Annotated in this window: 48 protein-coding genes (1 of these 48 running past the window's edge); 33 read left to right on the forward strand and 15 right to left on the reverse strand. The window is 33.1% G+C overall.

Annotation, left to right across the window (positions count from 1 at the left end):
- Window positions 1-161 precede the first annotated feature (161 nt).
- A complete protein-coding gene (locus tag RPL90_RS05055; RefSeq protein WP_313546232.1) occupies window positions 162-1,313 on the reverse strand; it encodes an acetoin utilization protein AcuC in 1,152 nt (383 codons plus the stop codon).
- Window positions 1,314-1,327: 14 nt separating this feature from the next.
- Entirely contained in the window at window positions 1,328-1,960 is a 633-nt protein-coding gene (locus RPL90_RS05060) for an N-acetyltransferase (protein WP_313546235.1), read from the reverse strand.
- A gap of 172 nt (window positions 1,961-2,132) precedes the next feature.
- On the opposite strand from RPL90_RS05060, the gene acsA reads away from it, so the two are divergent.
- Both acsA and RPL90_RS05070 read left to right on the forward strand, forming a co-directional pair.
- Window positions 2,133-3,842: an acetate--CoA ligase gene (gene acsA / locus RPL90_RS05065; protein WP_313546238.1), complete on the forward strand. Its 1,710-nt coding sequence runs from the start codon at window positions 2,133-2,135 to the stop codon at window positions 3,840-3,842.
- A 213-nt stretch (window positions 3,843-4,055) separates the two neighbouring features.
- Entirely contained in the window at window positions 4,056-5,723 is a 1,668-nt protein-coding gene (locus tag RPL90_RS05070) for a formate--tetrahydrofolate ligase (protein ID WP_313546241.1), read from the forward strand.
- A gap of 62 nt (window positions 5,724-5,785) precedes the next feature.
- Here the strand turns inward: RPL90_RS05070 and RPL90_RS05075 are convergent, their stop codons facing one another.
- On the reverse strand, window positions 5,786-6,658 hold the full coding sequence (locus RPL90_RS05075) for a biosynthetic peptidoglycan transglycosylase (protein ID WP_313546244.1): 873 nt from the start codon (window positions 6,656-6,658) through the stop codon (window positions 5,786-5,788).
- 375 nt (window positions 6,659-7,033) lie between these two features.
- Between RPL90_RS05075 and tyrS the strand changes: the two genes are divergently transcribed.
- Window positions 7,034-8,296 carry a tyrosine--tRNA ligase gene (tyrS, locus tag RPL90_RS05080; protein ID WP_313546247.1) on the forward strand — a complete coding sequence of 421 codons (1,263 nt, stop codon included), beginning with the start codon at window positions 7,034-7,036 and terminating at the stop codon, window positions 8,294-8,296.
- A gap of 87 nt (window positions 8,297-8,383) precedes the next feature.
- Here the strand turns inward: tyrS and RPL90_RS05085 are convergent, their stop codons facing one another.
- Window positions 8,384-9,679 (reverse strand): S1C family serine protease, encoded by a 1,296-nt coding sequence (locus tag RPL90_RS05085; RefSeq protein WP_313546250.1) that lies wholly within the window; start codon window positions 9,677-9,679, stop codon window positions 8,384-8,386.
- A gap of 173 nt (window positions 9,680-9,852) precedes the next feature.
- Between RPL90_RS05085 and RPL90_RS05090 the strand changes: the two genes are divergently transcribed.
- The 3 genes from RPL90_RS05090 (at window position 9,853) to RPL90_RS05100 (ending at window position 13,343) form a co-directional block, all read left to right on the forward strand.
- Window positions 9,853-10,473, forward strand: a complete 621-nt coding sequence (locus RPL90_RS05090) for a lysophospholipid acyltransferase family protein (RefSeq protein WP_313546253.1) — start codon at window positions 9,853-9,855, stop codon at window positions 10,471-10,473.
- A 166-nt stretch (window positions 10,474-10,639) separates the two neighbouring features.
- Window positions 10,640-12,115, forward strand: a complete 1,476-nt coding sequence (gene nagE / locus RPL90_RS05095) for an N-acetylglucosamine-specific PTS transporter subunit IIBC (protein WP_313546256.1) — start codon at window positions 10,640-10,642, stop codon at window positions 12,113-12,115.
- A gap of 106 nt (window positions 12,116-12,221) precedes the next feature.
- On the forward strand, window positions 12,222-13,343 hold the full coding sequence (locus RPL90_RS05100) for an HAD family hydrolase (RefSeq protein WP_313546259.1): 1,122 nt from the start codon (window positions 12,222-12,224) through the stop codon (window positions 13,341-13,343).
- A 139-nt stretch (window positions 13,344-13,482) separates the two neighbouring features.
- Here the strand turns inward: RPL90_RS05100 and serA are convergent, their stop codons facing one another.
- From serA to RPL90_RS05115, 3 genes are all read right to left on the reverse strand, one after another.
- Entirely contained in the window at window positions 13,483-15,099 is a 1,617-nt protein-coding gene (gene serA / locus RPL90_RS05105) for a phosphoglycerate dehydrogenase (RefSeq protein ID WP_313546262.1), read from the reverse strand.
- Window positions 15,092-16,252: a pyridoxal-phosphate-dependent aminotransferase family protein gene (locus RPL90_RS05110; RefSeq protein ID WP_313546265.1), complete on the reverse strand. Its 1,161-nt coding sequence runs from the start codon at window positions 16,250-16,252 to the stop codon at window positions 15,092-15,094. Before RPL90_RS05110 ends, serA begins: the two co-directional genes overlap by 8 nt.
- 170 nt (window positions 16,253-16,422) lie before the next feature.
- The gene (locus tag RPL90_RS05115; RefSeq protein ID WP_313546268.1) at window positions 16,423-16,863 is read right to left on the reverse strand and encodes an SACOL1771 family peroxiredoxin; all 441 of its coding nucleotides are present in this window, start codon (window positions 16,861-16,863) and stop codon (window positions 16,423-16,425) included.
- A gap of 82 nt (window positions 16,864-16,945) precedes the next feature.
- Here RPL90_RS05115 and RPL90_RS05120 point away from each other — a divergent pair, with 82 nt between their 5' ends.
- A complete protein-coding gene (locus RPL90_RS05120) occupies window positions 16,946-17,680 on the forward strand; it encodes a glycerophosphodiester phosphodiesterase (protein WP_313546270.1) in 735 nt (244 codons plus the stop codon).
- A 27-nt stretch (window positions 17,681-17,707) separates the two neighbouring features.
- Here the strand turns inward: RPL90_RS05120 and RPL90_RS05125 are convergent, their stop codons facing one another.
- The 3 genes from RPL90_RS05125 to RPL90_RS05135 form a co-directional block, all read right to left on the reverse strand.
- Window positions 17,708-18,232 (reverse strand): GNAT family N-acetyltransferase, encoded by a 525-nt coding sequence (locus tag RPL90_RS05125; RefSeq protein ID WP_313546273.1) that lies wholly within the window; start codon window positions 18,230-18,232, stop codon window positions 17,708-17,710.
- Window positions 18,233-18,331: 99 nt separating this feature from the next.
- Entirely contained in the window at window positions 18,332-18,934 is a 603-nt protein-coding gene (rpsD, locus tag RPL90_RS05130) for a 30S ribosomal protein S4 (RefSeq protein ID WP_048793436.1), read from the reverse strand.
- A gap of 232 nt (window positions 18,935-19,166) precedes the next feature.
- Complete coding sequence (locus RPL90_RS05135) at window positions 19,167-19,637, reverse strand: GAF domain-containing protein (RefSeq protein WP_313546282.1); 471 nt, start codon at window positions 19,635-19,637, stop codon at window positions 19,167-19,169.
- 213 nt (window positions 19,638-19,850) lie between these two features.
- On the opposite strand from RPL90_RS05135, the gene ezrA reads away from it, so the two are divergent.
- The 9 genes from ezrA to RPL90_RS05180 all read left to right on the forward strand — a co-directional run bounded on the left by ezrA (window position 19,851) and on the right by RPL90_RS05180 (window position 29,552).
- Complete coding sequence (ezrA, locus tag RPL90_RS05140; RefSeq protein WP_313546285.1) at window positions 19,851-21,551, forward strand: septation ring formation regulator EzrA; 1,701 nt, start codon at window positions 19,851-19,853, stop codon at window positions 21,549-21,551.
- A 189-nt stretch (window positions 21,552-21,740) separates the two neighbouring features.
- Window positions 21,741-22,877 (forward strand): cysteine desulfurase family protein, encoded by a 1,137-nt coding sequence (locus RPL90_RS05145; protein WP_313546288.1) that lies wholly within the window; start codon window positions 21,741-21,743, stop codon window positions 22,875-22,877.
- A complete protein-coding gene (gene thiI / locus RPL90_RS05150; RefSeq protein ID WP_313546291.1) occupies window positions 22,874-24,097 on the forward strand; it encodes a tRNA uracil 4-sulfurtransferase ThiI in 1,224 nt (407 codons plus the stop codon). The genes RPL90_RS05145 and thiI overlap by 4 nt, the downstream gene beginning before the upstream one ends.
- 40 nt (window positions 24,098-24,137) lie before the next feature.
- Window positions 24,138-24,908 carry a TSUP family transporter gene (locus tag RPL90_RS05155; protein ID WP_313546294.1) on the forward strand — a complete coding sequence of 257 codons (771 nt, stop codon included), beginning with the start codon at window positions 24,138-24,140 and terminating at the stop codon, window positions 24,906-24,908.
- A gap of 130 nt (window positions 24,909-25,038) precedes the next feature.
- Window positions 25,039-26,031, forward strand: a complete 993-nt coding sequence (gene sppA, locus RPL90_RS05160) for a signal peptide peptidase SppA (RefSeq protein WP_313546297.1) — start codon at window positions 25,039-25,041, stop codon at window positions 26,029-26,031.
- 54 nt (window positions 26,032-26,085) lie between these two features.
- Window positions 26,086-26,589 carry an RDD family protein gene (locus RPL90_RS05165; RefSeq protein ID WP_313546565.1) on the forward strand — a complete coding sequence of 168 codons (504 nt, stop codon included), beginning with the start codon at window positions 26,086-26,088 and terminating at the stop codon, window positions 26,587-26,589.
- A gap of 91 nt (window positions 26,590-26,680) precedes the next feature.
- Window positions 26,681-27,175 carry a thiol peroxidase gene (gene tpx / locus RPL90_RS05170; RefSeq protein ID WP_313546300.1) on the forward strand — a complete coding sequence of 165 codons (495 nt, stop codon included), beginning with the start codon at window positions 26,681-26,683 and terminating at the stop codon, window positions 27,173-27,175.
- A gap of 143 nt (window positions 27,176-27,318) precedes the next feature.
- Entirely contained in the window at window positions 27,319-28,266 is a 948-nt protein-coding gene (locus RPL90_RS05175) for a class I SAM-dependent methyltransferase (protein WP_313546303.1), read from the forward strand.
- A gap of 86 nt (window positions 28,267-28,352) precedes the next feature.
- Window positions 28,353-29,552 (forward strand): acetate kinase, encoded by a 1,200-nt coding sequence (locus RPL90_RS05180; protein WP_313546306.1) that lies wholly within the window; start codon window positions 28,353-28,355, stop codon window positions 29,550-29,552.
- Window positions 29,553-29,731: 179 nt separating this feature from the next.
- Here the strand turns inward: RPL90_RS05180 and RPL90_RS05185 are convergent, their stop codons facing one another.
- A complete protein-coding gene (locus tag RPL90_RS05185; RefSeq protein WP_313546308.1) occupies window positions 29,732-30,235 on the reverse strand; it encodes a universal stress protein in 504 nt (167 codons plus the stop codon).
- A 139-nt stretch (window positions 30,236-30,374) separates the two neighbouring features.
- Between RPL90_RS05185 and ald the strand changes: the two genes are divergently transcribed.
- Window positions 30,375-31,490, forward strand: a complete 1,116-nt coding sequence (gene ald, locus RPL90_RS05190) for an alanine dehydrogenase (RefSeq protein WP_313546311.1) — start codon at window positions 30,375-30,377, stop codon at window positions 31,488-31,490.
- Between the two features lie 219 nt (window positions 31,491-31,709).
- Here the strand turns inward: ald and RPL90_RS05195 are convergent, their stop codons facing one another.
- Window positions 31,710-32,339, reverse strand: coding sequence for a copper homeostasis protein CutC (locus RPL90_RS05195; protein ID WP_313546313.1), 630 nt, complete (start codon window positions 32,337-32,339; stop codon window positions 31,710-31,712).
- Window positions 32,336-33,388: a M24 family metallopeptidase gene (locus RPL90_RS05200; protein WP_313546316.1), complete on the reverse strand. Its 1,053-nt coding sequence runs from the start codon at window positions 33,386-33,388 to the stop codon at window positions 32,336-32,338. The genes RPL90_RS05195 and RPL90_RS05200 overlap by 4 nt, the downstream gene beginning before the upstream one ends.
- 199 nt (window positions 33,389-33,587) lie before the next feature.
- On the opposite strand from RPL90_RS05200, the gene RPL90_RS05205 reads away from it, so the two are divergent.
- On the forward strand, window positions 33,588-34,277 hold the full coding sequence (locus tag RPL90_RS05205) for a metal-dependent hydrolase (RefSeq protein ID WP_313546319.1): 690 nt from the start codon (window positions 33,588-33,590) through the stop codon (window positions 34,275-34,277).
- 74 nt (window positions 34,278-34,351) lie between these two features.
- Here the strand turns inward: RPL90_RS05205 and RPL90_RS05210 are convergent, their stop codons facing one another.
- On the reverse strand, window positions 34,352-34,765 hold the full coding sequence (locus tag RPL90_RS05210; RefSeq protein ID WP_313546322.1) for a universal stress protein: 414 nt from the start codon (window positions 34,763-34,765) through the stop codon (window positions 34,352-34,354).
- Between the two features lie 207 nt (window positions 34,766-34,972).
- Here RPL90_RS05210 and RPL90_RS05215 point away from each other — a divergent pair, with 207 nt between their 5' ends.
- The 8 genes from RPL90_RS05215 to pyk all read left to right on the forward strand — a co-directional run bounded on the left by RPL90_RS05215 (window position 34,973) and on the right by pyk (window position 46,755).
- Window positions 34,973-36,265 carry a DRTGG domain-containing protein gene (locus RPL90_RS05215; protein ID WP_313546325.1) on the forward strand — a complete coding sequence of 431 codons (1,293 nt, stop codon included), beginning with the start codon at window positions 34,973-34,975 and terminating at the stop codon, window positions 36,263-36,265.
- 45 nt (window positions 36,266-36,310) lie between these two features.
- Entirely contained in the window at window positions 36,311-37,246 is a 936-nt protein-coding gene (locus RPL90_RS05220; protein ID WP_313546328.1) for a DHH family phosphoesterase, read from the forward strand.
- Window positions 37,247-37,264: 18 nt separating this feature from the next.
- Complete coding sequence (locus RPL90_RS05225) at window positions 37,265-40,453, forward strand: DNA polymerase III subunit alpha (protein WP_313546331.1); 3,189 nt, start codon at window positions 37,265-37,267, stop codon at window positions 40,451-40,453.
- 216 nt (window positions 40,454-40,669) lie between these two features.
- Window positions 40,670-41,905 carry an NADP-dependent malic enzyme gene (ystJ, locus tag RPL90_RS05230; protein WP_313546334.1) on the forward strand — a complete coding sequence of 412 codons (1,236 nt, stop codon included), beginning with the start codon at window positions 40,670-40,672 and terminating at the stop codon, window positions 41,903-41,905.
- A 61-nt stretch (window positions 41,906-41,966) separates the two neighbouring features.
- Window positions 41,967-42,833, forward strand: a complete 867-nt coding sequence (gene accD, locus RPL90_RS05235; RefSeq protein ID WP_103294677.1) for an acetyl-CoA carboxylase, carboxyltransferase subunit beta — start codon at window positions 41,967-41,969, stop codon at window positions 42,831-42,833.
- The gene (locus tag RPL90_RS05240; RefSeq protein WP_313546341.1) at window positions 42,826-43,770 is read left to right on the forward strand and encodes an acetyl-CoA carboxylase carboxyltransferase subunit alpha; all 945 of its coding nucleotides are present in this window, start codon (window positions 42,826-42,828) and stop codon (window positions 43,768-43,770) included. Before accD ends, RPL90_RS05240 begins: the two co-directional genes overlap by 8 nt.
- 235 nt (window positions 43,771-44,005) lie before the next feature.
- Complete coding sequence (pfkA, locus tag RPL90_RS05245) at window positions 44,006-44,974, forward strand: 6-phosphofructokinase (RefSeq protein WP_313546344.1); 969 nt, start codon at window positions 44,006-44,008, stop codon at window positions 44,972-44,974.
- Window positions 44,975-44,994: 20 nt separating this feature from the next.
- Window positions 44,995-46,755, forward strand: coding sequence for a pyruvate kinase (gene pyk / locus RPL90_RS05250; RefSeq protein WP_313546346.1), 1,761 nt, complete (start codon window positions 44,995-44,997; stop codon window positions 46,753-46,755).
- Window positions 46,756-47,007: 252 nt separating this feature from the next.
- On the opposite strand, the gene RPL90_RS05255 is transcribed toward pyk, so the two are convergent.
- Window positions 47,008-48,372, reverse strand: a complete 1,365-nt coding sequence (locus tag RPL90_RS05255; RefSeq protein ID WP_313546349.1) for an amino acid permease — start codon at window positions 48,370-48,372, stop codon at window positions 47,008-47,010.
- Window positions 48,373-48,720: 348 nt separating this feature from the next.
- Here RPL90_RS05255 and RPL90_RS05260 point away from each other — a divergent pair, with 348 nt between their 5' ends.
- The 7 genes from RPL90_RS05260 to coaE form a co-directional block, all read left to right on the forward strand.
- Entirely contained in the window at window positions 48,721-49,839 is a 1,119-nt protein-coding gene (locus tag RPL90_RS05260; RefSeq protein ID WP_313546352.1) for a citrate synthase, read from the forward strand.
- Between the two features lie 44 nt (window positions 49,840-49,883).
- Window positions 49,884-51,152 (forward strand): NADP-dependent isocitrate dehydrogenase, encoded by a 1,269-nt coding sequence (icd, locus tag RPL90_RS05265; protein WP_313546355.1) that lies wholly within the window; start codon window positions 49,884-49,886, stop codon window positions 51,150-51,152.
- 210 nt (window positions 51,153-51,362) lie between these two features.
- Window positions 51,363-52,073 (forward strand): response regulator transcription factor, encoded by a 711-nt coding sequence (locus RPL90_RS05270; protein ID WP_313546358.1) that lies wholly within the window; start codon window positions 51,363-51,365, stop codon window positions 52,071-52,073.
- A complete protein-coding gene (gene pnpS / locus RPL90_RS05275; RefSeq protein ID WP_313546361.1) occupies window positions 52,073-53,770 on the forward strand; it encodes a two-component system histidine kinase PnpS in 1,698 nt (565 codons plus the stop codon). The genes RPL90_RS05270 and pnpS overlap by 1 nt, the downstream gene beginning before the upstream one ends.
- A gap of 124 nt (window positions 53,771-53,894) precedes the next feature.
- Window positions 53,895-56,525, forward strand: a complete 2,631-nt coding sequence (gene polA, locus RPL90_RS05280; RefSeq protein ID WP_313546364.1) for a DNA polymerase I — start codon at window positions 53,895-53,897, stop codon at window positions 56,523-56,525.
- A gap of 15 nt (window positions 56,526-56,540) precedes the next feature.
- Window positions 56,541-57,413, forward strand: coding sequence for a bifunctional DNA-formamidopyrimidine glycosylase/DNA-(apurinic or apyrimidinic site) lyase (gene mutM / locus RPL90_RS05285; protein WP_313546367.1), 873 nt, complete (start codon window positions 56,541-56,543; stop codon window positions 57,411-57,413).
- 16 nt (window positions 57,414-57,429) lie between these two features.
- A protein-coding gene (gene coaE / locus RPL90_RS05290) for a dephospho-CoA kinase (protein WP_313546370.1) crosses the window boundary here: on the forward strand, window positions 57,430-57,671 show its start. Its footprint extends 373 nt past the window's final position; only the first 242 of its 615 coding nucleotides appear in the window; the start codon lies at window positions 57,430-57,432; the stop codon falls past the right edge of the window.

Here is a 57,671-nt window from a genome sequence, read left to right on the forward strand (position 1 = left end):
CGCTTTCCTACTGGAAAGGCTCGATCCTGTAGTCTCGAGACACTTTCTTTTTCGTCAGGAGTCTTGCTCAGAAAAATTACCATTAATCAAAATATAAACAGGCAACTGCTAGATGTACATCATGGCAGTTGCCTGTTTTTAAAGGATTAGGTATATCATTGTTAGAACCAAGATTTTACTAAATTAGCGACTTTTAAATTACTTGCGCTGATTTCTGCAGTTCTCGGTATGTAAGGATAATCTCTTAATTCGTCTCTCCAAGTAGTCGATAGCTTACAAGGCGCATAATGTTGCCATTTATTTAACCACTTCTGTGGTAATGATCCTTGTTGCTTTGATTTTCCTATAAGTGCTAAAAATACATGGGACCAAGCACGTGGCACGACTTCCCATATATTATAACCGCCACCACCAAACATTAAGACTTTACCGTCAGTATATTCATCTGCTAATGCTTTAATAATGTATGGTATTTCATAAAGGGCATCTAATGTACAACTCATGTGAGTCAAAGGGTCTAAATAATGTATGTCTACGCCATGTACACTAATGATGATATCGGGTTTATATGATTGTACGATAGGTGAAATCGTACTTTTAAAAGATTCTAAATAAGATTCATTTTCAGTGAAAGGTTCAAGTGGAACATTAACGGTACGACCATAGCCTTTTTCATCACCACGTTCGGTGTAATGACCCGAACCAGGGAACAAAAACTTTCCAGTTTCGTGAATAGAGTAGGTTAGTACATCTTCATTCGTATAAAAGCTCCATTGTGTTCCGTCTCCATGATGCGCATCTGTATCGATACATAATACTTTGCATTTATAATTTTTAATTAAATATGCGATTGTAATGGCGACATCATTATAGATGCAAAAACCGTTAGCCCGTCCAGGTAAAGCATGGTGCAAACCACCACCTAAATGACAGCCATTTGTTAGTTTATTCGACATAATGTCATCGACTAAATTTAACGCACCGCCAACAATTCTGGCACTATGCTTATGCATGTGTTTAAACTGAACTGTATCATCACCATCAATACCATACTTTTTTGCTTCTGTATCACTTAAAATACCGTGAGAAGCGTGTTTCATGGCTTGTATATAATCATAGGCATGAATTAATAATAATTCTTCGTCGGTAGCAATACGTGGTTTCACTATATGACTGGTCTTGAGATAGCCTAAATCTTGCAACAATTCAGTTGTCAGTTTTAATCTCATTTGATTGAATGGATGGTCATTTGCGAAACGATATTGAAGTAATTCATTCGCATATACATAACCTGTTGTTTCAATGTTACTCATAAATTTTCTCCCCTTTAAAAGAAAAAGCGATTCATATAGCGAATATCATCAAAGGCTTGTAATTGTTTAATCGAAATACGTGAACCAATTCTCGCCATTAAACAATTTGCTGGATGACTTGTTATCTCTGGATCGTCAGTTGCAAAAACTTCAAGACCCCCATATCCCATTAATTTTTGCATTAATTTCTTGTATTCATAAACATCTAACCCAGAATTTTTTAAGTCCCAATGCCAATAATATTCAGTCGTTATAATAATATAATCTTCTATTTCATCTTGAGACAGACTTAATTTAATTAATTCTGTACCTAAATGTAAATAACGATAAGGCAAACTAATTTCGATAGCACCAAGTTCAATTAGGTATGGTAACTTACCGCTAGACCAACGTTCTAATGGATCTGGGTAATGATAAGTAACATAGCCAATAATATGTTGCTTATCTCTTAAGACGAAAATTCTTCCTTCTGGTAATTCGCTAATTTCTTTAATGGCCTCGAATTGTTCATTGGGATATCTAAATGAATGTAAACCCTCATCAAAAGTCATATGCTTTAAATCTTGTATAGGCACTGGTCCTTCGATAACATATCGGTCGTTATCAATGTCATAGCATTGCTTTATATATGTTTTTTTATGCTCCATATTTTTTAGCCACCACCTTTATATTTATTATTACAATAATTATTAATGTTATTATAATGGATGATGTTGTCATTTAACACAAAAAAATACACTTTTATTTTTTTGAAAATTGGGTATATTTTAGATATAATAGATTTCAAGAAAGCGATTTCACTTTAAGGGGGATTTCATAATGAAAGTAGATGTATATAAAGGGGAACAAGGAAACTTTAATCTACCTAATTACGAAGAAGTATATAATAACTTCGATTGGAAAGAGGTAGAGAAAGCATTTTCTTGGTATCAAACTGGCAAAATGAACATGGCACATGAATGTATTGATCGCCATGTTGATGACGGTAAAGGAAATAAAATCGCTTTATATTATAAAGATGACGCGCGTAAAGAAAGTTATACTTTCAGTGAAATGAAAGATTATTCTAATAAGGCGGCTAACGTCCTTAAAGATAAGGCAAATGTAGAAAAAGGTGATAGAGTATTTATTTTCATGCCTCGAACACCAGAATTATATTTTGCCTTTTTAGGTATTTTAAAAATAGGTGCCATTGTTGGGCCATTATTTGAAGCGTTTATGGAAAAAGCGGTAGGCGATAGATTAGATAACAGTGACGCTAAAGTTATTGTTACAACTAATGATTTATTACCTAGAATTCCACAAGACAAATTACCTAATTTAGAAAAAATTATAGTTGTTGATGACAATGTAGACAGTGACTACGTTGATTTTAATAAAGAGATGGAAACGGCTAGTAATGAGTTTGATACTGAATGGTTAAACGAAGATGATGGGTTAATTTTACATTATACATCAGGTTCAACTGGCCAACCTAAAGGTGTATTACATGTACAAAAAGCTATGTTAGTACATTATATTTCAGGTAAATATGTATTAGATTTAACTGATGACGATGTTTATTGGTGTACAGCAGATCCAGGTTGGGTAACAGGTACATCTTATGGTGTATTTAGTCCATGGTTAAATGGTGCCACTAATTGTATCGCAGGTGGACGTTTCTCACCAGAAGCTTGGTATAAAATGATAGATGAATTTAAAGTAACTATTTGGTACACAGCGCCAACAGCATTGCGTATGTTAATGAGTGCTGGCGATGACGTCATTAAAAAATATGATTTATCATCACTAAAAAGTATTTTATCAGTAGGTGAACCATTAAACCCGGAAGTAATTAAATGGGGATATGAAGTATTTGGTAAACGTGTATTAGATACTTGGTGGATGACTGAAACAGGTGGCCATATGATTGTTAACTATCCTACAATGGATGTTAAATTAGGTTCAATGGGTAAACCACTTCCAGGTGTAGAAGCTTCTATCGTGGATGATCAAGGTAATGAATTACCACCAAATAGAATGGGTAACTTAGCATTGAAAAAAGGTTGGCCTTCAATGATGCATTCAATTTGGAAAAATCCTGAAAAATATGATTCATACTTTATTGGCGATTGGTATGTTTCAGGTGATTCTGCTTATAAAGATGAAGATGGATATTTCTGGTTCCAAGGTCGTGTCGATGATGTAATTATGACTGCTGGTGAACGTGTAGGTCCATTCGAAGTAGAATCAAAATTAGTTGAGCATGACGCTGTAGCTGAAGCTGGTGTAATTGGTAAACCTGATTCAGTTCGTGGCGAAATCATTAAAGCGTTTGTAGCTTTAAAACCTGGCTATGAAGCTAGTGATGACTTAAAAGAAGAAATTCGTGTCTTTGTTAAAGAAGGTTTAGCTGCACATGCTGCACCTAGAGAAATCGAATTCAAAGAGAAACTTCCAAAAACGCGTTCAGGTAAAATCATGAGACGTGTACTTAAAGCTTGGGAACTTGATTTACCAGTAGGCGATTTAAGTACAATGGAAGATTAATTATAGAAACTTATAGCTATTGAATTCATAAAGGAACGCTATCTTTTATAGGTAGTGTTCTTTTTATGTGAATTAACATTTAAAAATATGAATATTTAATGTAAGCGCTACCTAAAACGTCGACAAAGTTAGGGTAGTTCGATAATATAAATATAGAGGACTAACTCTCTATTTTTGTTTCTGTTTACTATATCAAACTAAGGGGGATTTTAAGTGACACATTTATCTGATTTAGAAATTGCAAACAATGCAATATTACAACCTATTACTGAAATTGCTCAAAAGGTAAATATCGGAGAAGATGCATTAGAGCAATACGGAAAATATAAAGCAAAGGTTAATATTAATAGCATCAACAAAAATGAAGAAAAGGGTAAGGTTATTTTAGTGACTGCAATGAGCCCTACGCCCGCAGGGGAAGGTAAATCTACTGTTACTGTTGGCTTAGCTGATGCGTTAAATAGATTAAAGAAAAAAGTAATGGTAGCATTAAGAGAACCAGCGCTCGGACCAATATTTGGTATTAAAGGAGGCGCTACAGGTGGTGGTTATGCACAAGTTTTACCGATGGAAGATATTAATTTACATTTCAACGGAGATTTCCATGCCATTACCACTGCAAATAATGCTCTGTCAGCGTTTATAGATAACCATATGCATCATGGGAATGAACTAGAAATTGATCAACGCCGTATTGAATGGAAACGCGTGTTAGATATGAATGACCGTGCATTAAGACAAGTAAATGTAGGGCTTGGAGGACCTACACAAGGTATCCCACGTGAAGATGGTTTTAACATTACTGTAGCTTCAGAAATTATGGCTATTTTATGTTTAGCAACAAGTATTGATGATTTAAGAACTAAAATAAGTAAAATTACAATTGGTTATACGCGATCTCGTAAACCAGTAACAGTAGCTGATTTAAAAGTAGAAGGCGCGTTAACCATGATTTTGAAAGACGCTATAAAGCCAAATCTTGTTCAAACGATTGAAGGTACTCCAGCGTTAGTACATGGCGGTCCATTTGCCAATATCGCACATGGTTGTAATTCAGTTTTAGCTACGGAAACTGCGAGAGATTTAGCCGATGTTGTAGTTACTGAGGCAGGTTTTGGTTCTGATTTAGGTGCCGAAAAATTCATGAACATAAAAGCACGCGAAGCAGGTTTTGAGCCTTCTGCAGTCGTAGTAGTTGCGACTATAAGAGCGTTGAAAATGCATGGTGGAGTACCTAAAGACGATTTAAAAGCTGAAAACGTCGAAGCGGTGAAACAAGGTATCGTCAATTTAGAACGTCACGTAGATAATGTGAAAAAGTATGGTGTCGAGCCTGTAGTAGCATTAAATGCCTTTATTCATGATACAAATGCCGAAACTGAATTCGTCCAACAATGGGCTAAAGATAAAGGCGTAAGACTAGCATTAACTGAAGTATGGGAAAAAGGCGGTGCTGGTGGTGAAGCGTTAGCACAAAACGTATTAGAAGTCATCGCTGAACCACAATCATTTAAACATTTATATGATTTAGAGTTACCAATCGAAGAAAAAATTGAAACAATTGTAAAAGAAATATATGGCGGTAAAGGTGTTTCATTTACAAGTAAAGCACAAAAACAATTGGCTTCATTTAAAGAAAATGGATGGGATAAATATCCAATTTGTATGGCAAAAACACAATATTCATTCTCAGATGATCAAACTCAACTTGGCGCGCCAAGTGATTTTGAAATTACGATTCGTGAACTAGAAGCCAAAACAGGCGCAGGCTTTATCGTAGCACTTACGGGTGCGATAATGACGATGCCTGGATTACCGAAGAAGCCTGCAGCACTCAATATGGATGTTACTGATGATGGACATGCGAAAGGCTTATTCTAAGGAATAGTCTATATCTTTTAATAAATAAAGCACACAGCTCTATATTGTGAGCCGTGTGCTTTTTACTCATTATTCGTTCTTAAGTTAGCTTTAATATTTTCTTTTTCTGCGATTTTAAATTGCTTATACGTAATTTTATCTTCTACTAACATACGTCTTAATACATAATGCTGTCTGTTTAATCCGATAGCTAATTGTGCTTGTGGTTTTAATGAACCATCTGAATTATAGGGCGTATAATAATAGGGGCTTTGTAATAAACCAACTATATATGCAGACTCTGAAACGGTAAGATTATTTGGAGATTTACCAAATAAACTATACGAGGCGGAGGCTATACCTGTAATATTAGCACCATTATAATCTCTACCGAATGGAACAATGTTCAAATAAATATACAATATTTCTTTTTTAGTAAATAGCTTTTCGGTACGCATCGCTAAAATCAATTCATTAGCCTTACGCGAGTATGTTTTTTTATTTGTTAAAATTTGATTTTTGACTAATTGTTGCGTAATCGTGCTACCACCAGATGATATCTGCGTATTAAAGACATCTTGAAATACTGCTCTTAATAAAGCCTTAGGTAATATTCCATTATGTTTAAAATATAAACTATCTTCTGATGACGTTAGTGCTGTAATTACCGTATCGTTTACACTTTTAGGCCCAACTATCAATGTATTATCTGATTGATCAAAAGCTGTTAAAATATCATGATTGCGTTTGTGTAGTGTTTTACTTCCAGGGAAATCTAACAGTTCGGTTTTTAAAGCTTTATCAGACATATGGGTGGCATCTTTTGTTAGATGACTAAAATATAATACAGTGGCAGCCAATAAAATAACACCAATAGATGCCACAATTACGAATAAAGCTACAAAGATATGCTTAATTTTTTTATAAATAACTTCAAATTTTGTTAAAGTGTCCACGTTTGGCTGCACCTCCTATCAACGAAATCATTATAACATATTTCGATATTGACTTTTAAAATAGCTTTACTTATAATTATATTCAATTCGATATTATTTTGGGTTAAAGGAAAAGTAACTTTAATGTTAATTTTCAGAGAAATAGTGGTTGGTGCGAACTATTAATTAAATTAAAGCGAATACACCTTATTAATGTTTGAAACATAATCCAACGTTTAAGTTAATGAACGTATCATTAATAAAGTTGATAGACTTAGAGTTTGGTGGTACCGTGCGCGAGCGCCCTTACATGTTAATGTAAGGGCGTTTTTTTGTTTATCGACAGCTTTCATTTAATACTAAAATAATATCTACAGAAAATAGGAGGTTGATAGTATGACAAATGCATTATTAGAAGATTTAAAATGGAGAGGCCTTATTTATCAACAGACGGATGAAGAAGGTCTAGAAACATTATTAAATAAAGAACAAGTGTCTTTATACTGTGGTGCTGACCCAACTGCGGATAGTTTACATATTGGCCACTTATTGCCAATGTTAACGTTACGCCGTTTCCAAGAATACGGACATCGTCCAATAGTTTTAATTGGCAGTGGCACAGGTATGGTAGGGGATCCATCAGGTAAATCTGAAGAACGTGTATTACAAACCGAAGAGCAAATAGAAAAAAATGAACAAGGCATTAGCAAACAGATGCATAAATTATTTGAATTTGGAACAGATCAAGGTGCAATATTAGTAAATAATAAAGATTGGTTAGAACAAATTTCTTTAATAAGTTTCTTAAGAGATTATGGGAAACATGTTGGGATTAACTACTTACTAGGTAAAGATTCTATTCAAACAAGATTAGAAAACGGTATTTCATTTACTGAGTTTACTTACACAATACTACAAGCAATTGATTTCGGTCACTTGAATAAGGAATATGACTGTAAATTACAAATTGGTGGTTCAGATCAATGGGGTAATATTACGAGTGGTATCGAATTAATGCGTCGTATGTATGGCGATCGTGAGTCATATGGTCTAACAATTCCATTAGTCGTTAAAGCTGATGGTAAAAAGTTTGGTAAATCGGAAGGTGGCTCTGTCTGGTTAGATGCTGATAAAACGAGTCCTTACGAATTTTACCAATTCTGGATTAATACTAAAGACGATGATGTTATTAAATTCTTAAAATACTTTACTTTCTTAAGCAAGGAAGAAATCGATAAGTTACAACAGTCTTTAGAAGAAGCACCACATTTACGTGAAGCGCAAAAAGCATTAGCTGAAAATGTAACTGAATTCATTCACGGTAAAGCTGCATTAGAAGATGCGCAACGTATTTCAACGGCTTTATTTAGTGGTGATTTAAAAACTTTATCTGCTCAAGAATTAAAAGAAGGTTTTAAAGATGTACCACAAGTTGAACTTAGTCATGCAACGACTAATATCGTTGAGGCAATTGTTGAAAGTGGTATTTCGTCTTCTAAACGCCAAGCTCGCGAAGATGTAACAAATGGCGCTATTTATATTAATGGTGAACGACAACAAGATGTAAATTATGAATTAACAACAGAAGATAAAGTTGACAATGCATTTGCAATTATAAGACGTGGTAAAAAGAAATACTTTATGGTGAACTTTAAATAAAGATTATAGCCATGACACATTAAAAAGCACAACATTCAATACTGTGATACAGTTGAATGTTGTGCTTTTGTTTTATATGAATGCTATCTACTCGAAAGGATTTGCGTGATTGTCATCATCGCTCGATTGCGTAGATTTAGATGTAGTTTTAAGTTTTTTTAATGTGACGTTAATTTGTTTTGTTTCGCCTTTACGTTCAATTGTTAGTTTTGCTTGTTCACCGGGCTTTTTCTGTTGATAAAGGTAAGATTTCAAATCTGTATCTTCTTTTACGGTTTTGTTATCAATTTTTGTGATAATGTCGCCTTCTTTAAGTCCGTTATCGCTATCAACTTTAGCAACATAGACACCATCTTTACGATTAGTATCTAATTTTGATTTATAATTTTCAGGGATTTCACTAAGATTTAGTAAACCAATACCAATAGATGGTCGCTCAATTTTGCCTTTTTCAACAAGTTCTTTAATTGTAACTTTAACTTCATTACTAGGTATGGCAAATCCAATACCTTCAACTTGCTCATTAGCAATTTTCATTGAGTTAATACCTACAAGGTTACCGTTGATATCTACTAGCGCTCCACCAGAATTACCAGGATTAATTGCAGCATCAGTTTGTAAGACATTGACTTTGTTAGCTCCTGCAGCCGTCTGTGTATCAATTGTACGTTCACTCGCTGATATAATACCTGAGGTTACTGAATTAGCAAATTCTAAGCCTAATGGATTACCCATTGCAAATACACTATCTCCAGTTTTAACTTTAGATGAGTTTGCAAATTTTATAGCTTTGGTACCTTCTGTATGATTAATCTTTAACACTGCAATATCTGTTAACGCGTCTTTACCAACTAATTTTGCACTCACTTGCTTGTTGTTATGTAGTTGTACCTTAATATCACTAGCACCATCAATAACATGATTATTTGTTACGATATATGCAGATTTATCATTTGTCTGATAGATGACACCTGATCCCACGCCGGCTTCTTGTGATTTCGAAGATTTACCTTCAAGTAAGTCATTTAAGTTTTGTGCTTTTTGCATATTGATGACACCGACAATTGAAGGGGACACATCGTTAATCATTTTATTAACTGAGGAGTGTTGGTCATTTTTACCATCTAAAGTATTTCCGCCTTTACTATTAGATGCTTCTTGTACTGATGATCCATTGTGTTCTGAACCAGTATTGTTTAATAGTTTACCAATACCTAATACAATCATAGCACCAATAATACCAGCAATTAACGCGACTATAATTGTTTTAAACCAAGGGAATTTTGGTTTATATCTATGCCGAGGTTGTTCATAGCTAAAGCTATTTTGTTCTAAGTTGTTTGATAAATTTGTTTGTTGATTATCTTTATTATATTCTGACATAATTTTCCTCCCAATATTTATGCTATGTTTATATTATATAGTTTTTACAATGTTTTGCTAGTAACTTGCAGTACAACTTTAGTCTGAGGTCTAGTTCTTAATTTTCTTGTTTGAGGACGAACTAAATGATAAAATCTATTAGGTAACAAAAGGCTAAAAAAGTAGGTGAACGCATGTATAAAGTAATAAGTTCTATTTTATATTTTATAATAGTAAAAGTAAGTAAATCATTAACTGTACATGGTAAAGAAAATATTCCGCAATTAAATAAATATGTTGCTACATGTACACATGAAAGTTATAACGAAGTAATCATGTTAGGAATGTCTATTTTCCCAACCCAAATACATTATATGGCAAAGAAAGAACTGTTTAAGAATAAATTATTTGGGAATTTTTTACTATCATTAAATGCATTTCCAGTAGATCGTGAAAATCCGGGACCCAGTACTTTAAAAAAACCAATTAAGTTATTAAAAGAAAATAAAACGGTTGGTATTTTCCCTACAGGTCAACGTAGACAATTATCTGAAGATGCACCGCTAAAAAGAGGTGCCGTTACGATTGCAATGATGGGTGGTGCGCCCATTTTACCAGCTGCTTACGTTGGTCCTAAAAATATTTTAGGCTTAATTACAGGTCATGCACATATTAAATTTGGTGAACCAATAGAAACTAAAGATTTACCAAAGTCTATGAAGAGAAATGAAAAGTTAGAATATTTAACAAAACAATTAGAAAATAGTACACGACAATTACAATTGGAATTAAATGAATTTGTTAATAACAAATAATGACAATTTTTAAAAGTTCAAATTATATAAATACAAATAATAATACGAATTTTAAAAGAGTTATGTTACTATGTAATTGTACAAAAACGTACTGTAAACAACGACAACCACGTATATTTTGTATACGTGGTTATTTTTTAAGCAATTATAAAAAGGGGGAATATCTATGTTTAATTTCTTACAACGATTAGGGAGATCGTTGATGTTACCGATTGCTGTACTTCCTGCTGCAGCAATTATTGTTGGTATTGGGAATGCCTTAAACGCTTTAAAACTTTGGCCAGTCGTCGCTACATTTTTCATGAATGCTGGTACGAGTATTTTAGATCAACTCGGCGTGTTATTTGCGGTTGGGGTTGCGTTGGGGATGGCTAAGAAGAATGATGGTGCAGTTGCGTTAGCTGCCGTTGTAGGATTCTTTTTAACTACGACTGTGTTAAGTCCAGAAAAATTAGCACCATTATTAGGTATAAAGACTTCAGGCGTTGATGATGCATTTACTCATATGGATAATGCTAATGTTTTTGTTGGGATGTTAGTCGGTTTAATCGCTGCTTTTACATATAATAAATTTAGCGAAACTGAATTACCTATGGCTTTGTCTTTCTTTAGTGGTAAACGTTTAGTACCAGTTTTAACAGCGTTTTTCAGTTTGTTTTTAACTGTAGCTTTACTTTTTGTTTGGCCATACGTTTACGGAGGCATTGTAGCTTTTGGTAAATGGATTATTGATTTCGGCCCATTTGGTGCATTCTTGTATGGTTTCTTTAACCGTTTGTTAATACCAACTGGACTTCATCACGCATTAAATTCTGTATTTTGGTTTAATATTGCCGGTGTAGATGACATCGCGAAATTCCAAACAGGGCACGATGCAGTGAAAGGTGTTACAGGAAGATATATGGCTGGTTTCTTCCCAGTCATGATGTTTGGTGTTCCAGCAGCTGCCTTAGCGATGTATCATACCGCTGAATCAAAACAGAAAAAACGTGTGTATGGTTTAATGCTAGCGGGCGCAATTTCTGCCTTTTTCGTAGGTGTAACAGAACCTATTGAATTTGCGTTTATGTTTGTTGCACCAGTATTATTCGTAATCCATGCATTTTTAACAGGATTATCATTATTTATAGCCGCATTGTTCCATTGGACTGCTGGTTTTACTTTCAGTGCAGGTCTTATTGACTACTTATTGTCACTAATTAATCCAAACGCCAATCATCCGTTGATGCTGCTCGTGCAAGGTGTCGCATTCTTTATTATTTATTATGTTGTCTTTAGAATTGCGATTAAAGTATTAAAATTAAATACACCAGGGCGAGGAGACAACTTATTACCAGATCCTGCATCTGAAAATGCAACGACAGGTGATACTGCTAATCAAACTAAAGGTAGTAATAAATATTCACACAGCGCGTCAGAAATTTTATCTGGCTTAGGTGGGAAGGAAAATATTACCTCACTCACTAACTGTGTGACTCGATTACGCATGGAATTAGATGATAATAGTATCATTGACGAAGCAAAAATTAAAGCAGCTGGAGCTGTTGGTGTAACAAAGAGTGGTAAACATAATACACAAGTTATTATAGGCACACATGTACAACAAGTGGCAGATGAAATAGAAAAGCAAATGAATAATTAATCACTCATATTTAAAGAGCAAATGTGAAATATTCATTTGCTCTTTTTTACTTGAAATTGTAGAATTAGATAGTATCAGAATTTTCTGAATAGGAGAGTGGAAGTAAATGAAGTCGGTATTGTTTGATGTTGATGGTGTCTTTTTAAGTGAAGAAAGATGCTTCGATGTGTCTGCTTTAACTACATATGAAATTTTAATGGACAAGTCTTATCTGGGGCTTGATATTAACATTGATTTTCAAAGTTTAAACGATGAGGATATACAAAAAATAAGAGACATAGTATTTGATCACGATAAAATATTAGTTAAATTAAAATCATTAGGTTTAAATTCAAACTGGGACATGCTATTTATAGTTACAGCATTACATTTTATTGAAGTTTGTAAACAGTTGTCACCATCTCATTTAGAAAAAGTTTTAAATGCAGAAACATTTAGTCAACAAACGTTAAAAGAAGTTGGTACGAGTGTGTCAAATATTCAGTTGGATTTTAAGTCCCCTTTAACATTTCTAGCTAATGTAGAACCTGGCAAAGATCATATATATCAAGCACTTATAGACCATGCTCAAAATGTGCTGAATACTTCTTGTACTGAGTTGTTTGAATTAAAGAGTCCATTTTGGTTGTTAACTCAAGAAGTATATCAAGAATGGTATTTAGGCTGTAAATTATTTAAAGAAGTAGAACAAAAAGAAAATAGAGCTACCTTTAAACAAGGTTATATTTACGATGAGGTTGTTTTAAGACCTGTAAATGAAATTAAGCAATTATTAAGCGATTTAAAAGATGCAGGTTATCAAATAGCAATTGCTACGGGTCGCCCAAGAACGGAAACGATTGTACCATTTGATACAATAAATATTAAAGACTTATTTGAAGATGAACATATCGTTACTGCAAGCGAAGTTTTAATTGCAGAAGATTTATATCCAGAGTTAAAACCATTAGGAAAACCAAATCCATTTAGTTATTTAGCTACGTTAGAAGGTAACGAACAATCAAACTATGAAAAGTTTGCAACCAATCAAGAGAATCGTGTAAATAAAGATGAAGTGTTTATCGTTGGTGATTCATTAGCAGACCTATTAAGTGCTAAGACGATAGGTGCAACATTTATAGGACCTTTAACTGGTTTGAAAGGACAAGACGCAAGAGCAGAATTGGAATCTTATGACGCCGATTATATCGTTGATCATGTCGGTGAAATTAGAAATATTTTATTATAAATAGGATATCTGATAAAAAAACCATTCAATATTTTGAATGGTTTTTTTATGTTGTATGCATATAATTTGGCTATTACTAAATTGAAATTATCATTTGTTAGTAAAAAAGCATACAGTAAAAATACTGTATGCTTAACAATTAAATATCGTATTCGGTTTGTGCAGGTACATCCAGTTGAACATTTCTGATTAAATGGAAACCATCTATTTTATATAATGCTTCAATTACCTCATCAGTTGCGGGGTGATCCACAGATAAAATCATTAGCGCATTTCCACCTTGGTTGGTACGTCCTAAATGCATTGAAGCGATATTAATATTAAATTCACCAAGAATTTGACCTGTCTTACCAACGATACCAGGTCTGTCAGTATGATTAATTACTAATTGATTTTTTTCAGGTTTGAAATCAACAGGGTAGTCGTTAATTCTAACAATTCTAGGACCGTAACCATTTAATACAGTTGCACCAATTTTAATTTGTTTATCTTTATTGATTAACGTTAATTCGATGTAATTACTAAATCCGCCGTTTTTAGCATTTTTTTCAATATTATAAGAAACACCTTGTTCATTTAATAACACTAGTGCATTAATTAGGTTTACACGCTCTGCTAAGTCTTGACTTAAAACAGCACTAACAAGTGTACGCGTAATTAAACTAGTGTCATCAATGGCTAAATCACCTTCGTATTTTATATGTAATTCTCTTGGTGCTTTTTGTAATAATTGAATACCAACTTCACCAGTTAATTTACTTAATTCAATATAGGGTTTAAGTTCTGCATTAGCGTCGTCAAAACTCATCTTAGGCGCATTTACAGCATGTAAAACATTACCATTTTCGAATATATCGATAATTTCGTTGGCAACAGAAATAGCTACTTTTTCTTGAGCTTCAACTGTAGAAGCACCAAGGTGAGGTGTTACAATTACTTTTTCATGATTTGCTAATGGAGATTCAGTAGCTGGCTCAGTTTCAAATACATCGATAGCAGCGCTTTGAATCTTATCATGATTTAATGCATCTAATAGTGCTTCTTCATCGATAATACCACCACGAGCTACGTTGATAATTTGTAAATTTGGCTTAGCTTTACTAAAGAACTCTGCACCAACAATTCCTTTAGTTTTAGGCGTAAGTGGTGTATGTACTGTAACAAAGTCAGCTTGTTCAGCAATTTCATCTACGCTAGCACGTGTAACTTCTAATTCTTTAGCTTTGTCTTCAGAGAGGTAGGGGTCAAAAGCTAAAATTTTCATACCAAAACTTTGTGCTCTTTTAGCAACGCCTAATCCAATACGTCCTGCACCTATAACACCAAGTGTTTTGTTATATAACTCAGTACCTCTATAAGTTTTACGGTCCCACTTTCCTTCTTGCAATGATTTGTGAGCTTGAGGGATGTTTCTTGCCATTGATAAAATCATTGCCAATGAATGTTCGGTAGCAGAAATAGTATTACCATCTGGGGCATTAATAACGATAATACCATTTTTAGTTGCTGCGTCTACATCAATGTTGTCAACACCTACACCTGCACGTGCGATTACTTTTAAATTTGTAGCAGCTTTAATAATGTCTTCTGTTACTTGAGTTTGACTACGCACTATAAGACCTTCGTAATTTGCGATTTCATCTATCAATTGAGATTCTGATAAATCTGTATTGTTTGTAACATCAAATTTAGGATGCTCATAAAGACTTGATAAACCTTCTGCAGAAATTGGATCTGATACTAAAATTTTATACATAAGCTTTTACTACCTCCATATATTGACTAATTGCTTTACCTACGTATGACTCTCCACGGTGTTCAGTCAGGATAAGTTCTAAAGCTGATACGACTTGTAAAATATCGAATGGGGAAATTTGTCCCATATGTCCAATTCGTAAAATTTGTCCTTTTAGATGGCCTTGACCTCCGGCGATAGTAATACTGAAACGTTGTTTTAGTTGACTTTTAATATAATCTAATTCTTCTTTATCGTTTGGTACAAAGGCTGTAACAGTAGGTGAAGCAAATTCATCTTCAACTAATAACTCTAGACTTAATGCTTTTAAAGCTGCTCTCAAACCGTCTCTAATTGCATAGTGACGCTTAAGAACATTATCAAATCCTTCTTCTTTAACTAAGTTGGCATATGCATTCACGCCTCTGAAGAGTGCTACGTTAGGTGTGAAAGGTGTAGAGTTTTCAGCAACCGATTTTAAATACTTATTTAAATCCAAATAAAATCTAGGTGTAGTTACAGTACTAAACCTTTCTTTTGCACGATCATTGTATGCGACAAATGCTAATCCGGGTGGTAACATAATTGCTTTTTGACTACCCGAAACTAAAACATCGATGTTGTCTCGTTGCATATTTGCATCGACAGCACCTATACAACTCACACCATCAACTACAAAATAAATATCTTCTTTAAATTGTTTTAATGCAGTACCAAGTTCACCAACTGGATGCACAACTGCTGTTGAAGTTTCACAGTATTGACAATATACAGCTGTAACATCACCATTAATTGATTTTAAGTAATCGATAAAGTCAGGCACGTTGACTGCTTTACCCCATTCAACTTCAAAAATATGTACATTATTATAATAAGTTTCTGCAATTTGTTTAAAGCGATTACCAAATGCACCAGAAACGATAATGACTATGTGATCATCTGTATTTGCGATATTTAACATACTAGCTTCTAAAGCACTCGTACCGCTAGAAGTTAAAACTATTACTTCGTTATCGGTACCGAATACAGGTTTGATAGCTTGAAACGCTTCTTTAGCAATAGCTTCAAAATCACTCGAACGATGACCAACCATTGGTTGTTGTGTTGCGTGTATAATTTCGTCAGGTACAGGTGTTGGACCTGGTGTTAACAATAAAGGATGATAATACTTCATTACATTTCCCCCCGATACTCAAGATTTTCTTAGTTTAGCAAATTTTCTGATAATATAAAAGTAGAAATCAAATATTAGACAGAAAAAGAAGTAAATAACTTCTATTTTGAAAGGGGTTACATTGTTGTTAAATAGGTATTTATTGAATTGAAAGAATTTTTTAAATATTTTTATTGTTTAAGTATATTTGGTTGTATATTTACTAGTACATTGCCACGAATAGAATTAGAAATCATACAATTGTTGTCTGCAATTTGTAATAATTTTGGTAACTTCGCTTCTAATTGTTCAGGGTTATCTACTTTAATTTCAGGAAAGTGTGTAATAGATTCCATTTTGAATTTACTATTTTCAAAGACAGCTGTACCTATAGATTGTTGATCGATAGTTATATTATTAAAACCAGCGCGTTCTAACACAGCAGCAAGTGAAATAATATAGCAAGAAGAAGCAGCGCTTACCAACATTTCATCAGGATTTGTACCTTGGCCATTACCGCCTAACTCTGAAGGAATTGAAATTTGTTCACTAATAACGTCACCATCAACTTCACCAACTGCTTCACGACCACCTTGCCATTTTGTTGTTACTTTAAAATCATGCTTAACCATAAAAATAGCTCCTTTGCAAAAAAATATGTTATTTTTATTTTAGAGTACACGGTACAAGAAAGAAAGAAGAGAGGCCTGAAAAGTGACGAATAACCAAATTAAAGTTGTAGCTCATAGAGGGTTTTCAATAAAATATCCAGAAAATACATTAATAGCTTATGAGGCTGCTTTACAATTAAATATTGACTATTTAGAAATTGATATACATAAAACGGCAGATAATAAGCTAGTGGTAATTCATGATGACACGGTAGATAGAACGTCAAATGGTACTGGTAATATAAAAGACTACACGTTACAACAGTTACGTCAATTAGATTATGGTGAATGGAAAGGAGAGTCCTTTAAAGGACAAACTATTTTAGAATTCAGAGATGTTTTAAAACTTGTGATTCAATATAATAAAAGGTTATTAATTGAAATTAAAAAACCCGAACAATATCCGGGCATAGAACAACTTTTACTCAAACAATTAAGAGAAGCTCGAGTAAAACCGTCCAACATCGTTATTCAATCATTTAATATGAAAAGCATAAAGAAAATTAATGAGATTGGTGTGGATTACAAGCTAGGGGTATTAATTAGTGTCAAAAAATATTGGTATCGTCGTCCCAATTTTAAAATGATTGCCAGTTTTGCACATTTTATAAATCCGAACTATAAATTAGTAACTAAAAAATTTGTAACGACAGCACACAAGTATCAACTAGAAGTAATGACTTACACAGTAAATGATAAAGCGACACACGCTAAACTATTAAAAACGAATATAGATGGCATAATAACAGATGCACCAGATATATTTTGCAACTATTAGTCGGAGATGTCTGGTGCATCAACTTATTTATTGAATATGTGATAAGTCATTTTCCGATTTATGCCAATCTTTTTTCAATAAACCCATAACATGACAATCACTATAAGCGCCTCTAGTATAGAAATGTTCTTTTAATGTACCTTCGATTTTAAAGTTGTTACGTTCGTATATATGTACGGCTTTCAAATTGTTAACATCCACAAATAAATATATTTTATTTAAATTTAGTACTAAAAACGCGTAATCAATGGCCATTTTAAATGCACTTTTAGCATAACCTTTGCCACTATATTGTGGATCAATGATAATCTGAATTTCACAATTACGGTGAACGAAATTTATTTCTACAAGCTCTACAACTCCAAAACGAATACTATCTTCTTCTATAATAAAACGGCGTTCAGATTCATCTAAAATATGTTTTTTATATAAGGTTTGTAATTCGCTCAATGATTGGTAGGGTTCTTCAAACCAATATGACATTATAGAATATTCGTTGTTTAAATGATGAACAAACTGCAAATCGGTTTCTTCTAATGCTCTAATAATCATTTTTAACACTCCTTTACTCTAAGCATACTCAATTTATCTTGATATGTAAAAAGCCGAGAAAATCTAATAAAGATTTTCTCGGCTTTTGTGTTGAATTTATTATCTTGAGTAGTACTCAACGATAAGTTGTTCGTTGATTTCAGCAGGTAGTTCACTACGTTCTGGAACGCGGATATATTTACCTTGTAAGTTGTCAGCATCAAATTCTAAGTAATCTGGTACAAAGTTATTGATTTCAACTGACTCTGCAATGATGTTTAAGTTTTGTGATTTTTCACGGATAGAGATAGTTTGACCTGGTTTTAAAGTGTAAGATGGGATGTCAACACGTTTACCATCAACTTCAACGTGACCATGTCCAACTAATTGACGTGCTTGACGACGAGTACGAGCTAAACCTAATGAATAAACAACTGCGTCTAAACGAGCAGCTAATAATTGCATGAAGTTTTCACCGTGTACACCGTGTTGCTTAGCAGCAGCGTCGAATGTATTACGGAATTGTCTTTCAGTGATTCCATATAAATAACGTAATTTTTGTTTCTCACGTAATTGTAAACCATATTCTGATAATTTTTTACGTTGGTTAGGACCGTGTTGTCCTGGTGCGTAAGGGCGTTTTTCTAATTCTTTACCTGTGCCACTTAATGAGATACCTAAGCGACGAGATTTTTTCCAATTTGAACCTCTAAATCGAGCCATAATAAGACTCCTCCTTCTTTTTTGTAGTTATGAAAAAACAAAAAAGAGTGTTGTATGCTTATTTAGATATATTGTTTTATGTATCTTCACCTCATAGCTATGGTTACACGATACGTCCACATTGGGAACAACATAGAGCCAAATAATATACAACTGCTAATTTCGTTTATTCACACAAAGTATATTGTACCAGTTTATTAAAGAGTGTCAATACAAAATATTGACTAATGGTTTACTTCTCATTTAATTGGCTTTCAATAATATTAACAGCTTGTTCCAATTGTTGTTTATCGTTATCATCAAAGCGACTAAGAATAGGGGCATCGATGTCTAACACACCAATAACCTTGTTGTTAACATGTATGGGCACAACGATTTCAGATTTACTGTTAGCGTCACACGCAATATGACCTGGAAATGCATTTACGTCAGCAACAACTTGCGTTTCGTCTTGCTCAACTGCAGTTCCACAAACGCCGCTACCTATTGCTATGTGTACACATGCAGGGTGGCCTTGGAAAGGTCCAAGAATAAGCTCGTCATTTTCTATTAAATAAAATCCTACCCAATTGATTTGATCTAGATTATCATTTAACAAAGCAGAACTATTACTTAAAATAGCAATGAGGTTTGATTCGTCTTCTATTAAAGCAGCTAATTGCTTTTGTAACATACTATAGTTGGTTGTTTTTATTTCAGTCATTACTGGAGACCTCACTTTACATATTATGATTAATATAGTCACAAATAGTATAGTATATACTAAAATGATTCAAGCGGTTAAACTCAAAATGTATAGTTAAAACTTACTTTTGCAATAAATATAAAATATTCTGTAGATTTCATCTATTTTCTATTTTAATGAATGGGTAACTTACGTTATAATTGAAAATGATAAAATGGGAGGAGAAAATATATGGTACTATATATTATTTTAGCAATTATTGTCATTATACTGATTGTAGTCGGTATATTGTTTTATATGCGCTCAAATAAGAGTCGCGTTGTTGAACAAGCTGAAGAAAGAAGAATAAAGATTGAAGAGCTACCTTATGAAGAAAGCTTGTCTAAATTAACAGAATTAAAATTCGCTGGCGAAACGAAAGATACATACGATAATTATAAAAAACAAGCGAACGACAGCCATGAACAATATTTAGCACCAGTTGATGAAAAACTTCATAACGCTGAAAGTCTATTAGAGAAATTTAAATTTTCTCAAGCTCAAAATGAAGTAGATGAATCACATGAATTAATGGATCAGTACGAAGCGCAGTATAAAAAGGCTGATCAAGAAATCAATGAAATAGTAGAACAACATAAATATAGTCATAAACTATATGAAGAATGTAAAAATGATTATCGTGAAATGAAAAGAGATGTACTTGCAAATCGTCACCAATTTGGTGAAGCGGCTGGCCCTCTAGAAAATGAAATTGAATCTTTTGAACCTGAAATTAAAACATATGAGTCCCTAAAAGAAGAAGGAAATTACAAACAAGGCCATGAGCATATCAAAACATTAAATGAAGATATGAATTATCTTAAAAAAGACATGGCTGAAATTCCTGATTTAATTAGAGAGGCTCAAAAAGAATTACCGGGTCAATTCCAAGACTTAAAATACGGATGTAGAGATTTGAAAGTCGAAGGTTATGACTTAGATCATGTGAAAATCGATAGTACATTACAAACATTGAAAACTGAATTAAGTTTCGTGGAGCCTTTAATAAGTAAATTGGAACTTGATGAGGCGAATGATAAATTAGTAAATATTAACGATCGTTTAGATGAAATGTATGATTTAATCGAACATGAAGTAAAATCTAAAAACAATGTTGAAGAAACGAAAGAAATTATTACAGATAATTTATTTAAAGCGAAAGACATGAATTACACATTACAAACAGAAATCGAATATGTAAGAGAAAATTATTACATTAACGAAACTGACGTTCAAAATGTTAGACAGTTTGAAAACGAGATTCAAAATCTTATCGCTGTTTACGATGATATTTTGCGCGAAACTTCCAAGTCAGCTGTTCGTTATAGTGAAGTAGAAGATAATTTAAAATACATTGAAAAACATGTTGATGTAATTAACGAGAAACAAGAAAAATTACAAAATCATCTTATTCAGTTACGTGAGGATGAGGCTGAAGCAGAAGATAATATTTTACGCGTACAAGGTAAGAAAGAAGAAGTTTATCGTCGCTTATTAGCTTCTAATTTACCGAGTGTTCCTGAACGCTTTATTATCATGAAAAACGAAATAGATAATGAAGTTCGCGAAGTGAATAAAAAATTCAGTGTTCGTCCAATTCATGTTAAACATTTAAAAGATAAAGTATCTAAAGTGGTTTTACAGATGAATAAGTTTGAAGATGAAGCTAACGACGTCTTAGTGAACGCTGTGCATGCTGAAAAATTAATTCAATATGGTAACCGTTATAGAAAAGACAATACCAATGTTGATAAAAGCTTAAATGAAGCGGAACGGTTATTTAAAAATAATAGATACAAACGCGCTATAGAAATCGCTGAGCAAGCTTTAGAGAGCGTTGAGCCAGGCATTGCTAAACAAATTGAAGATCAAGTTGCGCAAGAACACGCGTAATAAGTAATAAACTTAATTAAAAGACACGAATCGAAAACTTCGATTTCGTGTCTTTTAATTTTTTCAAAAAATAGTATAATGCTCTAGTAGACTTTTTATATAGGAATAACAAGATTAAACGATATTATCCAATGAAGAATTATAAGTTTTAAATAGTTATAAATAATAAATTTCAAGGGAGTGAACAGGGTGATTTACCTCGATAATGCTGCTACAACAAAGCCAAATCAAGACGTGTTAGATACTTTTTTAAAGGTGAATCAAACATTATATTTTAATCCTAGTAGCCCCCATAAAGCGGGTGTACAAGCTGAACAGCTTTTAGTACAAGCCAAACAACAGATTAATACGTTGTTAGAGTTAAATAATAAATACGATATTGTATTTACGAGTGGTGCTACTGAATCTAATAATATTGCGCTTCAAGGTATAGCCAAAAAGAAAAAAGCGTTTGCTCCTGAAATTATCACTTCTGTATTAGAACATCCATCGGTATTAGAAGTAGTACGTGCATTAGGCAACCAAGGCTTTGAAATTAAATTTGTCGATATTAATTCAGATGGAAAAATAGATTTAGAACATTTGAAAAGTTTAATGTCTGACAAAGTAGGATTAGTGACCTGTATGCACGTTAATAATATTATGGGCCAAGTTCAACCAATTGCTGAAATTGGACGTATCGTTAAAGCGTATCCTAAAGCACATTTTCACGTTGATGCAGTTCAAGCTATCGGCAAAATTCCATTGAGTTTCGAAGGCGTACATAGTTTAAGTATGAGTGGACATAAATTTAATGGCTTGAAGGGGCAAGGCATATTGCTTGTCGAAAATGTGCATCAAATTGAACCGATAATGCAAGGTGGCGGCCAAGAGTTAGGTATTAGAAGTGGAACAATAAATTTACCTATCAATATAAGCATAATTAAAGCTATTAAATATGCAGTTCAAAATCAAGCGCAATTAAATGAACAATTGAAGGCGTTAAATAACGAAATAAGCACATTTGTAGAAGATTTTAAAGGTGTTTATATTAACTCACCAAAAGACGCTGCGCCACACATTCTCAATATGGCTTTTCCTGGAGTTAAAGGTGAGGTATTGGTAAACGCCTTTTCAAAACATGATGTGATGTTGTCGACGACGAGTGCTTGCGCTTCGAAAAAAGCTGAATTAAACGAAGTATTATTAGGTATGGGAATATCAAAACGCAACATAGAAGGCAGTATAAGATTATCTTTAGGTGTTAATACTACTTCAGAAGATATTGCAACATTTAAAGGAGTATTTATTCAAGTATATGAAGAAGTTAAGGAGTTGTTAAAATGACGTATGATCATTTGTTAGTTAGATATGGCGAGTTAACGCTTAAAGGGGCTAATCGTAAAATGTTCGTAAACCAATTACGCACGAATGTACAAAAAGCTTTAAGATCATTTGACGGTATTAAAATTAAAGCCAATAGAGACAGAATGTATATCGAACTCGAAGAAAAAGCTGCAAAAGATGCTATTATCGAACGTTTATCCAAAATATTTGGTATTTATTCTATTAGCCCGGTTATGAAATTAGAGAAAACAGTTGAAGCCGTAGCTCAACAAGCAAGTGCATTTGCAAAAAATTATGCTAGTGGTGACACATTTAAAATCGACGTTAAACGTGCGGATAAAAAATTCCCTTATGACACATATGAATTACAACGACAAGTTGGTGGTGCTGTATTAAATGATAACGAGCATATAACTGTTAATGTAAAGCAACCTGACCATGAAATCAAAGTAGAAGTTAGAATAGATGCGATTTATATCTATGATCAAACGATTGAAGGCGTAGGTGGACTACCAGTTGGTACTGGAGGAAAAACATTATTAATGCTATCAGGCGGTATTGATTCTCCTGTTGCTGCTATGGAGGTAATGCGACGTGGCGTAACTATAGAAGCAATTCATTTTCACAGTCCACCATTTACGAGTGAAAAAGCAAAAGATAAAGTGATTGAATTGACTCGTATTTTATCTCAACATGTAGGTCCGATTAAGTTACACATTGTGCCTTTTACTGAATTACAAAAACAAATTAATAAAGTCGTACACGAACGCTATACAATGACATCTACACGTCGTATGATGATGCAAGTTACCGATAAATTAGTTCATAAAATTGGTGCACATGCAATTGTTAACGGTGAAAATTTAGGACAAGTTGCAAGTCAAACACTTAAAAGTATGTATGCAATCAACAATGTCACTTCAACACCAGTGTTGCGTCCACTCTTAACTTTAGATAAAGAAGAAATTGTGAAGAAAGCAAAAAACATTGGCACGTTTGATGTTTCAATCCAACCGTATGAAGATTGTTGTACGATTTTCACACCTAAAAATCCTGTTACAGAGCCGGACTTTGAAAAAGTCGTAAAATATGAAAGCGTCTTTGATTTTGAAGAAATGATAGATAATGCAGTAGCAAATATCGAAACGTTGACTATAACTAAAGATTATCAAAGTGACAAAGAAGCGGAAACTAGCGCGATTATTGAAGATTTATTTTAACTTTAATACACATATATCATAGACAAAGGGGACGACAACCATGGATTGGGATATATCAATTATATTAATTGTAATAGCGCTAGGATTTTTAGCGGCATTTATCGATGCGGTGGTAGGTGGAGGCGGATTAATTTCTATTCCGACTTTATTAGCGATAGGATTACCGCCTTCAATTGCATTGGGTACTAATAAACTAGCAAGCGTATTCGGTACAATGACGAGCGCCATTAGATTTATTAGAGCAAGAAAAGTTGATTTAGCATTAGTTGGTAAATTATTGCCGTTTGTCTTTATCTTCTCGATAATCGGTTCTAGCCTCGCAACGTTTTTACCGGCAGACTTATTAAAACCGATAGTTATTGTCATACTCACTATCGTGCTTATATATACTTTGATTCGTAAAGACTGGGGTAGTATTCGCACATTCAATAAATTAACGATAGCTAAAGCGATTTTGTTTACCTCTTTAATTAGCATCATTGGTTTTTATGATGGCTTTTTAGGTGGTGGAACGGGTTCGTTCTTACTATTTATTTTATTAATGTTTGGTTTTGATTTTTTAAGTGCTGCTGGGAACGCAAAAGTATTAAATTTTGGATCGAATTTAGGCGCGCTATTATTATTTATTTGTTTAGGTCATGTAGATTACTTTATTGGTATTATCATGGCTCTAAGCATGATCGCAGGGTCATATGTAGGGGCAATGTTTGCTATAAATAAAGGCGTAGGATACGTAAAAGTATTATTCGTTATCGTCACGGCTGTTTTGATTTTAAAAAATGCGTACGATTATATAACTCAAACATTTTAATTAAATATAAAATAAAAGAACTTATTTTTATAATAAGTTCTTTTTTTACACTATATTTTAGTATATTGTTTGATATAGTAAGAATATGTAAACAAAGAAACAACAAATTTTGATTTTGGGGTGTATTTTAATGTCTAAAAAAAGAGTGATAGCCATCATTTTAGCTGTAGTTGTCATATTAGGAGGTATTACTGTAAGTTCAATTAGTGCTATTGTTAGTTCCTTTATTTCAAATAGTAGTTCTAGTAGTGGTGATCCGTTCACAGAAAAAACAGAACAGCAAGGAAGCTCATCAAACCGAATTGCTCATTTAACACTAAACGGTGAGATTTCAGATGAATCAGACGGTGGATTTTTTGGTGGCAGTGGTTATAATCACGCTGCTTTTATGAAACAATTAGATAATGTGAAAAAAGACAAATCTGTAAAAGGTGTTTTATTAACGGTAAACTCTCCCGGTGGTGGCACTTATCCTAGTGATGAAATTTACAACAAGATTAAACAAATTAAGCAAAAGGGTAAAAAAGTTTATGTACATATGGAAAGTTTAGCTGCATCTGGCGGTTATTATGTTTCTGCCCCCGCAGATAAAATTTATGCAGGACCACAGTCAATGGTTGGTTCAATAGGAGTCATCATGTCTAATGTTGATTACTCTGGTTTACAGAAAAAACTAGGCGTTAAAGAAAATGTAATTAAATCAGGTGCACATAAAGATATCTTGAGCAGTTCTCGTCCTATGACGAGTGATGAAAAAAATATTTTGCAATCAATGTTAAATGATAGCTTTGATCGTTTTGTCAATATTGTAAAAGATGGCCGTCATATGTCTGAGAAAAAAGTGAGAAAATTAGCAGACGGCCGTGTATACAGTGCGCAACAAGCACAAGAAAATGGTTTAATTGATAATATTGGTTACCAAAATGAAGCAATATCAGCATTGAAAAAAGATATTCATGCTAATAATGCAGAAGTCTTTGAGTATAGTGATAGCGGTAATGTTTTCTCTACTATATTCAGTGCTAAATCAACTGTTAAACAGTTCAGAAGTGATATAAAAGATATTAAATCTGTTATTACTAATGATTCTAAAGCTAAACCAATGTATTTATACGAAGGGTAGGTGGTTAAATTGGTTACACAAAATGAAACTAACGGCTCTCAAGAAAGAAATAATATACAATCTACCTCCAATGAAGTTGTCTCTGAAGCATTAATACATGAGCAAATGATCAAATCAATATATGCAGGCTTTGGCATACGTTTCTGGAGCTTCCTTATTGATTTACTCGTCATATTTGGCGTACACAGTTTAATTTTAAAGCCTATTTATCATTTTACTAACATAGATGATATAAAAATTTGGATAAATTATTTTAGTGTTGGCCACATACTCGATGCAATTGTGTTCTATTTATATTTTGTATTGCTAACTCGCTTCTTCCAACAAACTTTAGGGAAAATGATATGCAATATTAGGGTAGAACGTGAGGACCGACAGACTTTAACATGGTCAGACATCCTTTTTAGAGAATGGGTTGGGCGAATTGTCTGTGGTGTTTTCGGTAATATATTGTATCTAGTAACAATTTTCACAAAAAAACACAAAGGCATACATGATTATTTCGCAGGAACCGTCGTAATTAAAAATAAATTCGAAAAATTATTTTATTTGAAATAATTTTTATGCAAGGTCAAGTTGTAACTGTTTATTTCTCGTAAATAAACAGTTATAATTTTATCATAAGCTAGATAACAAGGAGGAACCTTAAATGACACAAATTACATTTAAGCAAGAGCCAATTACATTAGTTGGTGAACAAGTTAAAGTAGGACAAACGGCACCTGACTTTTCAGTTTTAGATAATGGACTTAATGAAGTTACATTAGTGAACTATGAAGGTCAAAAGAAATTAATAAGTGTTGTTCCATCAATAGATACTGGTGTTTGTGATCAACAAACACGTAAATTTAATGAAGAAGCTGCACAAGAAGATGGTGTTGTATTAACAATATCTGCAGATTTACCATTTGCTCAAAAGAGATGGTGTGCAGCTAACGGATTAGACAACGTATTAACATTAAGTGACCATAAAGATTTATCATTTGGTAAAAATTACGGTGTTGTTATGCAAGAATTACGTTTATTAGCTCGTTCAGTATTCGTATTGGACCAAAATAACAAAGTTATATATTCTGAAATTGTTTCAGAAGGTACTGACTTCCCAGATTTCGATAGTGCTTTAGATGCATACCGTAATATTTAATTAATTTTGTTTTTATAAATTACTTATTAAACAGTTTTATTGACATTACAAACTATACTGTCCATAATTATTTGGTAATCTAAGATAACGTAGTATCTTTAGACAAAAATTATGGGCAGTTTTTTTAGAAAGGACTATTTAATATGGCTGAAGAGCAAACAATTATGGAGCGACTATTCCAAACTTTGGATAGTAAAGCGAAAGCATTAAATGACGAAAATGGTCAAAGTTTTATCGAAAATCTTGGTTTGGCAATGGAAGACATTTACAAAAATGACAGAGATTTATTAGAACAAGCTACATTGCAAGATAGAAGAAAAGCTTTTCAATTCGCATATTTAAGTTTATTACAAAATGAAGAAATTCAAGCAAATCATCAAATTACACCCGATTCAATTGGATTAATTTTAGGTTTCCTTGTAAAACAATTTATGTCAGACAGTGAAGCTTTACACATAGCTGACTTAGCAAGTGGTGCAGGTCATTTAAGTGCGTCTGTACACGAAGTTATGACAGATGTTACTTTAATGCATCATCTAGTAGAAGTGGATCCTGTATTGTCTAGAGTTAGTGTTCATTTAGCAAACTTTTTAGAAATTCCTTTTGATGTTTATCCTCAAGATGCAATAATGCCACTTACTTTTGAAGATGCTAATGTGGTGATTGGTGATTTACCGATTGGTTATTATCCTGCAGATGAACGTAGTCACGAAATGGAGTTAGGATTTAAAGAAGGTCATAGTTATTCACATTATTTACTTATAGAACAAGCATTAACGGCCCTTGAACCTTCTGGCTACGCATTTCTCGTAGTTCCAAGCAATATTTTTGAAGGGGACAAAGTAAAACAGTTGCAAAATTTCATTGCAACAGAATCAGAAATGCAAGCCTTTTTAAATTTACCAGCTACGTTGTTTAAAAATGAAAATGCACGTAAATCAATATTGATTTTGCAAAAGAAAGAAACGAACGTGACTAAGCCTGTAGAAGTACTGTTGGCAAATATTCCTGATTTCAAAAATCCACAACAATTCCAAGGATTTTTAGCTGATTTAACAGAGTGGATGAAAAACAATCATCCTGAAAAATAAACTGTAATACTATTGAATTTCAACTGTATTAATGGTTAAATAAATATGGATATTATAACTTAATTGAAAATGGAGGCATTATGCTCATGTCAAAATTAATTTTGGCGATAAACGCTGGTAGTTCTTCTTTAAAATTTCAACTTATTGAAATGCCTGAAGAAAAGATTATAACTAAAGGTTTAATAGAAAGAATTGGGTTAAAAGATTCTATATTTACTGTTGAAGTAAATGGAGAAAAAATAAAAGATGTAACTGATATTAAAAACCATGAAGACGCAGTAAATATTATGTTAGAAAGTTTTAAAAAGCATGGAATCATTGAAAGTATTTATGATATTGAAGGAACTGGACACCGTGTTGTACATGGTGGCGAATTATTCCCAAGCTCAGTCTATGTTACAGACGAAGTAGAAAAGCAAATTGAAAGTTTAAGTGAATTAGCGCCTTTACACAATCCTGCTAACTTAATGGGTATTCGTGCATTCCGTAAATTATTGCCTGAAATTCCACACGTTGCTGTATTTGATACATCATTCCATCAAACAATGCCTGAAAAATCATTCCTTTATAGTTTGCCTTACCAATACTATGAAGATTATGGCATCCGTAAATATGGTTTCCATGGTACAAGTCATAAATATGTATCTCAACGTGCTGCAGAAATATTAGGAAAACCAATTGAAGAATTAAGAATTATCTCATGTCACATCGGTAATGGTGCATCTATTGCTGCTATCGATGGTGGCGAATCAGTAGATACTTCAATGGGCTTCACACCATTAGCAGGTGTAACAATGGGTACACGTTCAGGTAACATTGATCCAGCTTTAATTCCATTTTTGATGGAAAAAACAAATAAAACTGCAGAAGAAGTGTTAGATACATTAAATAAAGAATCAGGTTTATTAGGTATATCTGGTAGCTCAAGTGACTTAAGAGATATCATTGAAGATAGCAAAGAAGGAAAAGAACGAGCTCAACTTGCTTTAGACGTATTTGCTTCAAGAATCCATAAATATATTGGTTCTTATGCAACTCGTATGCATGGCGTAGATGTAATTGTATTTACTGCTGGTGTAGGTGAAAACTCTGACCCAGTTAGAGCTAAAGTATTAGAAGGTCTAGAGTTTATGGGTGTTTATTGGGATGCTAAGAAAAATGAAAACATTCATGGTGAAGAAGGATTTATTAACTATCCACATTCACCAGTCAAAGTGTTAGTTATTCCAACAAATGAAGAAGTAATGATTGCTAGAGACGTAATAAAATTTGGCGAATTAGATTAATAAAAAGTAGGGCCTGAGACATCATATTGTCTTCAGGCCCTACTTCTACTTGGGCAATAGATGACTGAATTGAAAATAAGCTTGTATCAAGCTTATTTCAACTTTCGTCATCTTTGCCGGGGTGGGACTATAAAATCTTCTTATAAAAATAAGATTTTAGTCTCGCTCTTTTTTTAATTTTAATGAGTTTGATACTGTGATCTAAATTCATCTGTAGCAACTTGAGGTTGGAAATCTTCTGGTAATTCTTCTGTACGAACGACTAGGACGTCACATGGTGAATGACGTACGATAGCTTCTGAAACAGAGCCTACAATAAAACGTTCTACTGCGTTTAAACCAGAAGTACCACACATAATTAAATCTGCGCCTACATCATTAGCTAATTTTTTAGGAATAATAGCTTTAGGAGAACCGAATTCAAGTCTTGTTACAACATCAGAAACGCCTGCATTAGTTGCTACTTCTTTATAGCCGTTAAGTAAATCTTCAGAGAAGTTTTTAGATTTCTCTGTGAATTGAGCGTCATAAACCTCATATGAAGAATAAGTTCTAGAATCGATGACATTCACAACAGTCAGTTGTGCTTCGTTACGTTTTGCAACATCAACCGCTTTGTTAAATGCCCATTCAGCTTCCAGTGATCCATCAACTGCGATTAAAATATTTTTATATGTTAGCATCGCAATTACCTCCTTAGTTTTCTTATTTATACTATACCACATTGTCAGAATTTTAAATCAACTTAAATAATAATTTTCTTAAATTTAATGATTGCGCTTTCAATGCTTTCGCGTTACTATATTTATGGAGGTGGACGAATTGAATATAGGTATTCCAAAAGAGATAAAAAATAATGAAAATCGAGTAAGTTTATCACCAAGTGGTGTTCACGCATTAGTAGAACAAGGACACGAAGTTTTTGTTGAAACATCTGCAGGACTAGGCTCATACTTTGAAGACGTAGACTATGAGCAAGCAGGTGCTAAAATTGTCATGACACAGGATGAAGTTTGGAATGTGGACATGGTTATGAAAGTAAAAGAACCACTTGAAGAAGAATTTAAATTCTTTAGTGAGGGCCTTATTTTATTTACTTACCTACATTTAGCTAATGAACGTAAATTAACTGAAGCATTAATAGAAAGCAAGGTAATAAGTATTGCATATGAAACAGTACAATTACCTGATCGCTCATTACCATTGTTAACACCGATGAGTGAAGTGGCTGGACGCATGGCGACACAAATTGGTGCTGAGTTTTTACAAAAATATAAAGGTGGCATGGGTATTTTACTAGGTGGTGTACCTGGTGTATCTAAAGGTCAAGTTACAATTATAGGAGGCGGTCAAGCAGGAACAAACGCCGCTAAAATTGCACTTGGATTAGGTGCTGATGTTACAATCTTAGACGTTAATCCGCGTCGTTTACAACAATTAGATGATCTATTTGGTGGACGAGTTCATACGATTATGTCTAACCCATTAAATATCGAAAGAGCTGTAAAAGAAAGTGATTTAGTTATTGGGGCAGTACTTATCCCAGGCGCTAAAGCTCCTAATTTAGTATCTGAGGAAATGGTTAAACAAATGAAAAGTGGTGCAGTGATTGTTGATATCGCTATTGATCAAGGTGGTATCTTTGAAACGACAGATAGAATTTCTACACATGATGATCCAACGTACAAAAAACATGGCGTTGTTCACTATGCAGTGGCAAATATGCCTGGTGCAGTTCCAAGAACTTCAACCATTGCGCTTAATAATGCAACATTACCGTATGTATTACAATTAGCTAATAAAGGTTACTTAAAAGCATTACAAGATAATGAGCCATTATCATTAGGCTTAAACACTATAAATGGGCAATTAACTAATAGTAGCGTTGGTGAAGCATTAAATATTCCATCTGCTCATATTTCAGAAGCACTTAAATAAAAATTAAGTCATAGTAATTCGTCTTAATATTAAATTAATTAACTGCCAAACATCGTTATTGAGTGATGTTGGCAGTTTTATTTTTCTATTGGCAAGAAATGACTGACTTGAAAATATGGTTGGATTAAGCTTTTTCAACACTAGTCATCCTTAACGGGGCAGTATTACATAATCTTTTTATGTTAATAAGATTTTCGTCCCACTCCCATAAACTTAAAATTATACTATTTTTGTGCCATGGACTTCTTGAAAAGGAAAGGCCGCAATTAATTCGGTTATATTATCTTTTGTTAGGCCTCCACCCGGCATAATCTCGATATTGCCACCAGAATTGACAACAAGTTTACCTAAATGATTTAAATTATCAAAAATATTAGTGTCGGATGCGCCACCATGTGTTAATAACCGGCTAAAGCCCATATCAATTAACTGATGTAGCGCTTTAATTTGTCCATGAATGTGTATTTGATCAAATGCCATATGACACACAACGTTAGTAGGGTGGGCTAAACGTTGTAATGTTTTCATTTGCCATTCATTTAAAATATTATCTGACGTCAAACAACCAAAGACAAAATAATCAATATCAAGTTGCTTGAACGTTTGTATATCTTTTTGCATGATTTCAAAATCATACAATTCATAAACAAAATTTCCGCCTCGAGGTCTAATCATTACGGCGAGTTCAATATTATTAGTTGCGCACATTTCTGAAACAATTGCAGTCATGCCATAACTTGGCGTTGTTCCTCCTACTGATAGGTTATCACATAGTTCTAATCTGTCTGCGCCTTGAGCAATAGCATATTCAACTTGTTGTATTGTTTCTACAACCGCTTCTTTTATCATTTTTCGTACCCGGTTAAAATAATTGTGCCCTCGTCAGTAACAAGAATATCATCTTCTATACGCACTCCAGCTACGCCAGGGACATAAATACCAGGTTCAACGGTCACAACCATGCCTGCTTCAAAGACATTTTCGTTTGTGCTTGATACATCTTGATATTCATGTTCTTCAAGTCCTAAACCATGGCCAAGTCTGTGTGGGAAGTATTCACCATATCCTGCATCTTCAATAATACCTCTAGCGATATTATCAATCTCTTTAATTTTAACGCCAGGTTTAATCGCAGCAATAGCTTCTTTTTCTGCTTTAAGGACGACTTTATATATTTTTTGTGCGTCTTCATTAGGGGTGCCAAATTTAACAGTACGTGTCATGTCACTACAATAATTCTCATAAATAACACCTAAGTCAAATAGAACAAATTCATCATTTTGTAACTGACGATCTCCAGGAGTGCCATGTGGTGATGCAGCGTGATCGCCAAACAAGACCATAGTGTCAAAACTCATTTCGTTGACGCCAAAATTTTTAATTTCATTTTCAATATGATTAACGACTTGTCGTTCCGTAACACCAACAGATAAGAAATCTACACCGATTTCAATACATTTATCTGCAAGTTTACAAGCCTCTTGTATGTTGGCGATTTCCTCTTCGGTTTTAACGTTGCGTAGCGCTTTAATTGTAAGGTCAATGTCACCAAATGTTTTTATACCGAATGCTTGGATTAATTCACGTTGACGTTTAAGTGTTAAATGCTCAGCTTCAACTAATAATTTTTGTGCTGAAAAACTATATTTTGAAAAAGGATTTTCAGTATCAAGATAGCCAACTACTGTACCTTCAAAAGGTGATGCTTTCACTTCGTCTACTTCTAATTGAGGACAGAATAAGACTTGTTCGCCTTGAGCAGTAACTAAAAGTGCTAGCAATCTTTCATGGGGCTCACTTAAATAACCGGTAAAATAAAAGATATTAAGTGGCGTAGTAATCCATGCAGCATCAGCTTGCTGTGTGTCGATTTCATTCATAATTTGATTCATTTTCATATGTAATTTCCTCCTATTTTTGCTCTTCTAATTAATTTTATGTTAGATAGCTAAGTAATTCAAAAATTAGCTATTAAAATTGCAATAAAACTATTAAATCATGAGCGTTATTCCTAAGTAATGTATTAATATATTGTTATAGACGCTATATATGTGGTATAGAAGTAAAGTAAATACTATAAATGGGAGGAACTACAAAATGAAATTATCTTTTCATGGACAATCAACTGTTTATTTTGAGGCTAACGGTAAAAAGGGTATTATAGACCCATTTATCAGTGGAAATGAACTATCTGATTTAGATCCAAATAATTTAGAAGTAGATTACGTGATTTTAACGCATGGCCATGGAGATCATTTTGGCGATACAATTGAAATCGCGAAGAAAAATAATGCGACTGTTATTGGTTCTGCTGAGCTAGGTGATTATCTAACTACTAATAAAGATTACGATAATGTAAGACCAATGAATATTGGTGGGAAAGTAGAATTTGACTTCGGCTCATTAAAATTTGTTCAAGCGTTCCACAGTTCAAGCTTGACTGATGATAATGGTATTCCTGTCTATCTAGGTATGCCTATGGGCATAATTTTAGAATTAGAAGGCAAAACAATTTATCATACAGGTGATACTGGTTTATTCAGTGATATGAAACTCATCGCTGACAGACATCCAGTGGATATCTGTTTCGTGCCAATTGGCGATAATTTTACAATGGGTATTGATGATGCAAGTTATGCAATTAATGAATTTATAAAACCAAAAATAACAGTGCCTATTCATTACAATACGTTTGATTTAATCAAACAAGATCCTGAACAATTTAAACAAGCTGTCAACACTGGTGAAGTACAAATACTAAAACCAGGTGAAACAGTTAACCTATAAATAAAAATAAACGTTATCATCTATTATGGTGATAACGTTTTTGTGTGTTTAATTATTCATATTGACAAACTTTATTATTTAACGATCAGTACAGGGATTTTTGCACGTTTTGCCACCTTGTGACTTACGCTACCTAAAACCATCTTTTTCTTGTCGTCGGCTTTTCTATTACTTAACACCACAATTTCATAATCGCCACTATTCGCATATTTAACTAATTCAACTTTTGCTCTACCACGTACGATGATTTCATCGTGTTTAATACCATATTCATCTAACGCCTGACGTGTAGGTTCTAATCCTTCGCTACGTTTTTCGATGAGCTTATCTAAATGAACACCTGCTTTGATAGAAGCTTGAGCGTCTTGTTCATTAATAGAATTAAAAATTGTCACTACTGTATCTTTGCCAGCAATATTAGCAACTTGCTGTAAAGCTTGTTCATTTTTAAGCGTAGTATCTACACCTAGTAATATGTTTTTATACATAGTTTATCCCTCCTTAATTTTTATTTTAATAAATAAATGAGAATTAGTGCAATAAAATAAATTTATTTTATTGAAATATTTTGAAATGCACATGTTAAATATATTAAACAATAGATGGAAAGTACAATTTTGTGATGTTGCATCGCAATTTAAGCTATAAAAAGTTATAATATATAAGTAACTAACAAATTAAAAGAGGTCCATAATATGACAAAACATGAACAAATATTATCATATATAGAATCATTATCTGTGGGTCAAAAAATATCAGTTAGAAAAATTGCTAAAGTGTTAGAAGTTTCTGAAGGAACAGCATACCGCGCGATAAAAGATGCGGGTCAATTAGGTCTTGTAGCTACAATCGACCGTGTTGGTACTGTGAGAATTGAAAAGAAAACACGTGAACAAATTGAACAATTAACATTTAATGAAATCGTTAAAATTATTGATGGCCAAGTATTAGGTGGGCGTAATGGTTTGATTAAAACATTATCCAAATTTGCCATCGGTGCGATGGAACTTAATGATTTAGTTAAATATTTAAGTGCGCATACTTTATTAATAGTTGGTAATCGTAAAGATGTTCAATTAGAAGCATTAAAGAGAGGAAGTGCAGTATTAATAACTGGTGGTTTTTCTACTTCAGATGACATTATTAAATATGCAGACGAACACGATTTACCAATTATCTCATCAAATTATGATACCTATTTAGTAGCGAATATAATAAATAGAGCTATGTATAATCAAATGATACGTAAAGAGATATTAATCGTTGAAGATATCGTTAAACCGATTGATGATACAACAGTTGTATTTGAAGATATGAAACTCAATGATTACAAAGATAAAGCTAAAGCAACAGGTCATTCAAGATTTCCTGTTGTCGACGATAATTGGAAGTTAGTCGGCATAGTCACGAGCAAAGAGATTATTAATATGGACGACGATGAAATGCTTGCGCAAGTTATGACCCGATCCCCAATAGATGTACAATTAGCTACAACAATCGCTAATTGTGCCCACATTATGATTTGGGAAGGTATAGAATTACTGCCAGTAACTAATTTCAGCAAAAAATTAATTGGCGTAATTTCTAGAGAAGATGTATTAAAGTCGATGCAATTAATTGGTCGTCAACCACAAGTTGGTGACACGATTAACGATCAAATTGCCAAACATATACATATATCCAATGATATAATTCAAGTACAAACTACACCACTATTAACTGATCAATTCGGCATGTTAAGTAAGGCAGTCTTCGTGGCCATAATTGAAGAAACAGTACGCTATGAAATGCGTAGATATAAAAAAATTGAAGTTATGATTGAAAACCTAAATATTTTTTATTTAAATACTGTACAAATTGAATCTGAGATAGATGTTCATTATGATATGTTAAATGTAGGACGAAACTTTGCTAAATTAGAAGTAACAATGAAAACAGGCACACAAAACGTAGCTAAAGCAATGATTATGTGTCAGATATTAAATTAAGCACTATTTATAAAGAATGATATTACTGAAAGGATACGATGAAAGATGACAGAGATATTTAATGATATTATGGAAGAAATAGAACAATATGAAACGATAATTATACATAGGCATGTGCGACCAGATCCAGATGCATATGGCTCACAGTTAGGTTTGCAAGGTTATTTAAAAGCAAAATTTCCTCATAAAGACATATATGCTGTAGGGGAACGTGAACCTTCTTTAGATTTTATCGGCACCTTTGATGATATTGAGGACGCAGTGTATCAGGAAGCACTTGTTATTGTTTGTGACACTGCAAACGCTCCGCGAGTGAGTGATTCAAGATATAATCTAGGGCAAAAGCTAATTAAAATTGATCATCATCCAGCAGTGGATCAATACGGAGACCTTAATTATGTTAACACTGAGGCTTCTTCAACAAGTGAAATCATCAGTGATTTTATTAATTATTTTAATGATTATTCAATTATCGATGGGTCAATCGCAAGATTATTGTATATTGGTATCGTTGGCGATACTGGAAGATTTTTATTTAATAACACTACGCCACACACGATGGAAGTCGCTAGTCAGTTATTAACATTTGATTTTAATCACAACGAAGAACTAAATAATTTAGCGGAAAAAGATCCGAAATTGTTACCGTTCCAAGGTTATGTTTTACAAAATTTTGATTTGAATGAGCATGGCTTTTGTAAGGTGATTATAACGACAGAAGTTTTAGAACAGTTTAATATCGCTGCTAATGAAGCATCATTATTTGTAAATACAATCGCCGATATTAAAGGTTTGAAAATTTGGTTATTCGCAGTAGATGAAGGTAGTGAAATTAGATGTCGCATCCGCTCTAAAGGTATTGTTATTAATGATGTCGCAAGTGACTTCGGTGGTGGAGGCCATCCAAATGCTTCAGGCGTATCCGTTGATAGTTGGGAGACATTCGAAAAATTAGCTACAGCACTCAATAATAAATTATAAGGATAAGAGGTGATAACATTGGTTGCACATTTAAATATTCATTCGGCATATGACTTACTTAATTCAAGTTTAAAAATTCATGATGCTGTGACTAAAGCAACTAATGAAGGCTATACAGCTTTAGCTATTACCGATACTAATGTACTGTATAGTTATCCTCAATTCTATGACGCATGTATAAGCGCTAATATCAAACCTATTTTTGGTATGACATTATGGTTAACTGACGGATTAACGTCGTTAGAAACTGTGGTGTTGGCTAAAAATAAGCAAGGCTTAACAGATTTAATAAAATTATCATCGGCAATTAAAATGAAAGATAAAGTTGAAACAAGTTACGAATGGTTATCTAAATATGCTGCTGAATTAATTATTATTTTCAAAAATGTTACTGAAGAACATCAAAATATTGTGGATCAATTTAAATCACATTCCGATCTTTACATTAATCATCTAAGTAAAGCGATTATTGATGTTCCACTGGTATGGTTACAAAATGCTAACTATCTTAATAGAGAAGATGCAAATACGATTACAGCATTGAATGCGATACGTGACAATAAAAAATTAGATTTAGTCAATGAACCTATTGATTATCATACACATGTGTTAAGTAAAGATGAGTTATTTGACTTGGACGTGCCTAAAGAAGCACTCGATAATACAGACTATATAGCACAATTATGTACAGCAGAATTAAACTATCATCAAAACTTATTACCTAAATTTCCTACACCAGATGAATTAACGTCGAAAAACTATTTAATGCAAATTCTTAAGCGACAACTAAAGAAAAAAGGATTGAATCAAAATAATAGTTACCGACAACGTTTAAACTATGAGTTTAAAATTATTACCGATATGGGGTTTGAAGACTATTTCTTAATCGTGAGTGATTTGATTCATTATGCTAAATCTAATAATGTCTTAGTAGGTCCAGGTAGGGGTTCTGCGGCAGGTTCATTAGTTAGTTTTTTATTAGATATTACTACTATTGATCCAATTAAATATGATTTATTGTTTGAACGATTTTTAAATCCTGAACGTGTCACGATGCCAGATATTGATATTGATTTTGAAGATACAAAAAGAGACAAAGTGATTCAATACGTTCAAGAAAAATATGGTGACAATCATGTTGCAGGCATTGTGACATTTGGTCATTTATTAGCTAGGGCAGTTGCTCGTGATGTCGGGCGTATAATAGGTTTTGATGATGTAACACTCAATGAAGTGTCCAAATTAATACCCCATAAGTTAGGTATTACGCTAGATGAGGCATATAAAGATGAGGCATTTAAAGATTTTGTACATCGTAATTATCGTAATGAGAGATGGTTTGAAATTTGCAAAAAATTAGAAGGACTACCACGACATACATCTACACACGCAGCAGGAATAATAATTAATGATCACCCCATTTATAACTATGCACCACTTACATTAGGTGATAATGGCATTTTAACGCAGTGGACGATGACTGAAGCGGAAAGAATGGGTTTATTAAAAATCGACTTTCTAGGACTTAGAAACTTATCAATCATTCATCAAATTGTTGACCAAGTTAAATATGATTTAAATATTACAATCGATATAGAACAAATACCTTTTGATGATGATAAAGTGTTTCGTTTATTATCAACTGGTGATACAACAGGCATATTCCAATTAGAAAGTGACGGTATACGAAACGTTTTAAAAAAATTACAACCAGAACATTTTGAAGATATCGTAGCTGTTACATCTCTCTATAGACCAGGGCCAATGGAAGAAATTCCTACTTATATTACACGTAGACATGAACCTTCAAAAGTTGAATATTTACATGCTGATTTAGCACCTATTTTAAAAAAGACTTACGGCGTTATTATTTATCAAGAACAAATCATGCAAATAGCTAGTAAGTTTGCTGGCTTTAGTTACGGTGAAGCGGATATTTTAAGACGTGCGATGAGTAAAAAAAATAGGGCAGTGCTCGAAAATGAGCGCCAGCATTTTGTAAAAGGTGCTGTGAAGAATGATTACGACGAACAACTAAGTAAGCAAATTTTTGATTTGATTTTAAAATTTGCTGATTATGGCTTTGCAAGAGCACATGCGGTAAGTTATTCCAAAATAGCTTATATTATGACTTATTTAAAAGTACATTATCCTAATTATTTTTATGCCAATATATTAAGTAATATTATAGGTAGTGAACAAAAGACAGCTTCTATTATCGATGAAGCTAAACACCAACATATTGATATTTTACCGCCTCATATTAATTATAGTCATTGGTTTTATAAAGCAACGCCTAATGGTATATACTTGTCTTTAGGAGCGATAAAAGGTGTAGGATATCAAAGCGTGAAATTAATTATTGAAACACGGCAATCTGGCGGTAATTTCAAAGACTTTTTTGATTTTGCTCGTCGTATACCTAAACGGATTAAAACGCGTAAATTATTAGAAGCATTGATTTTAGTAGGGGCATTTGATCAGTTAGGGCAAAATCGCGCTACTTTACTTCAGTCAATAGACCAAGTATTAGATGACGTTTCTAGTATTGAACAGGATGATTTAATTTTTGATGTGTTAACGCCAAAGACCACTTATGAAGATAAAGAAGAGTTACCGGATAAAGTTTTGAGTGACTATGAAAAAGAATACTTAGGATTTTATATTTCGACACATCCGGTAGAAAAAGCATTCAATAAAAAACAGTATTTGGGTATTTATAAATTAACTAATGCTGTTAATCATAAGCCAATCTTTATACAACTTGAGAATATAAAAAAAATTCGAACTAAAAATGGTCAAAATATGGCTTTTATCACTATAAATGACGGTAACAATACTATGGATGGGGTCGTCTTTCCTGATGTCTATAAGAAATATGAACAATTATTAACCGAAGAAAGCATGTTAACTGTGAGAGGTAAATTTGAGCGTAGAAACAATAAACTACAACTTATAATTTCCCAAATAAGCAGTTTAAAAGCATTTGAAGAGTCGACCATCCAAAATGCGCGACAAATTGTTATTCGTCAAGATAAAGATATAAATGAAATAGATCAGCTTGCCACTGAAAAAACTGCACAAAGTTTACCTGTCGAATTTTATGATGAAACGACTAATAAAATGCATTTTATTGGTTATATTAATAATGATGATATTGCGCAATTTATTTTACATTTTGACCCAGCAGATATTAGAATTATATAACTTTTACACTATTATAAATTATGATATAGTTAACTGATGGTTATTGAAAACTTACCATCAGTTTTCCTATGAAATTTAGTGTATATTTTTATTAAGCTATTTTAATTAGAGATTTGTTATATACATATATTTATCTCGCTAAATAATTGTTATATAGTTAATGGTGTAATAAAAATATATAATTACTCAATATATTTGTCTGGGGGCGACGCAAGCATGTCATTAAGAGATGAAGCATTAGAAATGCACAAAAAAAATAAAGGTAAACTTGAAGTAAATGCTAAAGTAAAAGTTACAAATAAAGAAGAATTAAGTTTAGCTTATTCACCAGGTGTAGCCGAACCATGTAAAGCTATCCATGAAGATAAAAGAAAAGTATTTGATTATACAATGAAAAGTAATACAGTTGCAGTAGTAACTGATGGCTCTGCTGTGCTAGGTTTAGGAGATATTGGTGCAGAAGCTAGTATACCTGTAATGGAAGGTAAAGCAGTATTATTTAAAAGTTTTTCAGGCATAGATGGTATTCCATTAGCTTTAGATACTAAAGATACAGAAGAAATCATCAGAACTGTAAAACTGATTGAACCAAATTATGGTGGTATTAACTTAGAAGATATTTCTGCACCACGTTGTTTTGAAATTGAAGAACGTTTAAAAAAAGAAACTAAAATACCAGTCTTTCATGATGACCAACATGGTACTGCGATTGTTACAGTAGCAGGTTTAATTAATGCACTTAGAATTGTTGATAAAGATTTATCAGATATTAAAGTAGTCTTGAATGGAGCTGGCGCGGCAGGTATTGCTATTGTTAAATTACTTTATTCATATGGTGTACATGACATGGTGATGTGTGATTCAAGAGGAGCGATTTATGAAGGACGTTCAGCTGGAATGAATGACACTAAAGAATACGTTGCTAAATGGACAAATAGAGATAAAGTAGATGGTGAACTTGAAGATGTTATTAAAGATGCAGATGTCTTTATCGGTGTTTCTGTAGCAGATTTATTATCAAAAGAAATGGTTAAATCTATGGCTGATGATTCGATTATTTTTGCAATGGCTAATCCTGATCCAGAAATTAATCCTGACGATGCAAAAGAAGCTGGTGCAAAAGTTATCGGTACGGGGCGTTCAGATTTTCCAAACCAAATTAACAATGTTTTAGCTTTCCCCGGTATTTTTAGAGGGGCATTAGATGTAGAAGCTACTCAAATTAATGAACAAATGAAAAGAGCTGCTGTTGAAGCAATTGCTGATTTAATAAAACCAGAAGAATTAAATCCAGATTATTGTATTCCAGCACCTTTTGACAGTAGAGTTGCACCATCAGTAGCTAGAGAAGTTGCTAAAGCTGCAATGGAATCAGGCGTAGCTAGAACTGAAGTTGACCCTGAAGCAATTTATAATAAAACAATAAAATTAACCGAAATAAAATCAAAATAATATAACGCTATAAACGTATGATGATAATCATCATTGTCGGTGGTTAAGTGGAGGTTTACTCATGTTTAAAGATTTTTTTAATCGTAGTAGTAAAAAGAAAAAGTATGTAACTGTATCGGATTCGAAACAGAGTGACGTACCAGCAGGTATCATGACGAAGTGTCCAAAATGTAAAAAGATAATGTATACAAAAGAATTATCCGAGAATTTAAATGTATGTTTCAATTGTGACCACCATATCGCACTTACTGCTTATAAAAGAATCGAAGCTATTTCAGATGAAAATACATTTGAGGAATTTGACAAAGGTATGACTTCTGCAAATCCATTAGATTTTCCGAGTTATGAAGAAAAAGTTCAAAAAGATCAACAAAAGACTGAACTTAACGAAGCAGTTGTTACTGGTACCGCTAAGTTAGAAGGTATTGAATTTGGCGTAGCAGTTATGGATGCAAGATTTAGAATGGGGAGTATGGGTGCTGTAGTAGGCGAAAAAATTTGTCGTATTATAGAATATTGTACTGAGCATCGTTTACCATTTATTCTATTTTCTGCTAGCGGTGGCGCTAGAATGCAAGAAGGTATTATTTCATTAATGCAAATGGGTAAGACCAGTGTGTCATTGAAAAAACATGCTAACGCAGGTTTATTATATATTTCATATTTAACGAATCCAACTACTGGTGGCGTATCTGCAAGCTTTGCTTCGGTTGGAGATATAAATATTAGTGAACCTAAAGCTTTAATCGGTTTTGCTGGTAGACGTGTCATCGAACAAACAATTAATGAAAAATTACCAGATGATTTCCAAACTGCAGAATTTTTATTAGAACATGGTCAATTAGATAAAGTTGTTCACAGAAAAGAAATGAAAGAAACCTTAGCTAATATTTTAAAAATGCACCAAGAGGTGAAAAATAATGCTTGATTTTGAGAAGCCACTTTATGAAATTAAAAATAAAATAGAATCATTAAAAGAATCTCAAGAAAAAAATGATGTAGACTTACAAGAAGAAATTGATATGTTAGAGGCATCATTAGATAGAGAAACGCATAAAGTTTATACTAATTTAAAACCTTGGGACCGTGTACAATTAGCTAGGTTACAAGAAAGACCGACGTCGTTAGATTACATCCCATTAATTTTTGATTCATTCATTGAATTACATGGAGATCGTAATTTTAGAGATGATCCTGCTATGATTGGAGGGATTGGCTATTTAAATGGTCAAGCCGTAACTGTAGTAGGACAGCAAAGAGGTAAAGATACTAAAGATAACATTTATCGTAACTTTGGTATGGCGCATCCAGAAGGTTATAGAAAAGCGCTTCGTCTAATGAAGCAGGCTGAGAAATTTAATAGACCTATTTTTACATTTATAGATACTAAGGGTGCATATCCAGGTAAAGCAGCCGAAGAACGTGGCCAAAGTGAATCTATAGCTAGAAACTTAGTTGAAATGGCGTCATTAACAGTACCGGTTATTTCAATTGTTATTGGTGAAGGCGGGAGTGGCGGCGCACTTGGACTAGGAATTACTAACAAAATTCTAATGCTAGAAAATAGCACATATTCTGTTATATCTCCAGAAGGTGCGTCAGCACTACTATGGAAAGATAGTAATTTAGCTAAAATAGCCGCAGAAACAATGAAAATAACAGCAAAAGATTTACAAGAACTAAATGTTGCTGATGATGTTGTTGAAGAACCACTTGGTGGTGCACATCATGATGTCGAATTACAGGCACAAAATATAAAAACAAAATTCGAACAATATTTAGCTGAATTGAATAAGATGAACGGTGAAGCACTTGTTGAAGATCGTTATGAAAAATTCAGAAATATTGGGTCGTTTAACGAGTAAAATAAAGTGAACCTCTCTAAAATTAGAGGGGTTTTTTTAAGGTTTACTTCACAATTATACTTCTTAATATAGATGAATAAAATGAAAAATAATTAAAACGCTTTCCTATTAAATTTTATAACAATATTGATAAATAAAACGTTTACATAAATTAATAAACTTGATATTTATGGCACCATATGTGAATTTATGGTATTTTTAAAGTAAGAAATACAAGGCAGAAAGGTATGTCGTCATGAAAAAAATTGCGGTTTTAACTAGTGGTGGAGACTCACCTGGAATGAATGCGGCAGTAAGAGCCGTTGTTCGTAAAGCGATATATAATAATATTGAAGTTTACGGTGTGTATCAAGGATATCAAGGGTTATTAAACGATGATATTAAGAAACTAGAACTAGGTTCAGTTGGTGATACAATTCAACGTGGTGGTACATTTTTATACTCTGCAAGATGTCCAGAATTTAAAGAAGCAGATGTACGTAAAAAAGGAATAGAAAATTTACGTAAAAGAGGCATTGAGGGTCTAGTAGTTATCGGTGGAGATGGTAGCTATAGAGGTGCTCAACGTATTAGTGAAGAATGCTCGGAAATTCAAACTATCGGCGTTCCAGGTACAATAGATAATGATATCAATGGAACTGATTTTACAATTGGATTTGATACAGCATTAAATACTATAATTGAATCTGTAGATAAAATTAGGGACACTGCTTCTAGTCACGCTAGAACATTTATTATTGAAGTTATGGGACGTGACTGTGGTGACCTAGCGCTATGGGCAGGGATGTCAGTCGGTGCTGAAACCATCATTATTCCAGAAGTTAAAACTGAAATCAAAGAAGTAGCAGAACGTATTGATCATGGTATCAGGCGTGGTAAAAAACATTCTATCGTTATGGTTGCTGAGGGTGTCATGTCAGGTGAATCATGTGCCCAAGAATTAGCGAAGTACATCAATGTTGATGCACGAGTTTCAGTATTGGGACACATTCAACGTGGAGGAAGCCCCACAGGCGCAGATAGAGTTTTAGCATCGCGTTTAGGAGGTTATGCTGTTGAATTATTGATGAATGGAGAGACAGCTAGAGGCGTAGGCATTAAGAACAACGATTTAACGAGCACACCATTTGATGATATTTTTATAGCAGACACGCATAAATTTGATCACAATATTTACAATTTAACTAAAGAACTATCTATTTAATTACTCGGGAGGCATTTACAATGAGAAAAACAAAAATTGTATGTACGATTGGACCAGCATCAGAATCTGAAGAAATGTTAGAAAAATTAATGAAAGCTGGTATGAACGTTGCCAGATTGAACTTTTCACACGGTGACTTTGACGAGCATCAAGCTCGTATTGACACTATCAGAAAAGTTTCTGAACGTTTAGGTAAAACTGTAGCTATTTTACTTGATACTAAAGGGCCAGAAATCCGTACACATAACATGAAAGACGGTGCCATTGAATTAGAAAAAGGAACAGAAGTTATCGTTAGTATGACTGAAGTTGAAGGTACGCCAGAAAAATTCTCAGTCACTTATGACAATCTAATTAATGATGTTGACGAAGGTTCTTATATCTTATTAGATGATGGTTTAATTGAACTACAAGTTAAACAAATTGATAAAGATAAAGGCGAAGTGCTTTGTGACGTGTTAAATACTGGGGAGCTTAAAAATAAAAAAGGAGTTAACTTACCTGGCGTAAAAGTTAACTTACCTGGTATCACTGATAAAGATGCTGAAGATATTAAATTTGGTATCAGACAAGGTGTAGACTTTATCGCAGCAAGTTTCGTACGTCGTCCAAGTGATGTGTTAGACATTCGTAAATTATTAGAAGAAAATAAAAACGATACAATTAGTATTATTCCTAAAATTGAAAACCAAGAAGGTATTGACAACATTGAAGAAATTTTAGAAGTATCAGATGGTTTAATGGTAGCTCGTGGCGACATGGGTGTTGAAATTCCACCAGAATCAGTGCCAATGGTACAAAAAGATTTAATTAGAAAATGTAACAAACTAGGTAAACCAGTTATTACTGCAACTCAAATGTTAGACTCAATGCAACGTAATCCACGTGCTACTCGTGCAGAAGCAAGTGACGTTGCTAACGCGATTTATGATGGTACAGATGCAGTCATGTTATCAGGTGAAACTGCAGCTGGATTATATCCAGAAGAAGCTGTTAAAACAATGAGAAATATCGCTGTTTCAGCTGAAGCTGCACAAGACTATAAGCAATTATTATCTGACCGTACAAAATTAGTAGAAACATCATTAGTTAATGCGATTGGTGTATCAGTTGCACATACAGCATTAAACTTAAGTGTAAAAGCTATCGTTGCAGCAACTGAAAGTGGCTCTACTGCACGTACAATTTCAAAATACAGACCAAAATCAGACATTATTGCTGTAACACCAAGTGCTGAAACTGCACGTCAATGTGCCTTAGTATGGGGTGTTTATCCAGTAGTTAAACAAGGTCGTAAAACTACAGATGCATTGTTAAATAATGCAGTTGCAACAGCTGTTGAAACTGAAAGAGTACAAAACGGTGACTTAATCATCATCACTGCCGGAGTACCAACAGGTGAAAAAGGTACGACTAATATGATGAAATTACATTTAGTAGGCGATGAAATCGCAAATGGCCAAGGTGTTGGTCGTAACTCAGTAGTAGGTAAAACATTAGTAGCTAATAGTGTTAATGAACTTGAAGGTGTAGACTTGTCAGATAAAGTTATCGTTACTGCATCAGTAGACGAAACTTTAGTTCCTTATATTGAGCAAGCATTAGGGTTAATAACTGAAGAAAATGGAATTACATCACCAAGTGCAATCGTTGGATTAGAAAAAGGCATTCCAACAATTGTAGGGGTTGAAAATGCTACAACTGAAATACAAAGCGATAATTTAGTAACTGTTGATGCTAACCAAGGTAAAGTATTCGAAGGTTATGCTAACGTATTATAATATATAAATATGCTTTACTAATAATAAATGTCAATTTCTATATTCAATATAGAGATTGACATTTTTTTATAGCTTAAAATGAGTGACTTAATCTTTAAAACACATGATATATAAAGAAAAAGTAAGAATTAGAAATTACAGTAGCATACAAAAAAGAAAAACTAGCTATGCAGTATAAAATCATAAAAAAACAACTCACTTCGTACTGATAAGATCAGTGGAATGAGTTGTTTTTAAGTTTGATTTATAATTTTATTTTTTAGCCTTTTTAATAGCATTTTTGTATCTAAGATACATGAGGGCTAAAATAACAATCCAGATGGGTGTGATATATACAGCTCTCCGAGTATCTACGTTAACAAATAATAAGCAGAAAACTAAGAAGAAAAATACTAAGATAGCATAGGCCATATATTTACCACCAAATAATTTATAGTCCGCATTTTTATGGTTTTCTGGATTACGTTTATGATAATTAATATATGCAACTGTAATTAATCCCCATACGACAAGGAATAATACTGTTGATAATGTTGTGACATAAGTAAACACTTGTGTTGCATTTGGAATAATATAATTCAGTAATGCAGCAATTAATAATAAAAATGATGAAGCGATAATTGCTATATGCGGTACACCATTTTTGTTTTTACTTTTAAACATCGGAGGTGCTTGATCTTGATTTGATAAACCGAAAAGCATTCTACTATTTGAAAAGATTCCGCTGTTACAAGATGATGCAGCAGCAGTTAACACAACAAAGTTAATTAATCCAGCGGCAAAAGGAATACCTATAAGTGCAAATAATCTAACGAATGGGCTTTCTTCTGGATTTACTTGTGCCCAAGGAACAATAGACATAATAACTGCTAACGATCCGACATAGAAAATAATGATGCGAATCGGTACGCTGTTAATAGCTCTTGGTATTGTTACTTTAGGATCTTTTGTTTCACCGGCAGTAACACCAATTAATTCAATACCAACGAATGAGAACAATGCCATTTGGAATGACATCATAAAACCACTTATACCTTTTGGAAAAATACCATTGTTATATAGGTTAGTCAGTGATGCATGACCAAATTGTGTTTTGTATGCCATGATAATCATGATTGCACCGACAACAATTAAAGCAATTATTGTAACGATTTTAATAATTGCGAACCAAAATTCTAATTCTCCAAATAATTTGGCACTTAATAAATTAAATGACATTAAGATAAGAACACAAAATAGTGCACTAATCCAATTGGGTATTTGTGGAAACCAAAAACTTATGTATTTTGCAACGGCTGTAACTTCTGCCATACCAGTTATAATCCAACATAACCAATAAGTCCAACCTGTAACAAAGCCTGCAAAAGGTCCTATATATTCGTTAGTTACATCGGCGAAAGATTTAAATCCTGTATTGGAAACCAGAATTTCCCCCAAACCTCGCATAAACATAAATAACATAAATCCTATAATGATATAGGTAAGTAAAATGGAAGGACCTGTTAATGCAATCGTTTGTCCTGCTCCTAAGAATAATCCAGTACCAATTGCTCCCCCTATAGCAATTAGTTGAACATGTCGATTACTAAGTTCTCTGTTTAATACTTGTTTTTTCATGTGCATTTCTCCTTTGTTTATCTAGTATCAATTATGCAATTCAATTAAAGATTTTACAACTATTTTTAAAATTTAAAATGTAATTTTACAGGTTATAATTCATATTTAGTTATCATATACGATAATTAAATTAAATTCTTAGATAAATTGAAGTAATAGCTTATAAATATTAGAATATAGGTATAACAAACAATGTATTTGTGAATTATTTAAACTAATAATTAAGTTTAATAAATTTCTTATGAGGCTAATAAGAATTATGGCTTTATATATTCACAAATCATCTTTGATTGGATATAATAGTTTTTGTAAGCCATTTCATAACGAAACAGAAAAGGGGAATTAAATATGGCAAACGTACAAAAAGGCTTAGAAGGGGTTCTAGCTGCGGAAACTAAAGTTAGTTCAATCATCGACAGTCAATTAACATATGCGGGCTATGACATAGATGATTTAGCAAATAATGCTGAATTTGAAGAAATTATCTTTTTATTATGGCATTATCGATTACCAAACGCTGAAGAACTTAAAACTTTAAAAGAAAAACTATTAAGTTATATGGAGTTAAATCCTAGAGTGTATAATCACTTTAAGGAATACGCTACAGATAATGTGCACCCTATGACTGCTTTAAGAACTTCAGTATCTTACATTGCTCACTTTGATCCTAAAGCTGAAGCAGAAGATGATACAGAAACACTAGAACGAGGCATTCGCATTCAAGCGAAAATTGCTTCGTTAGTAACTGCTTTCGCTCGAGTGAGAGAAGGTAAAGATCCAGTTAAACCAAATAAAGACTTAAACTATGCTGGAAACTTTTTGTATATGTTAAGAGGAGAATTACCTACTGACATCGAAGTTGAAGCATTTAACAAAGCGTTAGTATTACATGCTGACCATGAATTTAATGCATCAACATTCACAGCAAGATGTGCTGTATCATCATTATCTGATATGTATTCAGGTATTGTTGCTGCTGTTGGTTCATTAAAAGGGCCTTTACACGGTGGGGCAAATGAACGTGTAATGAGCATGTTAGCTGAAGTTAAATCAGAAGATGAAGTTGATGAATATATCGACAACAAAATCAAAAACAAAGAAAAAATTATGGGCTTCGGACACCGTGTATATAAAGATGGTGACCCAAGAGCGAAGTTCTTAAAAGAAATGAGCAGAAAAATTACAAATGAAACTGGTCAAAGTCAGTTATTTGATATTTCTGTGAAAATTGCAGACAAAATGAAAAAGGAAAAAGGTTTAATTGCAAATGTAGACTTTTTCAGTGCTACTGTATATCACAGCCTTAATATTGAACATGACTTATTCACACCAATTTTTGCTGTAAGTAGAACTTCAGGTTGGATTGCACATATTCTTGAACAATATGAAGATAATAGAATTATGCGTCCAAGAGCTCATTATGTGGGCGAAGTTAATAGAACTTATGTACCAATTGAAGAAAGATAATATACAATAATTATTATAGACAAAATTATTCGGAGGTTTTTGAAATGGCGGAAAATAAAATTGTAAAAAGCAACGACGGTTTATCAGTACCAAACGAACCGACAATTCCTTATATTATTGGTGATGGTATTGGACCAGACATTTGGAAAGCAGCAAGCAGAGTGATCGATGCTGCCGTAGAAAAAGCGTACAATGGAGAAAAGAAAATTGACTGGAAAGAAGTATTAGCTGGTCAAAAGGCTTACGATGAAACAGGCGAATGGTTACCTAAAGAAACATTAGAAGCAATCGAAGAATATTTAATTGCTATTAAAGGACCTTTAACTACACCTATTGGTGGTGGTATTCGTTCATTAAACGTAGCTTTACGTCAAGAATTAGACTTATTCACTTGTTTAAGACCAGTTCGTTGGTTTAAAGGTGTGCCTTCACCAGTTAAAAGACCAGAAGAAACTGACATGGTTATTTTCCGTGAAAACACAGAAGATATCTATGCTGGTATTGAATTTAAAGAAGGTAGTTCTGAAGTGAAAAAAGTTGTAGATTTCCTACAAAACGAAATGGGCGCTAAAAACATTCGTTTCCCAGAAACTTCAGGTATCGGTATTAAACCAGTTTCTAAAGAAGGTACTGAACGTTTAGTACGTGCAGCTATCCAATATGCATTAGATAATAATCGCAAATCTGTCACTTTAGTACATAAAGGTAATATCATGAAGTTTACTGAAGGTGCCTTCAAACAATGGGGTTATGACGTTGCTCATAACGAATTTGCTGATAAAGTATTCACTTGGCAACAATATGATCAAATTGTTGAAGAACAAGGTAAAGACGAAGCTAACGCTGCTCAAGAAAAAGCTGAAAAAGAAGGTAAAATTATCATCAAAGACTCAATTGCTGATATCTTCTTACAACAAATTCTTACTCGTCCAGCAGATCACGACGTAGTTGCTACGATGAACTTGAACGGTGACTACGTATCAGATGCATTAGCAGCACAAGTTGGTGGTATTGGTATCGCTCCAGGAGCTAACATTAACTATGAAAGTGGACATGCAATTTTCGAAGCTACTCATGGTACTGCTCCTAAATATGCTGATCAAAACAAAGTTAATCCATCTTCTGAAATCTTAAGTGCCGTATTAATGTTAGAACACTTAGGTTGGCAAGAAGCAGCAGATAAAATTACTGATTCAATTGAAAAAACAATTGCGTCTAAAGTTGTTACTTATGATTTCGCACGTTTAATGGACGGTGCAGAAGAAGTCTCAACTTCACAATTTGCAGACGAGTTAATTAAAAACTTAAGTTAATAATTGTTTAAGTTAAATCAAAGACTAGATAAAGTTTGTTTTGTGATGAGCTCTCCTTGATTATTCAAGGGGCGCTTCTTTTTATATTATAAAATTGTGTAAGGATAAAATTAAGCTAATGTTAAGTTTATGTAAATCAATGTCAATTGTGTTATTTTTATGACTATTTAGGTTATAATTACGTTGTAAATATATTAATGGAGGTACGCTATGTCTCAAACAGTACTTGTAGTTGATGACGAACAATCAATTGTAACGTTGCTTAAATATAATTTAGAACAAGCTGGTTACAATATAGAAGTAGCCTATGATGGTGAAGAAGCATTGGCAAAAGTCGATGCAGTAAAACCTGAAGTAGTTGTATTAGATGTTATGTTACCTAAAAAAGACGGTATTGAGGTGTGTAAACAAATTCGAGCAGATAAAAATTTAGTGCCAATCTTAATGTTGACTGCAAAAGATGACGAATTTGATCGCGTATTAGGATTAGAATTAGGCGCAGATGATTATATGACGAAACCATTTTCGCCGAGAGAAGTTGTTGCACGCGTTAAAGCAATATTGAGACGCTCTGCTATGATAACAGAGTTGAGTGAAAATATAGATAGCTCTGAGGATATTCATATTGGTTCAATTAAAATAAGACCTGACTTTTTTGAAGTTTACCGTAATGGAGAGTTGTTAGAATTAACGCCTAAAGAATTTGAATTATTATTATATTTAATTGACAGACAAGGTAGAGTAATTACACGTGAACACATGTTGAATTCAGTATGGAATTACGAATTTGCTGGTGATTCTCGAATTGTTGATGTACATATCAGTCATTTAAGAGATAAATTAGAAGACAATCCTAAACAGCCAAAACTTATTAAAACTGTTCGCGGATTAGGTTACAAATTAGAGAGACCCAAAGTTTAATGTTGAAATTTCATCAGCGGTTATTAATTATTTTATGTACAATAACAATCGTAAGTTTTCTCGCCTTAGGATTTATTGTTACACATGTGATTTACACTACAGTAGTACAAAATCAACAACAAACCCTTGATCATAAAGCGACGCATTTCGTGAATTTGTTAAATCAAAACAAGAAAAATGAAATAGCTAAGTTAATTAAAAATGAGCAATTATCAATTCAGATTAAACAAAAAGGTGAAAAAGCATATTCATATACTACAAAGGTACCAATAAATTTCTCTATTTCAAAAATGACGGCTGACACATCATTGCGCTATGATAAATATAAAAAACAGCATCGCTATACATATGAAACTACTACTAATAACCACACTATAATTATTAGCGGCGTTAACAATCACTTACATAATTTACAAATGAAGATATGGTATTACTTGTTATTAACAGGTATTGTCGTGCTACTAGTTATGTTTTTAGTAGTTAGAATGATTAACCGTACATATATTATGCCGATAAAAGACGTAACTTATGCAACGCAATTACTAGCAGAAGGGTATTATCATGTCAGAGTTCCAGAGAGTAACGTAAAGGAAACAAAAGAACTATTTGTGACTACAAATGAATTAGCAAGAAGATTACAACGTTTAAATAACCAGCAAAAGTTACAATCTAATCGCTTAAAAACAACTTTGGAAAATATACCGAGTTCGATTTTAATGATTGATAAATATGGTGAAATTGTCATAGCTAATGAAACTTATTACGAGGTGTTCACGCCTGATATTGCGGTGGAACATCATAGTTATATAGAAATATTAGATGCTGACATTCAAGCATTAATTACGGACGCTTTTAAAATGGAAAAGGCACTTTATCACCAGTTGAAATTAAAGATGAGTCAAGTGCATGAAAAATATTTTGATACGGCATGTGTACCGATTTTATCGAAATCTAAAAAGAATTTATATGGTATGGTGATCGTTTTACACGACATAACAAACCTGAAAAAATTAGAAAATTTAAGAAGAGAGTTTGTTGCTAACGTTTCACATGAATTAAAAACGCCTATAACTTCTATTAAAGGATTTGCAGAAACATTAATAGATGGAGCTAAAGACGATCCACAGTCATTAAATGCTTTTTTAGATATTATATTGAAAGAGTCTGAGCGCATAGAGACACTTGTTTTCGATTTATTAGATTTATCTCATGTTGAACAGCAAAGTGAAATTGAAACAACGAGACTTAACTTTGCTAAAATTGTGCAAAATAATATCGATAGTCTACAAACCATTGCAGAAAAGAAAGCAATAACAATAAATGCAAGCCTTAATTCAAATGTTTTTATTGAAGCAAATGAAGATAAAATTTCGCAAGTCGTTATTAACTTAGTTTCTAACGCGATTAATTATTCACCGGAAAATAGCGAAATTATTGTTGAAGTGTATGAAGAAAAACAAAAGTCAATATTAGTTGTAAAAGATTTTGGTATCGGCATAAAAGAAGAAGATCAACAACATATCTTCGAACGATTTTATAGAGTTGATAAAGCTAGAAGTAGAGAATCTGGTGGCACTGGTTTAGGTTTATCAATTGCCAAACATATAGTAGAAGCGCATAAAGGACGTATTAGTGTTTCGTCTAAACCTAACGAAGGTTCTACATTCAAAGTTATATTTTTTGATGATACCTTATAACAAAGTTCCTACAATTTATAGTAATTGTAGGAGCTTTTTTGCTCATTAAATTTAGCGTAAAAAGTACGGTATAATGATAGATTATGATAAAATAATAACTAAATTAGTTCTGGAGGTTAACAAAGTGAATAAATTAATTTTAATAGATGGTAATAGTTTAAGCTTTAGAGCATTTTATGCATTACCGTTATTGCAAAACAAAGCAGGTATCCATACAAATGCGGTATATGGTTTTGCGATGTTATTAGAAAAAATAATTAAAGAAGAACAACCTACGAACTTTTTAGTAGCATTTGACGCGGGTAAAACAACTTTTCGACATGACACTTATAGTGAATATAAAGGTGGCCGACAAAAAACGCCTCCAGAATTAAGTGAGCAATTACCATACGTACGTCAATTATTAGATGCATATGGCATTAAAAGATACGAATTAGAGAATTATGAAGCTGATGATATAATAGGTACGTTGAGTAAAGAAGCACATTCAGCTGGGTATGAAACAATTATTGTTACTGGTGATCGTGACTTAACGCAATTAGCTAGTGATAATGTAACGATATATTATACTAAAAAAGGGGTTACAGATGTAGATCACTATACGCCTGAATTTATCGCGGAAAAATATAACGGTTTAACGCCTGCCCAAATTATTGATATGAAAGGTCTAATGGGTGATGCTTCCGATAATATTCCTGGTGTAGCTGGCGTAGGCGAAAAAACAGCCATCAAATTATTAAATGAATTTCAAACTGTAGAAAATGTTTATGACAACATCGATAGCGTTTCTGGTAAAAAATTAAAAGAAAAATTAGAAAATAGTAAAGACGATGCATTGATGAGTAAACAACTTGCTACGATTAATCGTGATAGTCCGATAGCAGTATCGTTAAAAGATACTGAAATGCCATCGAATAATGATGAAACAGAAAAAATTGACTTGTTTAAAAAACTAGAGTTTAAACAACTTTTAGATCAATTAAATGTAGACGGCACAAGCGAGAATGAAGAGGCGCTTGAATTAACTGTGGAACAAGATTTTGCCAACATAGATTTTGCTAATTTAAAACAAGCTACTATTCATTTTGAATTAGAAGATACGAATTATTTAAAAGATCAAATTTTAAAATTCGGACTTTTTGACGGTAATCATCATGTCGTTATCGATGCACAAAACATAAGTGAACATAAAGAATTGATACAATGGTTAGAAAGTAGTGAAACACAAAAGATTGTCTATGATGCTAAGAAAACTTATGTAGCTGCACATAGATTAAATATTGATATTAATGAAATTGTTTTCGATGCTATGTTAGCTAGCTATATTATTGACCCATCAAGAACTATCGACGATGTTCACTCTGTTGTTAGTTATTATGGACAAACTTATTTAAAAACAAATGTCAGTGTGTTTGGAAAAGGAAAAAAACGCCAAATTCCAGAAAATGAAGTGTTAAACGACTACGTAGTCAATATTGTTCATGCCATTCACAATGCAACAACTAAAATGGAAGCGCAACTAGAAGAATATAATCAAGTTGAACTATTAAAAGAACTAGAATTACCATTAGCTAAAATTTTAAGCAAAATGGAAGAAACTGGTATTTATACTGAAGCTAGTGAATTAAAAGAGATGGAAATTGAAATACAAAACAAATTGGATAAATTAATCGCCAATATATATGATTCGGCTGGTGAAGAATTTAATATTAATTCTCCAAAACAATTAGGCGTTGTCTTATTCGAAACATTAAAATTGCCTGTTATTAAAAAGACAAAGACTGGTTATTCTACTGCAGTTGATGTATTAGAACAATTACAAGGTGAACATCCAATCATTGATTATATTTTAGAATATCGTCAATTATCTAAGTTACAATCGACTTATGTTGAAGGTCTTCAAAAAGTAATTAGTAATGATAATAGAATACATTCAAGATTTAACCAAACATTAGCTCAGACAGGTAGACTTTCGTCAATAGACCCTAATTTACAAAATATTCCTGTACGCCTTGAAGAAGGACGTAAAATTAGAAAAGCATTTAAATCTTCTGATAAAGATACTGTTATCTTTTCAGCCGATTATTCTCAAATTGAATTACGTGTATTGGCGCACATTACACAAGATGACAGTATGATTCAAGCCTTCAAAAATAATGAAGATATTCATACTGCAACGGCTGTTAAAGTGTTTGGTGTAAGTGGTGATGAAGTTGATAGTTTAATGCGTAGACAAGCAAAAGCGGTAAACTTTGGGATTGTATATGGCATTAGTGATTATGGATTAAGTCAAAACCTAGGTATAATACGTAAACAAGCAAAACAATTTATTGATGATTATTTAGATAGCTTTCCTGGCGTAAAACAATATATGACTGATATTGTTAAAGATGCAAAAGCACAAGGGTTTGTTGAAACGCTAATGCATCGACGTCGTTATATTCCAGACATCACAAGTCGTAATTTTAATTTGCGTAGCTTCGCTGAACGTACTGCTATGAATACGCCTATTCAAGGTAGTGCAGCTGATATTATTAAACTTGCGATGGTGAATTTTGATAAGGCAGTTAAAAATGAATCGTTCAATGTAAAATTATTACTTCAAGTACACGATGAATTAATTTTCGAAGTACCTAAAGATGAAGTCGATGATTTTAGTGAATTTATAGAAAATATTATGGATAATGCATTACCTTTAGACGTACCACTATTAGTTGAATGTAACTATGGTGATACTTGGTACGATGCAAAATAAGAAAGTTGGATTATCATGCCAGAACTACCAGAAGTTGAACATGTTAAAAGAGGCATTGAGCCATATGCAAAAGGACAAACGATAACCTCTGTTATCTTTTCTGATAAAGTAAAAGAAGGTAAAGGTGATGGTCGAGAAACAATAATTAAAGGCATGTCGCTAGACACTTTTAAAACGTTCACACAACATTTTGTTATAGAACAAATCGAAAGACGGAGCAAATACATCGTCTTTCATTTAGTTAAAGACAGCGAACATAGAATTTTAATAAGTCATTTAGGTATGGCAGGCGGTTTCTTTATAGTTAGAACTTTAGATGATATTACTGTTAAAAATTATCGTAATCACTGGCACGTCATTTTCACATTGGATAATGATATGTTACTGGTTTATTCTGATATTAGAAGATTTGGAGAAATTAGAAATGTGCCTTCCTTAGAAGCTTATCCATCGTTCTTAGAAATAGCTCCAGAACCTTTTGAGGATGAAGCATTAAATCATTATCTGTCATGGTATGACCGCAAAAGTTATATGAAGAAACCCATTAAGCAAATGATTTTAGATCATAGAGTAATAGCAGGGTGTGGTAATATATATGCTTGCGAAGCGTTATTTAGAGCTGGCATCCATCCTAATAGAACGACACATAGTTTAAATAATCAAGAAAGAGAAATGTTATTTTGTTATGTTCGTGAAGTGTTATCCGAGGGTATAAAATATGGCGGGACAAGTGTTTCTGATTATCGACATGCTGATGGTAAGACAGGAACAATGCAATTACACCTCAATGTATATAAACAAAAAACATGCAAAGTATGTGGCAGTGATATAGAAACACAAGTTATTGCGACGCGTAACAGTCATTACTGTCCTACTTGTCAAAAATAAAGGAAGAGTGAAATTTATGCCAAAAGTAATAGGACTTACCGGTGGAATTGCAACCGGTAAATCTACAGTATCAGAAGTTTTATCTGTACATGGTTTCAAAGTTGTAGATGCAGATGTTGCTTCAAGAAAAGCAGTCGAAAAAGGTAGTGAAGGATTAGCAAAAGTTAAAGCGGCTTTTGGTGATGATGCTATTGACGAAAATGGAGAAATGGATCGCGCTTATGTTGGTAATATTGTGTTTAACCAACCGGAAAAGCG

It is taken from the genome of Staphylococcus kloosii (assembly GCF_032139365.1).
In the GTDB taxonomy this organism is placed as follows: Bacteria; Bacillota; Bacilli; order Staphylococcales; family Staphylococcaceae; genus Staphylococcus; species Staphylococcus kloosii_A.

Bases quoted from the DNA above. Each gene is read 5' to 3' on its own strand.
- RPL90_RS05110 (WP_313546265.1), bottom strand. From the start codon at position 16,252: ATGAAGTATTATCATCCTTTATTGTTAACACCAGGTCCAACACCTGTA.
- RPL90_RS05270 (WP_313546358.1), top strand. From the start codon at position 51,363: ATGTCTCAAACAGTACTTGTAGTTGATGACGAACAATCAATTGTAACG.
- RPL90_RS05255 (WP_313546349.1), bottom strand. From the start codon at position 48,372: ATGAAAAAACAAGTATTAAACAGAGAACTTAGTAATCGACATGTTCAA.
- RPL90_RS05240 (WP_313546341.1), top strand. From the start codon at position 42,826: ATGCTTGATTTTGAGAAGCCACTTTATGAAATTAAAAATAAAATAGAA.
- pnpS (WP_313546361.1), top strand. From the start codon at position 52,073: ATGTTGAAATTTCATCAGCGGTTATTAATTATTTTATGTACAATAACA.
- tpx (WP_313546300.1), top strand. From the start codon at position 26,681: ATGACACAAATTACATTTAAGCAAGAGCCAATTACATTAGTTGGTGAA.
- RPL90_RS05260 (WP_313546352.1), top strand. From the start codon at position 48,721: ATGGCAAACGTACAAAAAGGCTTAGAAGGGGTTCTAGCTGCGGAAACT.
- sppA (WP_313546297.1), top strand. From the start codon at position 25,039: ATGTCTAAAAAAAGAGTGATAGCCATCATTTTAGCTGTAGTTGTCATA.
- tyrS (WP_313546247.1), top strand. From the start codon at position 7,034: ATGACAAATGCATTATTAGAAGATTTAAAATGGAGAGGCCTTATTTAT.
- ezrA (WP_313546285.1), top strand. From the start codon at position 19,851: ATGGTACTATATATTATTTTAGCAATTATTGTCATTATACTGATTGTA.
- pyk (WP_313546346.1), top strand. From the start codon at position 44,995: ATGAGAAAAACAAAAATTGTATGTACGATTGGACCAGCATCAGAATCT.
- RPL90_RS05135 (WP_313546282.1), bottom strand. From the start codon at position 19,637: ATGACTGAAATAAAAACAACCAACTATAGTATGTTACAAAAGCAATTA.
- RPL90_RS05195 (WP_313546313.1), bottom strand. From the start codon at position 32,339: ATGATAAAAGAAGCGGTTGTAGAAACAATACAACAAGTTGAATATGCT.
- pfkA (WP_313546344.1), top strand. From the start codon at position 44,006: ATGAAAAAAATTGCGGTTTTAACTAGTGGTGGAGACTCACCTGGAATG.
- thiI (WP_313546291.1), top strand. From the start codon at position 22,874: ATGACGTATGATCATTTGTTAGTTAGATATGGCGAGTTAACGCTTAAA.
- RPL90_RS05085 (WP_313546250.1), bottom strand. From the start codon at position 9,679: ATGTCAGAATATAATAAAGATAATCAACAAACAAATTTATCAAACAAC.
- accD (WP_103294677.1), top strand. From the start codon at position 41,967: ATGTTTAAAGATTTTTTTAATCGTAGTAGTAAAAAGAAAAAGTATGTA.
- RPL90_RS05200 (WP_313546316.1), bottom strand. From the start codon at position 33,388: ATGAAAATGAATCAAATTATGAATGAAATCGACACACAGCAAGCTGAT.
- icd (WP_313546355.1), top strand. From the start codon at position 49,884: ATGGCGGAAAATAAAATTGTAAAAAGCAACGACGGTTTATCAGTACCA.
- rpsD (WP_048793436.1), bottom strand. From the start codon at position 18,934: ATGGCTCGATTTAGAGGTTCAAATTGGAAAAAATCTCGTCGCTTAGGT.
- RPL90_RS05125 (WP_313546273.1), bottom strand. From the start codon at position 18,232: ATGATTATTAGAGCATTAGAAGAAACCGATTTGCAGTTTGTTCATCAT.
- RPL90_RS05155 (WP_313546294.1), top strand. From the start codon at position 24,138: ATGGATTGGGATATATCAATTATATTAATTGTAATAGCGCTAGGATTT.
- mutM (WP_313546367.1), top strand. From the start codon at position 56,541: ATGCCAGAACTACCAGAAGTTGAACATGTTAAAAGAGGCATTGAGCCA.
- nagE (WP_313546256.1), top strand. From the start codon at position 10,640: ATGTTTAATTTCTTACAACGATTAGGGAGATCGTTGATGTTACCGATT.
- RPL90_RS05215 (WP_313546325.1), top strand. From the start codon at position 34,973: ATGACAAAACATGAACAAATATTATCATATATAGAATCATTATCTGTG.
- RPL90_RS05060 (WP_313546235.1), bottom strand. From the start codon at position 1,960: ATGGAGCATAAAAAAACATATATAAAGCAATGCTATGACATTGATAAC.
- RPL90_RS05205 (WP_313546319.1), top strand. From the start codon at position 33,588: ATGAAATTATCTTTTCATGGACAATCAACTGTTTATTTTGAGGCTAAC.
- ystJ (WP_313546334.1), top strand. From the start codon at position 40,670: ATGTCATTAAGAGATGAAGCATTAGAAATGCACAAAAAAAATAAAGGT.
- RPL90_RS05115 (WP_313546268.1), bottom strand. From the start codon at position 16,863: ATGGTTAAGCATGATTTTAAAGTAACAACAAAATGGCAAGGTGGTCGT.
- RPL90_RS05180 (WP_313546306.1), top strand. From the start codon at position 28,353: ATGTCAAAATTAATTTTGGCGATAAACGCTGGTAGTTCTTCTTTAAAA.
- RPL90_RS05185 (WP_313546308.1), bottom strand. From the start codon at position 30,235: ATGCTAACATATAAAAATATTTTAATCGCAGTTGATGGATCACTGGAA.
- RPL90_RS05220 (WP_313546328.1), top strand. From the start codon at position 36,311: ATGACAGAGATATTTAATGATATTATGGAAGAAATAGAACAATATGAA.
- RPL90_RS05090 (WP_313546253.1), top strand. From the start codon at position 9,853: ATGTATAAAGTAATAAGTTCTATTTTATATTTTATAATAGTAAAAGTA.
- acsA (WP_313546238.1), top strand. From the start codon at position 2,133: ATGAAAGTAGATGTATATAAAGGGGAACAAGGAAACTTTAATCTACCT.
- serA (WP_313546262.1), bottom strand. From the start codon at position 15,099: ATGTATAAAATTTTAGTATCAGATCCAATTTCTGCAGAAGGTTTATCA.
- RPL90_RS05210 (WP_313546322.1), bottom strand. From the start codon at position 34,765: ATGTATAAAAACATATTACTAGGTGTAGATACTACGCTTAAAAATGAA.
- RPL90_RS05100 (WP_313546259.1), top strand. From the start codon at position 12,222: ATGAAGTCGGTATTGTTTGATGTTGATGGTGTCTTTTTAAGTGAAGAA.
- RPL90_RS05175 (WP_313546303.1), top strand. From the start codon at position 27,319: ATGGCTGAAGAGCAAACAATTATGGAGCGACTATTCCAAACTTTGGAT.
- RPL90_RS05055 (WP_313546232.1), bottom strand. From the start codon at position 1,313: ATGAGTAACATTGAAACAACAGGTTATGTATATGCGAATGAATTACTT.